Genomic DNA, 55,754 nt, shown 5'->3' with positions numbered 1-55,754 from the left:
GCGCAGGTTGATGGAGCCCTCGTGGTAGCGGGCGACGACATGACGCCAGCGCCCGTAGTCCTTGTACTGCTTGGCAAGCGCCTTCACGCTCGGCCGGGGCCGGTAGGACACCTTCAGCTCCGGCGAGAACCAGATGAGCCCGCCCGCCTCGCGGATACGGAAGTTCAGCTCCCAGTCCTGGGCGCGAATGAACTCCTCGTTGTAGCCGCCCTGCTGCTCCAGGGCCTCGCGCCGGAAGACACCGAGGTAGACCGTCTCCGCCGGACCGGCCTCGCCACCGGTGTGGAAAGCGGCGTTGCCGACACCTATCTTCGAGGTCATGGCCGCGGCGACGGCGTGCTCCCAGTCGTTCTCGCCCTCGGCGTGCATGATGCCGCCGACGTTCTGCGCCCCGGTCTCCTCCAGGAGGCGGACGGCGGTGGCGATGTAGTTCGGCGAGAGCATGCCGTGGCCGTCCACGCGCACCACGACCGGATGGCGGGAGGCCTTGATCGCGGCGTTGAGCGCGGCCGGCGTCCGGCCGGTGGGGTTCGGCACCGTGTGCACACGCGGGTCCTCCCGGACCAGCTCGGCCGCGATCTCGTCCGTGCGGTCCGTGGACGGACCGAGAGCGATCACGACCTCCATCTCACCGGCGTACTCCTGGGCCAGGATCGCTTGGACGGCTCCGCGCAGATGCCGCTCCTCGTTGAGAACCGGCATGATCACGGAAACGGCGGGGAGCCGCACGTCGGGATTGGCGTTCATAGGAGGCTCACGTTACCGCGAACGGGGGACACCGGTGCGCGCCGCCCGGGCGCCGCCGGGGGCCCCGGATCTTGTCGGCCTACGGTGCCCAGGGATACCCCATCCAGCTCCGCGGAGGTCTCCCCCGTGCCCACGCCGACCCGCTCGCCCGCGCGCCCTCAGCCGGCCCGCCGCTCCCCCGCCCGGCAACCGCCGGCGGGGCGGAGGAAGACCGGCTGGACGACACGGGCGGTCACCACGCTCTCCGTGGTGGTGCTCGCCTCGGCCGGCATCGGGCACGCGGTGATCACCGGCCTCGACGAGGGCATCGGCCGCGTCGACCCCTTCCAGGACATGAAGGACCGTCCCGCGGCGGGCCACGGCATGAACGTCCTGCTGGTGGGCACCGACGGCCGCGAAAAGATCACGGAGAAGGAGCGGCGGCGGTTCCGTCTCGGCGGCGCGCCCTGCCACTGCACCGACACGCTCATGATCGTGCACCTCTCGGCGGACCGGGACCGGGCGACCGTGGTCAGCCTGCCGCGGGACTCCTACGCGGAGGTGCCGACGCACACGGAACGGACGACCGCGCAGCAGCGCGGCACCCACCCGATCCGGCTGAACGCGGCGTACGCGGAGGGCGGCCCCAACCTGACCGTGCACACCGTCGAGAAGATGACCCATCTGAAGATCGACCACTATCTGGAGGTCGACTTCATCAGCTTCATGAGGACCGTGGACCTGCTCGGCGGTGTCCGGGTGTGCACCACACAGCCGCTGAAGGACCCCTACACCGGACTGAACCTGGCCCCGGGCACCCATCTCCTGAGCGGCGGCCAGGCATTGCAGTACGTGCGCTCGCGGCACGTCGACGGGGCCTCCGATCTGGGCCGGATGCAGCGGCAGCAGAAGTTCCTGGCGGCGCTGATCGACCGGGCAACCTCCTCCGGCGTCCTGCTGAACCCGCTGAGGTTCCGGGAAGTGGCCCAGGCCGCGCTCGGCTCGGTGCGCGCGGACCCGGGCTTCGGCACGGACCAGCTGCTCGGCCTGGGCCGGGTGATGCGGGACTTCTCGCCGCGCTCCTCGGAGTTCGCGACCGTGCCGATCGGGCAGATGGCCTACGAGGTCAAGGGACTCGGCTCGACGGTGAAGTGGGACGACGCGAAGGCGCGGGCGCTGTTCGCGTCCCTGCACGACGACAAGCCGCTCGCCCCGCCCCTGCGGCCCGAGCGGAAGGGCCCGGCCGCGGTCGAGATCGACGTGGACCCTCGTCAGGTCCGGGTACAGGTGGAGAACGGGACGTCCACGGAGGGGCTCGGCAAGCGGGTGGACGACGGGCTGACGGCCACCGGGTTCCGCACGACGCGGCAGCCGGTGAACGCGGCGGCCCAGGCGGCGCGGCGCACGGTCGTGGTCTACGACCCGCGCTGGGACCGCTCGGCGAAGGCCCTCGCGGCGGCCCTGCCCGGCAGTGAGCTGCGCGCCACACCGGGGCAGGGGCCGACGCTGAAGGTGATCGCGGGGGCGGACTTCAAGGAGGTACGACGGGTGAGGACGGCACCACCGTCGGCTACGCCGGCACCGGGGCCCGCGGTGATGACCGGGGACGAGGTGGTGTGCCCGTAGGGGGTGGCCGCCCTCGTCGCCCTGCGCGGCCCTTCGTCCCGGCAGCCTTGCGCGGCTGTCGGTCCTCGGGACCTTGCGCCGCCCTCAGACCTCGGGCCCTTGAGCGGCTCTCGGCCCTCGGGACCTTGAGCAGACCTCAGCCCTCAGGGCCGGGCGCCGCCCTCGGCCCTCGCGGCCGAGGGCGCCCCTCAGTCCTCGTAGCCCTGGGCCGCCCTCTCCTCCCGCAGTTCCTTGATCGCGCGGCGGCGGGCCAGGCGGTGGGTGCGGCGGATCTGGGCCTCCTGGTAGCGGCGCTTGTCGCGCTCCGTCTCCGGGATGACCGGCGGTACCGGCCGCGGCTTGCCGTCGGCGTCGACCGCGGCGAAGACGAGGTACGCGGAGCCGACCCGGGTGCGCGGCGTGGACTCGTTCCAGCGCTCGGCCAGCACCCGCACCCCCACCTCCATCGACGTGCGGCCGGTCCAGTTGACCTGGGCCTTCACATGGACCAGATCACCGACCCTGACCGGCTCGAGGAACACCATCTCGTCCATCGACGCGGTGACGGCCGGGCCGCCGGAGTGCCGGCCGGCCACGGCGCCCGCCGCGTCGTCGACGAGTTTCATGATCACACCGCCGTGCACCGTGCCCAGCAGGTTGGTGTCGCTGTGGGTCATGATGTGGCTGAGGGTGGTGCGGGACGCGGAGGTGGGCTTCCCGGGTATGTCACCCGCGGTATCGCCCGGAATTTCTGATTCCGAGGCGGGGGCCTGGTCTGTCATACCGTCCACCTTATGCCGGGGCCCCGAGGCGGAGACTTTGTGTCGGCTTCGCAACAGCCCTGACCCCGTTCTTCGCCACCCCTTGTACGGCCCATACCGGGACCCGGCACACTGGGGCGCATGAACGATAGGCCCGAGGGATGGTCCGAGGACAGCCGCGGCAACCGCTACGGACGCGGCAGCACCAGCGCGCAGCCCGAGGGCGCGCGCGTGATGCGTCAGGTCCGGCGCACGCCGGGCGGGGCGGGAGGCCCTCAGGCCGCGCCGCCGTACGGCGGGGTGCCGCAGCAGCCGTCGTACGACCAGGGATACGGCGGTTACGACAGCGGCTACAACACCGGCCAGGTCTACGGCGCGCCGCCCGGCCGCCCGCAGGGGCCGGGCGGCACTGGACCGGGGGCCATGCGCCCGGCACCGAACTGGGGACGCCGGATCAAGTGGACCGCGATCACCCTGGTCACCGTGCTGGTGGTGACGACGGTGGCCACGTACTTCTGGGCCGACTCCAAGCTCCACCGGGACGTCGACCTCTCCAAGGTCATCGACCGGCCTGCCGCAGGCCAGGGGACCAACTACCTGATCGTCGGCTCCGACAGCCGCGCGGGCATGTCCGCCGAGGAGAAGAAGAAGCTGCACACCGGGTCCGCCGAGGGCAAGCGGACGGACTCGATGATGATCCTGCACGTCGGCGGCAACGGCGACACGCTGATCTCGCTGCCCCGTGACTCGGACGTCGAGATACCGACGTACAAGGGCTCCACGTCCGGGAAGGTCTACCAGGGCACGGGCCGCCATGTGAAGCTGAACGCGGCCTACGCGGAGGACGGCCCGGAACTCCTCGTCCGCACCGTCGAGTACAACACCGGCCTGCACATCGACCACTACGTGGAGATCGGCTTCGCAGGCTTCGCGAACATCGTGGACGCGGTCGGCGGTGTGGAGCTCACCATCGACAAGGGCTTCAAGGACAAGTACTCCGGTGCCGACTTCAAGACGGGCAAGCAGACGCTGAACGGCCAGCAGGCCCTCGCCTTCGTCCGCACCCGGCACGCCTTCGCCGCCAGTGACCTCCAGCGCACCAAGAACCAGCAGAAGTTCCTCTCCGCGCTGGCCCACCAGGTCGCGACCCCGACCACGGTCCTCAACCCCTTCAAGTTCTACCCGACGATGAGCGCGGGCCTGGACTCCCTGATCGTCGACAAGGACATGGGCCTGCTGGACCTGGGGTCCATGTTCTGGGCGATGAAGGGGGTCAGCGGCGGCGACGGCACGTCGATGAACATGCCGGTCTCCGGCTCCGCCGGCGGCAACCTGCTGTGGGACAAGGCCAAGGTCAAGACGCTGGTGGGCGAGCTGAACAACGACGAGAAGGTGACGGTCACGGGCAACTGAGCCGTCCACCGTCCGAGGGCCCCGCCGAGCGGTTCGGCGGGGCCCTCGGCGTTCAGACGGCCCGTGTGCGCTCGACCCGGCAGAGGCAGAAGGGGTGCCCCGCCGGATCCGCGTACACCCGGAAGTCCCGCTTGCCGTTCAGGTCGTTCACATCGAGCGGCCGGGCGCCGAGGGCGAGCACCTTCTCCTCGGCGGCCTCGATCGCCTCCACGGTGTCACCCGCCGCCAGGTCGAAGTGGAGCTGCTGCGAGTCGGCGTCGTCCCGGGGCCACTCCGGCGGCTTGTGCCCGGGCGCGCGCTGGAAGGCGAGCTTGTGGCTGCCGGGCACATGCAGGTCGACCCAGTCGCCGTCGCCCTCCACCGTTCCGCCCAGCACCTGCGCGTAGAACTCGGCGAGCGCGCGGGGATCCGGGCAGTCCAGGACGACGGACCACATGCGGGCGACGGGCTGTGCCATGGTGACCTCCTCGTGGATCCGGCACCTGCGTCAGCAGGCGCAGAGGCAGAACGGGTGCCCAGCCGGGTCCGCGTAAACACGGAAGGTGCGCGAGCGGTCCTCCGCGTCCAACGGCCGGGCGCCGAGCGCGAGGACGCCCTTCTCGGCCGCGTCCAGGTCGTCGACCGCGAGGTCCAGATGGAACTGCTGCGAGTCGTCGGGGGACGGCCACTGCGGCGGTACGTGCCCGGGCGCGGCCTGGAACGCCAGCGACGGGCCGCCGGGCACCTTGAGGTCCACCCAGTCGCCGTCGCCCTCCACCGTGCCGCCCAGCACCTCGGCGTAGAAACCGGCGAGGGCGTGCGGGTCGGGACAGTCCAGGACGACGACGTCCAGCTTGGCGAGCGCCATGATTCCTCCTCACAGTCCGCATTCCGGAGTTACCGGTAAAGCAGCGCAACCGGTAACCTCGTTACCCCATGCTTGCGGATTGGGGGTAACGTCGCAAGGGGGATGTGGACAGGTAACGTCGCGGACATGAGGTCGCAGAGGTCGCAGAGATGACGGACAGAGCCCCCGCGCCCGGCGGCCTCGCCCTGCTGGAGGCGCTGGTCAACACCGTGGACCTGGAGTCGGGTGAGGACCGTCTGGACACGCCGGAAGGCCGCGCGGAGTTCGGCGTCACCGAAGCCGGTCTGGCGGACGTACGGGAGCTGAGGGAGTCGCTGCGCGCCGTCTGCCTGGCGCACGCGGGTCACCCCCCGCACCGCGAGGTGACACCCCTGGGCGCGCTGCTGGCGCGGGCCCCGCTGCTGGTGGCCGTCGACGAGCGGGACGGCTCGGCGTCCCTCGCCCCCGCCGACGCGGGCGCTCTGCTCTCCCGGGTGGCGGCGGCCGTCGCCGAAGCGCTCGCCGAAGGCACCTGGTTGCGTCTGAAGGCATGCGAACTGCCCGACTGCCACTGGGCGTACTACGACCGCAGCCCGGCCGGGAAGGGCCGCTGGTGCTCGATGTCGGTGTGCGGGGCACGTGCGAAAATGCGGCGATACCGGGCGAAGTAGGCGTACGACCGGCAGGGTTGAGCAGGTGCCGCTCGTGCGCCTGGGCCGTGGTGCAGAATGCAACAGGACGCCGGTCCGGCCGACTGAGCCTCGGCCGGACCGGCGTCACCCTTCTCCTTACGCGGTCGGGCGTCCCATGGCGCGGTAGGTCCACCCCGCCCGGCGCCACAGCTCGGGTTCGAGTGCGTTACGGCCGTCGAGGATCACCCGGGAGGTCGCCGCCTCGCCCAGCTCCGCCGGGTCCAGCTCGCGGAACTCCCGCCACTCCGTCAGATGCAGCACGACGTCGGCGCCCCGGACCGCCTCCAGGGCGGAGCCGGCGTACCCGAGCGTCGGAAAGAGCCGCCGCGCGTTCTCCATGCCCTTGGGGTCGTAGACCGTGACCTGGCCGCCCTGAAGGTGGATCTGCCCGGCGACGTTCAACGCCGGCGAGTCGCGTACGTCGTCGGAGTCCGGCTTGAAGGTGGCGCCGAGCACGGCGACCCGCTTGCCGAGGAACGAGCCGCCGCCGAGCGCCTCGCGTGCCATCTCGACCATCTGGCCGCGGCGGCGCATGTTGATGGAGTCGATCTCGCGCAGGAACGTCAGCGCCTGGTCGGCACCCAGCTCGCCCGCGCGCGCCATGAACGCCCGGATGTCCTTCGGCAGACAGCCGCCGCCGAAGCCGATCCCGGCCCGCAGGAACTTCTTGCCGATCCGGTCGTCGTGGCCGATGGCCTCCGCCAGCTTGGCCACGTCGCCGCCCGCGGCCTCGCACACCTCCGCCATCGCGTTGATGAAGGAGATCTTGGTGGCGAGGAAGGAGTTCGCGGAGGTCTTCACCAGCTCGGCGGTCGGGAAGTCCGTCACGACGAAGGGCGAGCCGTCGGCGACCGGGGTCGCGTACACCTCGCGCAGCAGCTTCTCGGCCCGCTCGCTGCGCACGCCGACCACGATCCGGTCGGGGTGCAGCGTGTCCTGGACGGCGAAGCCCTCCCGCAAAAACTCCGGGTTCCAGGCCAGTTCGGCGTCCCCGCCCGCGGGCGCGTGCTCGGCGAGGTAGGCGGCCAGGCGGTCCGCGGAGCCGACCGGCACGGTCGACTTGCCGACGACGAGGGCCGGAGCCTTCAGATGCGGCGCGAGCGAGGCGATCGCGGCGTCGACGTACGACATGTCGCAGGCGTACTCGCCGTGCTTCTGCGGGGTGTTCACGCAGACGAAGTGGATGTCGCCGAACTCGGCCAGTTCGGCCCAGTCCAGGGTGAAGCGCAGCCGCCCGCTGGAACCCTCGATACCCGCCACATGCTTGCGCAGCAGCTCCTCGAGTCCCGGCTCGTACATGGGGACCTCGCCCCGCTGGAGCATCTCGATCTTCTCGGGGACGACATCGAGACCCAGGACCTCGAACCCCAGCTCGGCCATGGCCGCGGCGTGTGTGGCGCCGAGATAGCCGGTGCCGATCACTGTGATCTTGAGGCTCATGGGTGCTCCCGTCCAATAGGCGCCGGCGCATCACGCCGCCCCCGGGTGGGTGGTGTCGGCCGACGGGCGTGCGCGGCGGTGAATCGGTGCCCGAGCATAGCCGGGCCCCTCGACGGGCAACTTTCCCGCTGTCGCCAAGCTCACGTATCACTCGCGTGGGCGTACCCCTAAAATTTGGGTTACTTAACGGTAATTAGCGTCAGCACAGCGTCTTTGGAGCGTGAGACCTTGGCCGGATCGGCTGACTTCGACCTGTACCGCCCGTCCGAGGAGCACGACATGCTCCGCGACGCCATCCGCTCGCTGGCCGAGGCGAAGATCGCGCCGTACGCCCCCGCGGTCGACGAGGAGGCCCGCTTCCCGCAGGAGGCGCTGGAGGCCCTCGTCGCCAATGACCTGCACGCGGTCCACGTGCCGGAGGAGTACGGCGGCGCGGGCGCGGACGCGCTCGCCACGGTCATCGTGATCGAGGAGGTGGCCCGCGCATGCGTGTCCTCCTCCCTGATCCCGGCCGTGAACAAGCTCGGCTCCCTGCCCGTGATCCTCTCCGGCTCCGAGGAGCTGAAGAAGAAGTACCTCGGGCCGCTGGCCAAGGGCGACGCGATGTTCTCGTACTGCCTGTCCGAGCCGGAGGCGGGCTCCGACGCGGCCGGCATGAAGACGCGGGCCGTGCGTGACGGAGACCACTGGGTGCTCAACGGCGTCAAGCGCTGGATCACCAACGCGGGCGTCTCCGAGTACTACACGGTCATGGCGGTGACCGACCCCGAGAGGCGCTCCAAGGGCATATCCGCCTTCGTCGTCGAGAAGTCGGACGAGGGCGTCTCCTTCGGCGCCCCGGAGAAGAAGCTCGGCATCAAGGGCTCCCCGACCCGCGAGGTCTATTTCGACAACGTCCGCATCCCCGCCGACCGCATGATCGGCGCGGAGGGCACCGGCTTCGCCACGGCGATGAAGACGCTGGACCACACCCGCATCACCATCGCCGCCCAGGCCCTCGGTGTCGCCCAGGGCGCCTTCGACTACGCCAAGAACTACGTCCGGGAGCGCAAGCAGTTCGGCAAGCCGATCGCCGACTTCCAGGGCATCCAGTTCATGCTCGCCGACATGGCGATGAAGATCGAGGCGGCCCGCCAGCTCACCTACGCGGCGGCGGCCAAGTCCGAGCGCGGCGACAGCGACCTCACCTTCCAGGGCGCCGCCGCCAAGTGCTTCGCCTCGGACGTGGCGATGGAGGTCACCACGGACGCCGTCCAGCTCCTCGGCGGCTACGGCTACACCCGGGACTACCCGGTCGAGCGCATGATGCGCGACGCCAAGATCACGCAGATTTATGAGGGCACGAACCAAGTTCAGCGGATCGTGATGGCAAGGAACCTTCCCTAGTAGGGTTTTTGCAGGTCAGAAGCTGTTTCGAAGGTCCGGAGGGACACCTTCGGCTTTCTGCCCGTTGCGGCCCGATCAGGGCCGTTCCTGGGCGTCATGCTGGGGGAATCCTGGGCAGATGCCTGACTGAAAACAGCCACTGACCTGCACAAACAACACAGCCCCCGGCGCGACGCCGGGGGCTGTTGTCGTACGCGGATCAGGCGACCTCTGATGCCTCCGTCGGGTCGTCGGCGCCGGGCGTCAACATCGTCGCACCTGTGGCGGATCGTGCGTCGGTACGCCCGGATCCTGGGTGAGTCCCTTCCGGAGGGACAGGCCGTGTTCATCGAGCGGACCGCAGAACAGACGCTCAGGGTTGCCGCCTGCCTGGCAGCGTCCGAGTGCTCCCATCAGATCACGGAAGAGATGCTGTCCGCTGCCTTCACTCTGGTTCGGCGGTCGGTACAGGATGCCGTACGGATCACCAAGGGGGCGGCGTCTTCAAAGGTGAAGCGACAGCCGCTCAGTCTCGCCGATAAGGTCCGGGCCCGCATCGAGATGCACGGGGGACGGGCCACGTCCTCTCAGGTTCTCCCGTTCGTCGGGGCAACGGCCGCTGACGTCAAGGCACTTCCCGGAATCGTCGTGACCGTGGAGCGGTCGGGTAAGACGGGCCGACCGGCCACCGTTTCCTCACTCCGCGGTGACAGTTCCGGTGACTCTGTGCCGCAGCCGGCCAGCACGGACAGCAACAGGAACCGGGACACTTCCCGTCACGCTGAGCCGCAGCCGGCCAGCGCGGAGCGTGAACAGAACCGCGCAACGGTTGTCCGGCTTGACGCTTACCGACCAGCACCCAAGCCTCTGCCGGAACCGAAGCGCCCCCAACCGCTCGAAGAGAACCCGTTCCGAGCACTGCTCTAGGCAAACCAAATCAGCCCTGGACTACCTCCAGGGCTGATCATCTTGGTCCTGGTGGATGAAAAGCGGGGTTGATACCACTACCGCAGCACCGGCCCTGACGGGCTGGAGCCGCACGACGATGTTGTACCCGTCGGGTCCGTTGACGGCGCGCTCACGAGGCTCTGGGCAACGAGACGCGGCCTCGGATGTCCGAACCCAGGGGCGCTCTTCCCACCGTGGAGAACACCAGACACGCAGCAAGGCCCAGCCCGACGGCTGGGGCCCGTCATCAGCCCTGTCTGTAGTCTCGGGCCAGGCGTTCCATCTCCTCGCCCCAGATGGTTACGTTGTCGCCCTTGCGAGCGAACTCCTCTCGGGCCAGGCGGTAGAACCCCGCGCCGGGCTCCCGCTTGTTCGGGTCCTTGAACACCACCATGGCACTGAGCATGGCTTTCTTGCGGTCAGGGCTCTCCTGGCGGGAGACGTCGGCCAAGAGAAGATCCATCTCCACACTGTGGGCCGGAACGTTGTGGCCCTGCTCCTCCAGGAGCTTGCTCAGCTCCCCGTACTGGATCGGACAATCCCCGTTACGGGCCCGTTCCAACAGGATCTCTGCCATGGCCTCTTCGGCTGCCTCGTACGCCGCCGTTCCTCGCTTCAACGCTTCCCCCTCCACCGCGTCAGGAGCGCCACCGTACCGGTAGCTGGCCCAGAAGTAAGGGGTCTCCGGCGAGAGGGGTACTGCGGTCTACATAGAGCCGCCTCGCACGCCACGACACCGTCGTCTTCACGATGACATCTCTTCTTGTTCGCAGCTCAACCACATATGATCACCGGCTACATGGGCAACATGGGGGGCGCACCTACATGCACGACTTCATCGAACGCATCGGTGGTTGGACTCCGGTAGCGATTTTCGGAGGGGCTAACTCCGCCTTCGACTACTTCACCCACTGGGACTCGTACGACGTCCACCAGCGAAAAGAGTGGTCGAGAAGCGCCGCAACTGGTTCATCTGGGGCACTCCGATTGACTACGCAACCTCTTACATGACTGTCGACTTGTGGCGTGCCTTTTGCTCCTCGCGTATAGAGAAGGCCAAACAGGCTGGATGGCCTGACTTGAGGCCTGAACACTTGCGGAAATGAGAAAAAGGTCCACCCTCTTGTTTCTACTACGCGACTGGGCAGGCCGCTCCAGGAAGTGCACGATTCGGGGAGCACGTCACCACTGCCAGGGACAGATACGAGGGACGTTCCAGATAGAAGCCGTACGACACATCAGCGCCCGAATGCAGGTGTTCGGCAGCAGCGTTCACCAGTCGGGCCAGGCGGGTGGTGTCTCGGTCCCGTTCCGCCGCGAACCGGGGCGCGTACTCAGCCAGTCGCTCACCGAGCCAGGCCGCCGCCTCCTTGGCTTCCTCCCACGTGCCACGAACGATGGAACGGGGCTTGATCAGCCAGTACGCCGTTTCAAGGGGCGGCAGATCGGTGGTCGGGAACTCCGCCGCGACCTCTCGATAACGCTGGATCAGTTCTGGTCTGCTTCCCGCCGGGGGCGGCTCAGGATGTGGAGGTCGCCGCAGGGCCCCATTGTCGAAACGCTCTTTCGGGCCGGTCCATAGATAGCCGTGGTGGTGCACCAGTCGTTCCGTTCCGAGGAGTGCCAGCCAGGCCGGGCCGGACCCAGTGACAGGGGATGGACCCGGCCTGGCTGGCGGGAGGGGGAGGATCAGACGTTCAGGCCGAAGCGCGCCGGGTCGATACCGGCCGCGTCCAGTTCCTCCGTGGTGAACCGCAGCGGTTGGGCGTCCGGCCGCTTGCTGTCACCCAGGGCCCAGGCGTCGTCACCGATCCGCGCCAGGGTCACGCACCCTTCGGTGCAGGGGCCGCCGCATGCCTTCACGAACGACGCCCCGTTGATGTCGAGCGCGTACAGATCACTTCCGTCCAGCATCACTGCACCTTCCTGCTCAACTGATCACGGCCATGACTGACCGTCGCCGCCCATACCGGGCGGGAGTTCAGGGATTCCACCGCAGGGGCGGTGTCTCACTCGGTGCGGACGACCATGGCGAACGAGGTCCGGATGCGCCGGAAACCGGCGTGCCCGGACCGGCCCGTGTGGCTCATGCACTCCACGTCGACGCAGGCCGAGTCATCGGCGGGAGTCGCCTTCCAACCGCAGTGCAGACACTCGGCCTCGAACGTCACGTCCGTGTCGGGATGCTCGGTGATCCGGTGCATGACGTACCGCATGGCCGCTCTGACGCTCACAGCCCACTCCTACGGCTCCGCGCGTTGGCTGCGGCGACTCTGCCGCTCAGTCCCGCTGACGGGCTACGCGGCGGGGGCTTGTAGTCAGGACACTTCGGGCTCCCGCACTCACACCGAGGCCAGTGCAAAGCCGACCTCGGCGCCAGGTCCGCGCCTTCGGGGCCAGGGTCGCTCTTCTGCACCATGAGCACGCCGCCGACGCCGAACGCTCCGGAGAGACGGGAGAGGAACTGTCGGGCCTCACTGCTGCCCACATGATCAGCCGCTTCGGTCCTATGTGCCTTGCTGTCGCTCACCATGGCCCCCATCTTCGGCGGCCCACGATTGCGCCTCTAGCCTGTTTCCTGTTCCCGCAAAAAGTCGTTGCGGATGCTTTCGATCAGATTCCGCATTTCGTCGCCGGCCAGCGCGGCTTGCTCGAATCCTTCGAACTTATCAACGTAGAGACTCACATCTCGCGGGTCCGTAACGACGACTTCGGCATGGACGGTTTCAACCGTCACCATGCGGTCGTCACGGATGACGAAGGCATGATTTGCGATGTCATGTTGCTGAACTCGCAGAGGGACTATCCGGATGTCCACGTGGGAGAGCCGTGAAATGGAGACGATGCGATCAAGCTGAGCAGCCATCATCTGCGGTTGCACGATGCGCCAGCGCAGAACAGGTTCGGTGATGATGAACCGAAGCGACTTTGCGTTGTCGTAGAGAACCGCTTGCCGTTCGAGTCGCCCATTGATCGTTCGCGTGAGTGCGTCTTCACTCAGGTTGTGTCGTTGCAGAATGGCCCTGATGTACTCGGGAGTCTGGAGCAGGCCCGGAACGAGCGCGGGTTGAAACAGCCGCAGTACAGACATCTGGGCTTCCAGAGCCTTGGCGGCCTGCTGGCCCTTATGGACCCCGATCCGCTTGAGCAGGCGCCATGCCGTCGCCTCCGTCGCTGACGCGCGTGCGGCTTCCGCGTACTCCGCCTTGACCTCGTCCGAGACGCCGATGGCGGTCAGGATGCGCTCTACGTCCGTCGCGCTGGGTGCCAGCTTCGCATTCTCGATCTTGGACAGCTTGGACGGAGACATGAGGGCGCTGCGGGCCACTGCTTTGGCTTCCTTGCCGGATGCCACTCGCAGCGCCCGCAGCGCGGCTCCAAGCTGTGCTCTATTCACGTCCCGTACTTGGCCCACCATTCGGTGAACGGTTCCGCGTGCGCGAGAGCCGCATCACGGTACCGCGCGAATTCCGCTGTTCGTTCCGGTGGTAGCACTTCCGAACCCAGGTACTTTCCGCTTCCGTCGTAGTTCATCACGCCCCTCTCCCGTGCCGCTGCCAGTACCCCGCATCTGGGTCGATGCTCCCGAGGGCTGTGCGCACCGGTCAAGCGATCACGGTTGACGGAACGGGAAACCGCGTAACTTGCGTCAGGCCTGCTCGTATACCGCGCGACTGGCGGCGGTGCCTCCAGCCCGCCTCGGTCCTGCGCAGACTGTTGACGATCATGGGGAAATGCTGGGAAGGCCCTCTCTAGGAGGGGTCTTCGTGCAGGTCAGGGTCGTATGACCTGTAAAGCACGCAGATTTACGAAGGAACGAACCAGGTCCAGCGCGTCGTCATGGCGCGCAACCTGCCGTAGTGCGCCGCCCGTTGCACGCGGTCTGCTGCGGCAACGCGCGGTGGTTTCCGGGGCACCCTGCGGGGTGCCCCTTTCCTTCGTACGGCAGGGTAGGGACATGAGCGATCCGGCGACGACGGCGGAGCTGCCGTCCTTTCCGTACCATCCGGACCCCCTGGCCACCGGTTCGGTGGTCGCCGCGGACACGGAGTGTCTGTGCTGCGGGCTGCGGCGCGGATACGTGTACGTGGGACCCGTGTACGCGGTGGCGGACGTCCGCGCCGAGCTGTGCCCGTGGTGCATCGCGGACGGCAGCGCGGCGGAGCGCTTCGGCGCGCAGTTCACGGAGGTGACGGGCGAGGCACCGAAGTCGGTGGTGCGGACCGTGGAACGGCGCACGCCGGGCTTCTCCGGCTGGCAGCAGGAGCGCTGGCTGACGCACTGCGGGGACGCGGCGGCGTACCTGGGGCGCGCGGGCGCCAAGGAGCTGGCGGACCATCCGGAGGCCGCCCAGAGCCTCCGCGAGACCCTGGGTGAGACGTTCTTCGCGTCGCTGGACGCCGACGGCCAGCCCACCGCGTATCTGTTCCGCTGCCGCAGCTGCGCGCAGCACGTGGCGTACGCGGACTTCACCTGACGCACGGCAGGGGGCTCCCACAGCGGTGGGCGCCCTCTCGGATCAGCCGTCCAGCTGCTCCAGCGTCGCGTTCGACGGGCCCCGCCGCCCCTGGAGGTCACGGGCCACATCCTCGGCCGCGCCCAGCACCCGTACGGCGTTCTGCCAGGTCAGCTTGGCCAGGTCGGAGGTCGACCAGCCGCGGTCCAGCAGCTCCGCTATCAGGTTCGGGTAGCCGGAGACGTCGTCCAGACCCTCGGGCGTGAACGCCGTGCCGTCGTAGTCGCCGCCGATGCCGAGGTGGTCGATGCCCGCCACCTCGCGCATGTGGTCCAGGTGGTCGGCGACCGTCGCGACCGTGGCGACCGGACGCGGGTGCCGCTCCTCGAAGGCACGGTGGACCTTCATCGCCTCGTGCGTGGTGTCGAGGTGGTGGAAGCCGTGCGCGCGCATGTTGTCGTCCGCCGCGGCCGTCCAGTCGACGGCCGCCTGGAGGACGAACTTCGGGACGAACGTCACCATCGCCACCCCGCCGTTCGCGGGGAGTCGCTCGAGGACGTCGTCGGGGATGTTGCGCGGGTGGTCGCACACCGCCCGGGCGGAGGAGTGGGAGAAGATCACCGGGGCGTCCGTCGTGTCCAGCGCGTCCCGCATGGTCGTCGCGGCGACGTGCGAGAGGTCCACGAGCATGCCGAGGCGGTTCATCTCGCGGACGACCTCGCGGCCGAAGTCCGACAGGCCCCCGACGCCCGGCTCGTCCGTCGCCGAGTCCGCCCAGGCGACGTTGTCGTTGTGGGTGAGCGTCATGTAGCGCACGCCCAGCCCGTACAGCCCGCGCAGGGTGCCGAGGGAGTTCGCGATGGAGTGGCCGCCCTCCGCGCCCATGAGGGAGGCGATACGGCCCTCCGCGCGCGCCGCCTCCATGTCCGCGGCGGTCAGCGCCTGCCGCAGGTCCGCCGGGTGACGGGCGACCAACTGCCGTACACAGTCGATCTGTTCGAGGGTCGCCGGCACCGGGTCGGGCAGGTCGGAGCGGACGTACACCGACCAGTACTGCGCACCGACGCCGCCCTCGCGCATGCGCGGGATGTCGGTGTGCAGATGGTCGTTCTGGCGGGTGGCGATGTCACGTGCGTCGAGGTCGTAGTGGACCTGTTCGCGCAGCGCCCAGGGCAGGTCGTTGTGCCCGTCGACGACCGGGAACGCGCGCAGGAGTTCGCGGGCTGCCTCCGATGGGTTCACCGCGGTCACTTCCCCTTGCCGAAGCCGAAGCCGCCGGCCGCGCCCTCGACCTTGGCGCGCAGCCGCTTGCCCTTCTCGGTGGCCTGGTCGTTGAGGTCGTGCTGGAAGTCCCGCATCCTGCCGAGGAGTTCCTCGTCGTGCGTGGCGAGGATGCGGGCCGCGAGCAGACCGGCGTTGCGGGCGCCGCCCACCGAGACGGTGGCCACCGGCACGCCGGCCGGCATCTGCACGATCGACAGCAGCGAGTCCATTCCGTCGAGGTACTTCAGCGGGACGGGGACGCCGATCACGGGGAGCGGGGTGACGGAGGCGAGCATGCCGGGCAGGTGGGCGGCGCCGCCGGCGCCCGCGATGATCACCTTCAGACCGCGGTCCGCGGCGTGCTCGCCGTAGGTGATCATCTCGCGCGGCATGCGGTGCGCGGAGACGACGTCGACCTCGTACCTGATCTCGAACTCGTCGAGGGCCTTGGCGGCGGCCTCCATGACGGGCCAGTCGGAGTCCGACCCCATGACAATGCCTACGACCGGGCTCATTCCGTGATCGTCCCTCTCAGGTAGCCGGCAGCGTGACGGGCGCGCTCCAGCACGTCGTCGAGGTCGTCGCCGTAGGTGTTGACGTGACCGACCTTGCGGCCGGGCTTCACGTCCTTGCCGTACATGTGGATCTTCAGCTGGGGGTCGCGGGCCATGCAGTGCAGATACGCGGAGTACATGTCGGGGTAGTCGCCGCCCAGCACGTTCACCATGACGGTCCACCTGGCGCGCGGACGCGGGTCTCCGAGCGGGAGGTCGAGAACGGCCCGGACGTGGTTGGCGAACTGCGAGGTGATCGCGCCGTCCTGGGACCAGTGGCCGGAGTTGTGCGGGCGCATCGCCAGCTCGTTGACGAGGATGCGGCCGTCGTGGGTCTGGAACAGCTCGACGGCGAGATGGCCGACGACGCCGAGTTCCTTGGCGATCGTGAGGGCCAGCTCCTCGGCCTTGAGCGCCAGTTCCTCGTCGAGGCCGGGGGCGGGTGCGATCACGGTGTCGCAGACCCCGTCGACCTGTCGCGACTCGACGACGGGGTACGCCACGGCCTGGCCGTGCGGCGAGCGTACGACGTTGGCGGCCAGCTCCCGTACGAAGTCGACCTTCTCCTCGGCGAGGACGGCAACACCGGCGCGGAACGGCTCCGCGGCCTCCTCGGCGGACCGCACGACCCACACGCCCTTGCCGTCGTAGCCACCGCGGACCATCTTCAGGACGACCGGGAAGCCGTCGCCCTCCTCGGCGAACGCGACGACGTCCGCCGGGTCGCTCACGATCCGGTGCCGGGGGCACGGCACGCCGATCGCGTCGAGCTTCGCGCGCATCACGCCCTTGTCCTGGGCGTGCACGAGCGCGTCCGGGCCGGGGCGCACGGGGATGCCGTCCGCCTCCAGGGCCCGTAGGTGCTCGGTGGGCACATGCTCGTGATCGAAGGTGATCACGTCGCAGCCCCGCGCGAAGGCACGCAGCGTGTCCAGGTCGCGGTAGTCGCCGATGACCACGTCATGGACGACCTGCGCCGCGGAGTCCTGGGGGGTGTCACTGAGAAGCTTGAACCTGATGCCGAGCGGGATGCCCGCCTCGTGTGTCATACGAGCGAGCTGGCCACCGCCGACCATGCCGACTACCGGGAACGTCACGCTCCTAGGGTATCGGCCGCGCCAGGGCGGCCGGATCCCGTCCCTCTCGGGGCTTTCTTTCCTTCCTCATACAGTCGTCCACGGGCATCGCCCGCGACCGCTGGTTAGCATGGCGGAGTTGACGGAACCGCTCGGTGCGCCCTGCCGGCCCGCCGACGCGACCGATACGACCCGATCCGACGGGGGCTGGCGACACCATGGGCAGTGGTTCCACGGGCCTGCAGGACAAACCCCGAGGTGCGGTGCGCCGGCAGGTAGAGCAGTTGCTGCGCGAGATCGCCAAGTTCGGGGCGGTCGGCGGGGCGGGGCTGCTGGTCAACCTCCTTGTGTTCAACCTGGTGCGCAACGTCACCGGTCTTCAGGTGGTCCGGGCGAGCGTCATCGCCACGATCGTCGCGATCGTCTTCAACTACATCGGGTTCCGCTACTTCACCTACCGGGACCGGGACAAGAGCGGCCGCACCCGCGAGATGATGCTGTTCCTGCTGTTCAGCGCGGCGGGCCTGGTGATCGAGAACGGCGTGCTGTACGTGGCGACGTACGGGTTCGGCTGGGACAGCCCGTTGCAGAGCAACATCTTCAAGTTCCTCGGCATCGGTCTCGGCACGCTGTTCCGCTTCTGGTCCTACCGCACCTGGGTCTTCCGGGCGATGCCCGCCGGGGAGGCCGTGGCGGGCGCGGAGTCGATACTCGAGCAGGCGGAACGGCGCCGCCGCCAGGGCCAGCGCGTCGACCGCTGACCCGGCACCCGGTCCCCTCTCCGCTCACCTGACCGGCTGCTCCGGTTCGTCGCCCGGCGGGGGCACCTTGAGCGGTGTGCGGGACAGGAACAGGCCGAACACCGGGGGCTTCGCCTGGAGCATCTCCAGACGCCCGCCGTCGGCCTCCGCGAGGTCCCGGGCGACCGCCAGGCCGATGCCCGTCGAGTTGCGGCCGCTGATCGTGCGCTCGAAGATGCGGGAGCCCAGCTCCGGCGGCACTCCGGGTCCCTCGTCGGTGACCTCCACGACCGCCTGGTTGCCGGTGACGCGGGTGCGCAGCGCGACCGTGCCGCCGCCGTGCATGAGGGAGTTCTCGATCAGGGCGGCCAGCACCTGGGCGACCGCGCCCGGCGTGCCCACGGCCCGCAGATGCCGCTTGCCCGAGCTGACGACGGCGCGTCCCGCGCTGCGGTAGGCGGGGCGCCACTCGGCGAGCTGCTGCTGGATGACCTCGTCCAGGTCGAAGGAGACGGCGGAGCCGGTGCGCGGGTCCCGGGCGTTCGTGAGCAGCCGCTCCACCACGTCCGTGAGCCGCTCCACCTGCGTCAGCGCGATCGTCGCCTCCTCCTTCACGGTGTCGGGGTCATCCGTGAGGGTGATCTCCTCCAGGCGCATCGACAGTGCCGTGAGCGGTGTGCGCAGCTGGTGGGAGGCGTCGGCGGCGAGCCGCCGCTCGGCTGTCAGCATGCGCCCGATCCGCTCGGCGGAGGCGTCGAGGACATCGGCGACCCGGTCCAGCTCGGGGACGCCGTAGCGCTTGTGGCGCGGCCGGGGGTCGCCGGAGCCGAGACGCTCCGCGGTCTCCGCGAGGTCGGTCAGCGGGGAGGCGAGGCGATTGGCCTGGCGCACGGCGAGCAGGACCGCGGCGATGATCGCGAGCAGCGCGACCAGGGCGATGATCAGCAGCGTCCGGCCGACTTCGCGGGTCACCGCGGAGCGGGGCTCCTCGACCCGTACGGTCTCGCCCTGCTCGCCCTTGGCCGTGGCGTGGATGACGTCTCCGACGGGCTTGACGCCGACCTGGATGGGGGGCTGGCCGGGGATGTCGATGAGCGCGTACCTGTCGCCGGTGACCTGGTCCTCGAAGATCCCGTGGTTGACCCTCTCGCCGCCGAGGAGCCGGCTGTCGACGATGCTGGCGAGCCGCAGCGCCTCGGAGTCGACGCGTTCCTGGGCGCTGTTGCTGATCGTCCGGGTCTCGACGATCACCAGGGAGACGCCGAAGACGGCGATCACGACGAGGACGACGGCGAGGGTGGACTGGATGAGACGACGACGCACGGGGCCCTCCGGGCGGTGGCTTTACGACGACCAGTGTGCCCCTCACGCGCCGGCACCCGGGACGGGGCGGCGGCGGCTCCCGACGGGCAGGGAGCCCTGACGTCGACCGGCTCGGCCGTCGTGGGCGCGGCCGTGGCGGCGTGACGCGCGTCGTCACGCGCCCCGCGCCGCTGCCGCGCCCGCCCGGCCGAGCCGGGCGGCAGCACCTGGTGCTGCCGACCGGAAAGGTTCACCGGTTCGCGACGCCCGGCAAACCTTTCCGGCCCACAGCGCTAGTTCTTCTCGAAGCGGAAGCCCACTCCCCGTACCGTGGCGATGTACCGCGGGTTCGCCGCGTCGTCGCCCAGCTTCTTGCGCAGCCAGGAGATGTGCATGTCGAGGGTCTTGGTGGACGACCACCACGTGGTGTCCCAGACCTCCCGCATCAGCTGGTCACGCGTGACGACCCGGCCCGCGTCGCGGACGAGGACCCGCAGCAGGTCGAACTCCTTCGCGGTGAGCTGGAGCTCCTCGTCGCCCATCCACGCGCGGTGGGACTCGACGTCGATGCGGACCCCGTGCGTGGCGGGCGGCTGCGCGGGCTCGGTGGCGCCGCGCCGCAGCAGCGCACGGACCCGGGCCAGCAGTTCGGCGAGCCGGAACGGCTTGGTGACGTAGTCGTCGGCGCCCGCGTCGAGACCGACGACGGTGTCCACCTCGTCGGCCCGCGCGGTCAGGATCAGGATCGGGACGGTGTGGCCCTCGGCGCGCAGCCTTCGGGCCACCTCCAGTCCGTCCATGCCGGGCAGCCCGAGGTCCAGCACGACCAGGTCGACGCCGCCCTGCATTCCGGCGTCGAGCGCGGTGGGTCCGTCCTCGCGCACTTCGACCTCGTAGCCCTCCCGGCGGAGGGCCCGGGCCAGCGGCTCCGAGATGGACGCGTCGTCCTCGGCGAGCAGTACACGGGTCATGGGGTGATGGTAGTCCGCCCACGACATGAGCAAAGGTGTGATCGAGGGTGTGATCGGCGTACCGGGCTCTTACCTTCGGCTGCGATCATGAGGTGGCGCGCCCCCTGATCACGTAGCGCGTTCGCGCCTGCGCTCGTGCGGTGTCATCCTGGCAGAGACCTTCGAATGGGCGTTCAAGGTTGCAGGATCACCTGTGATCCCGGTCTCAAGTCCTTCCATATACGACGCTGTCATGCCGTATGGTGACCCAAACGCCTGTAGCACCACCAGAGACCTTTGGCTGGCACTCGACGCTGAGGGTCTCTTTTGCGTGCGGGCTGGTTCTCCCCAGCCTTGAAAGGAATGACCTGTGGCCGGGCCTCGGGCGCATCGACGCAGACGCGCGCAGAGGCGTGGATCCCGGTGACCGCCGTCCGCCGTTCCGTGACCCGGAGCGGAGACCCCCTGGGCGTGGGGTGGGCGACCGGTCCCGCCGGTGCCGGCCGCCCCATACCGGGTGCGCACGACCTTCCGGCTCTCGGCTCCGCCCGAGCGGAGGGACCCCCACGGCAGCGCGCCCCGACCAGCAAGGAACGACCATGGCGTCCAGCCTGACGAAGGACTCGGTCCGCCCGGGTACACCCGGGCCCGAGAAGACCTTCTTCGGCCACCCCCGCGGACTGGCCACTCTCTTCATGACCGAAATGTGGGAGCGCTTCAGCTTCTACGGCATGAGGGCCCTGCTCGTCGTCTATCTGCTCTCCGGCGGCCCCGACGCCAAGAAGGGCAGCATGGGCGGTGGCCTCGGCATGGACCTGGCCACCACGACGGCGATCTACTCGGTCTATCTGTCGATGGTGTACCTGCTCGCCATGCCCGGTGGCTGGCTGGGTGACCGCGTCTGGGGTCCGCGCAAGACGGTGACGATCGCCGCGATCACGATCATGTCCGGTCATGTGGTGCTGGCGCTGCCCGGCGGTCAGGCGCCCTTCTTCGCCGGTCTGGCGCTGGTCGCGCTCGGCTCCGGTCTGCTGAAGGCCAACATCTCCACCATGGTCGGCCACCTCTACAACGGCCCGGACGACCCGCGCCGTGACGGTGGCTTCACGATCTTCTACATGGGCATCAACATGGGTGCCTTCTTCGCGCCGCTGGTCATCGGCACCGTCGGCCAGCAGGTGAACTGGCACCTGGGCTTCGGCCTTGCCGCCGTGGGTATGGCGATCGGCCTCGCGGCCTTCCTCATCGGCACCCGCACGCTGAACCCGCAGAGCAGTGTCGTCCCCAAGCCGCTGGACACCGCGGAGCGCGCCTCCTGGCTGCGCAAGGGTCTGCTGTGGCTGGCCGTCGCGGCCGTCTTCTACGGCATCGTCGGCTTCAGCGGCCACTTCACCCTGAACTGGGCGATGATCCCGCTCACCGTCATCGGCCTGATCGTCCCGGCCGGTGTGCTGCTGCGCATCAAGCGGGACAAGGAGCTGACGGCCGTCGAGCAGTCGAAGATGACCGGCTACATCTGGTTCTTCGTCGCGGCCGCCGTCTTCTGGATGATCTACGACCAGGGTGGTTCCACCGTCCAGGCCTTCGGTGAGACCAAGGCCTCCGGCTCGCTGCTGGGCTTCGACTTCCCGTCCTCCTGGTACCAGTCGCTGAACCCGGTGTTCATCATGGCCCTGGCGCCGGTCTTCGCCTGGTTCTGGATCTGGCTGAGCCGCAGGAGCAAGGAGCCGAGCACGGTCGCCAAGTTCGCGGTCGGCCTGTTCTTCATCGGTGTCTCGTTCTTCTTCTTCCTGTTGCCGCTGGGCATGGCCACCAACGGCACCCTGGTCAGCCCGATGTGGCTGGTGGGCATCTACCTGATCCAGACCGTCGGCGAGCTGTGCATCTCCCCGGTCGGCCTGTCGGTGACGACGAAGATGGCGCCGGCCAAGTACGCCAGCCAGATGATGGGCGTCTGGTTCCTCGCGGTCACCGCGGGCGACTCGGTGACCAGCCTGCTGTCCAACCCGGCCGTGGCCGGTGTGGACCTCAGCGGCAAGGGAGCGGTGGCCGTGGAGGCCGTCCTCGCCGCCCTCGCCGGCATCGCGGTCTACCTGTACCGCCGGAAGGTCAAGTCCCTGATGGGCGACGTCCACTGACGTCCTCCGGACACACGGAGAGGGCCGCGGCACCCTGGGTGCCGCGGCCCTCTCGTGTCCGGCGGCCGTATCCGCCGGGCGGTGCTCCGGTCAGGCCGGTCAGGCCTTCGTCTCGACCTTCCACGACCGTGTGAAGCTGCTGAAGCCGCACATCACCGTCGACTTCTCACCCGGCTTCTTCCACGGCCCGAACACCGTCCACGGGATCTCGTGCGGGGTGCCGCGGGCCCGGTTCACCCGCCGGGCGGGGCGTCGGCCGCCGCCGTACTCCCCGGATCCGTGTGCGGTGCGAACCGGGGCAATATTCCTGACGGTACGTCAGGTGGGCCCTCAAGGTACGCCCGGGGCCTTGTGGAGGGAAGACACACTGCGCGCCGGATCCATGGTGATCCGGCGAGTCATGGGTGAGGGGTGCCTGCCGTGCGGAGAGGGGTTCACACCAGGGGCGCGGCCTCGCGGGCGGCCGTGCCGCACGGGCCGGCGGGGTCAGGCGGGTGCGCCCAGCTCCGCCCACACGGTCTTGCCCGCCGTGCCGGGCGTGCGTACGACCCCCCAGTCCAGACACAGCCGCTGCACGATGAACATCCCGTGGCCGCCGGGGCGCCCGGCGCGGTGCGGGGTGCGCGGGGCGGGCTGGCCGGCGCCGTGGTCGGCGACCTCGATGCGCAGCACCTTGTTGTCACAGGCGATCCGCAGCTCCTGCGGGCCCTCGGCGTGCAGGCAGGCGTTGGTGACGAGCTCGGAGACGACGAGCAGCACGTCCTCGGCGGCGGCCCGCTGGTCGGCGGTGGCGGCGGGCAGCCAGCCCCATGCGTACAGCGCCTGGCGGGTGAAGTCACGGGCGAGCGGGACGACGCCGCTCTGGTCCTCGAAGCTCAGGGTGCGGACCTGCCGGACGCGGGCGGAAGCCGCCGCCTCGCCGGGCACCCCGGAGGAGGCCCCCTCGGCCGACGGCTCCTGCGCGGGCTTTCCGGAAGCGCCGCTGGGCTCGGGGCCGCGGTCGCCCGGCGAGTAGGGCCGGGTGGTGCTCATCAGCGCTTCACCTCACCGATTCACCAGTTCACGATTCAAGACGATTCAAGACTCAGTACGGGATGGGCGGCGTTCTGCCGGTCTGCTGCTCGTGCTGTGCGCGAGTGCCCTTTTCCTGCGGTGCTCACCCGGGCCGCCGACATGTTCAGCATGTCTCCTGCCCGACCGGACCGATGGAACACCCATGGATTCGACCGGAACCTGTGACACCTGTAACGCGCCGGTCACAGAGGGGCACCCCCAGGGCGCGGGCCCACACACCGCGCTACTACTCCAGGGCCGCGTCCAGCGTGTCGTGGACGGCGAAGACGGCATCGGCCCCCGTGATCTCGAACACACGGGCCACCACCGGCTGCATCCCGACCAGATGGATCCCGCCACCGCCGTCCTCGGCCTTCAGCCGGGCGGCGAGCAGCACGTTCAGCCCCGTGGAGTCACAGAACTCCAGTCGTGAGCAGTCCACGACCAGGCGCACGAACCCCTTCTCGAGGCAGTCCTCGAGCGGTTCGCGCAACAATTCGGCGGTGTGGTGATCCAGCTCACCCGCCGGGGTCACGACGGCACTCGTGCCCTCTTGTCGTACCTCGACCAGAAGCCGGCCCGACTGTGCGCTGCCGACCGTCCCGCGGTCCATGCCGTCTCTCTCCCGACGTCGTGGCTGTTGGTGGACGCCCTCGAACACTACGCCTTCCTCACGTTTCCCGACACCCGAACAACCCCACTAAAACGGACATTTCGCGATGAAACGCACTTGCGAGGGGCTGACGAAAGCAGGTAGGGCTAGTAGAGACACCCGTACGACACGGCCGGCTTTGGAGGCGCCGCACACCGCAGTGCACGCATTGGCATCGGCGGCCATACGCCGAGAACGATGGAGGACATCATGTCACCCCGGCTCGACGCATCGCAGAACCAGAGGGCGACGTCGGCACCCTCTCCGGTACGACCGGACGCGTACCCCGCAGCCGACCCCGCACACCCCGTCGGCATCCCCGCACCGCGCGGCCCGGTCGATCTCCCGGAGATCCCCCCGTACGACGAAGTGGGGGCCGTGGACGCACGGGCCCTGTCCAAGACGCTCTTCGAACGGCTGGAGTCGCTCGAAGAGGGCACGCACGAATACGCGTACGTCCGCAACACCCTCGTCGAACTGAATCTGGCCCTGGTCAAGTTCGCCGCCTCCCGCTTCCGCTCGCGCAGCGAGCCGATGGAGGACATCATCCAGGTCGGCACGATCGGCCTGATCAAGGCGATCGACCGCTTCGAGCTCAGCCGGGGCGTCGAGTTCCCGACCTTCGCGATGCCGACGATCATCGGCGAGATCAAGCGTTTCTTCCGTGACACCTCGTGGTCCGTGCGCGTCCCGCGACGGTTGCAGGAGCTCCGCCTCGACCTGGCGAAGGCCGGCGACGAACTCGCCCAGAAGCTCGACCGCGCGCCCACCCCGACCGAGCTCGCGGAGCGCCTCGGCATCTCGCGGGAGGAGGTCGTCGAGGGCATGGCGGCGTCGAACGCCTATACGGCGAGCTCCCTCGACGCGCAGCCGGAGGAGGACGAGTCCGAGGGCGCGCTCGCGGATCGTATCGGGTACGAGGACCACGGACTCGAAGGCATCGAGTACATCGAGTCGTTGAAGCCGCTCATCGCGGAACTGCCGCCCAGAGACCGGAAGATCCTGTCGCTGCGGTTCGTGGCCAACATGACGCAGTCGGAGATCGGCGAGGAGCTGGGCATCTCGCAGATGCACGTCTCGCGCCTGCTGTCCCGGACGCTGGTGCGGCTGCGCAAGGCACTCACGGTCGAGGAGTGAACGGGGCCGGGCTGCGGCAACCCCACCCGCCCGGCGGGGGGTTGCCGTAGCGGCACCCGGCCGCACGCCTTCGGTTACCCGGGGAAACGCCTTTCCTCACGAGTCCTCTTCCACCACTATGGTCACCCACCAAACCGGCTGGTACGTCAGGGCCCCGGCGCATGACCGCGGGGCGCGAGGAGGCGGGTGAATGGCCCGGGCCGACGGAACCGACAACGACGTCGAGGCCACAGGCGGGGTGCACGTGAACGCGTCCGACCTGCGTCTGACGGCACTGCTGCGGGGGGACACGCCCAGCGTCTATCCGGCGCTCCAGGAGCTGCGTGCGCGGCACCGGCCGTCCGTGCTCGACTACGCCCGTCTGTGCACGACGAGCGAGTCGGCGGCACGGCAGCTCGCGGCGCAGGCGTTCACCCTCGCGGCCAGAGAGGCGGCCCGTGGCGGCGACCCGGGGATCCCGCTGCGGCACCAACTCCTGCTGCTCACCGTACGGCTGGCCGCCTCCTGGGCCCGCGACGAGCGGGCGGGCGGAATCGACTCCGGCCTCCTGCTGGTGCTGAGCCCGGCGGGCCCCGACGGTCCCCTCCCCCCGATGCTCACCGCGTTCCGGTCCCTGCCGTCCCGCGCCCAGGGCCTCGTCTGGTACGGGATCGTGGAGCGGGAACCCGAGGACCGCACGGCGGTCTTCCTCGGCCTGAGCCGCGAAGACGTCGCATACGGCACCCGGCAGGCGCTGGCGACCCTCGGCCAGGCGTCCCTCCGAGTCCGGCTCGCCGCCTCCGACGACCCGCGCTGCGGGGACTTCCGCCGGCTGATCGAGGAGTCCGTACGGCCGGATCACCCCCGTTACAGCACCGATCTGCAGGCCCACATGGCGCACTGCCCCCACTGCACGGCCGCGTTCGAGGAGCTGTCCGCCCTGCGCGACCAGCCGCGCACGGCGCTCGCCGAAGGGCTGCTGCCGTGGGGCGGCACGGCCTATGTGGCGCGCCGCCCGGCCGAGCCCCTGGCCCCAACCGGTGCCGCGACGGGCACCTGGTCGCCCTCCCGTCGGCTGGCCGTGGCATCGGCGGCCCTCGGCGTGGCGCTCGTCCCCCTGCTCCTCTTCCTCGTCTCCTCGGGCGGCTCGTCGGACCGGCACTCCGCTCCGGCCGCCGCGACACCCGTGCTCCCGCCGGTGACGGTGACGGCGACGGTCCCGGCACCCACGCCGACGCCCTCCCCGACCTTCGCGTCGTCCTCCCCGTCCCCCACCCCTTCTGCGACCCCGAGTCCCACGCGGACGGCACACCCGAAGCCGACCCCGAAACCCACCCCGGCACACGCGCCGGACGGCACCTTCGCCCAGGTGGTGAACGTCGCCTCAGGCCTGTGCCTGGAGGTCGCCGGCGACTTCGACAACGGCACGGACGTGGTCACGGTGCCGTGCACGCCCTCCTCCAGCCAGCGGTGGCGCGTGGACTTCGGGCGCGGTGTCCTCCAGTCGATGGCCGACCCCGACTTCTGCCTGGACAGCCGCGGCTCGGTCGACAAAGGTGTCGGGGTCTGGACGTGCTCCTCGGTCTATGGCCGCAACGGCCGAAACCTCCGGTTCACCGTGGACGACGACGGTGTCATCCGCCCGGCCATCGCCATCGAGACAGCGCTCACCGCGAACGACGACGGCAGCCTGTGGCTGTCGCCGCTGTCCGGGGGCGCGGAGCAGCGATGGAGGGCGGGCGCGACCTGACGGTCAGACCACCCGGACGCCCCGCCGCCACACGTCGGTGACGAGCGGCACGCCCGGCCGGTAGGCCAGGTGGACATGGCTCGGGGCGTCGAGGAGGACCAGGTCCGCGTACGTGCCCGGGGTGAGGCGGCCGATGTCCGTGCGCCGCAGGGCGCGCGCTCCGCCCGCCGTGGCCGACCAGACGGCCTCGTCCGGCGTCATCCCCATGTCCCGAACGGCCAGCGCGACGCAGAACGGCACGGAGGACGTGAAGGACGAACCCGGGTTGCAGTCCGTGGACAGGGCCACGGTGACGCCCGCGTCGAGCAGCCGGCGGGCGTCGGGCCACTTCGCGCGGGTGGAGAACTCGGCGCCCGGCAGAAGCGTGGCGACCGTACGGCTGTTCGCGAGCGCGTCCACGTCAGCGTCCGTCAGGTGGGTGCAGTGGTCGGCGCTGGCCGCGTCGAGTTCCACGGCGAGCTGCACACCGGGGCCGTACGACAGCTGGTTGGCGTGGATGCGCGGGTGCAGGCCCTTCTCCTTGCCCGCGGTGAGGATCGCGCGGGCCTGGTCGCCGTCGAAGGCGCCCTTCTCGCAGAAGACGTCGATCCACCGGGCGTACGGGGCGCAGGCGTCGAGCATCTCACCGGTGACCAGGGCCACGTACGCGGCGGGGTCGTCCGCGTTGTCCGGGGAGACGATGTGGGCGCCGAGGTAGGTGACCTCGTCCGTGTGCGCGGACGCGATGCGCACGGCGCGTGCCTCGTCCTCCACGGTGAGGCCGTAGCCGGACTTCGTCTCGAGGGTGGTGGTGCCCTGGCGAAGGGCCTCGGCGAGGTAGCGCACGAGGCCGGCCTCCAGCTCCGCGTCCGAGGCGGCCCGGGTCGCCGCGACCGTCGTGCGGATGCCGCCCGCCGAGTAGCCGCGGCCCGACATGCGGGCGTTGAACTCCTCGGTGCGGTCGCCCGCGAAGACCAGGTGCGAGTGGGAGTCCACGAAGCCCGGGATCACCGCCCTGCCACCGGCGTCGACCCGGTTGTCAGTGGCGGGTGCTTTGCTTGACTCACCGATCCACGCGACGCGGTCGCCGTCGACGACGACGGCCGCGTCCCGGACCAGTCCGAGGGGGGACGCGTCACCGAAGGAGGGGTCATTGGTGACCAGGCTGGCGATGTTGGTGATGACCGTGCTGCTGCTCATGGGTTCCTCGTGGGTGGCCGGGCCGGTGGTGGGCGTCAGGCGCGCAGGGCTTCGACGGCGTCCGCCAGCGCCCGCGGCACATCCGGTATGCGTGTGTGCGCCCCGTCGCGGACGACGTGCCGGCCGCCCACGACCGTATGGCGCACATCCGCTGCCGTCGCGGCGAATACGGCCGTCTCGGCGCCCAGCCGCGGCAGCGGCCCCGCGGTCCTGACCGAGTCGAGCGCGATCGTCGTGAAGTCGGCGGCCGCTCCCGCCTCCAGGACTCCCGCGCCCTGCCAGCCGAGCGCGGCGTGCCCGTCGGCGGAGGCGGCCCGCAGCAGCGCCGCCGCCGTCCAGTGGCCGCGGGTGCGGGTGCGCAGCCGCTCGTTCAGCTCCATGGCGCGCGCCTCCTCGAACAGGTCGATGACGGCGTGGCTGTCGGAGCCCAGGGAGAGCGGGGAGCCTGCCACCTGAAGGGTCCTGGCCGGGCCGATGCCGTCCGCGAGGTCCCGCTCGGTGGTCGGGCACATACAGGTGCCGGTGGAGGTGGAGCCGATCAGCCGGATGTCCTCGTCGGTGAGGTGGGTGTTGTGGACGCCGGTGGTGCGGGGCCCGAGGACGCCGTGGTCGGCGAGGAGCTGGGCCGGGGTGCGGCCGTGGGCCTCCCGGCAGGCGTTGTTCTCCGCCGTCTGCTCGGACAGGTGGACATGCAGCGGGGCCCGCCGCTCCTCGGCCCAGCGCGCCACCGTCGCCAGCTGCGCGGCGGGCACGGCTCGTACGGAGTGGATGGCCGCACCGATCCGGGCGTGATCCCGTTCCTTGAGAAGTGAACAGCGTTCGGCCCAGGCCTCGGCGGTGCCGTCGGAGAAGCGGAGCTGATGGGCGTTGGGCGGCTGTCCGAAGCCGGAGGAGAGATAGGCGGTGTCGAGGAGGGTGATGCGGATGCCGGCCTCGGCGGCGGCGTCGATGAGGGCCTCGCCCATGGCGTTGGGGTCGGCGTACGGGGTGCCGTCCGGGGCGTGGTGGACGTAGTGGAACTCGCCGACGGCGGTGACCCCGGCCAGCGCCATCTCCGCGTACACGGCGCGGGCGAGCGCGTGGTAGGTCTGGGGAGTCAGCCGGTCGGCGAAGGAGTACATGACCTCCCGCCAGGTCCAGAAGGTGCCGGAGCCCACCTGGACCGTGGCGCGCAGGGCGCGGTGGAAGGCGTGCGAGTGGGCGTTGGCGAGCCCGGGCAGGGTGAGCCCGCGCAGGATCTCGGCGCCGGGCGGCGGGGTGCCGGTGCCCGTGCGGACCGAGGTGATGCGGCCGTCGGCGACCTCCAGGGCGACGCCCCGCTCGACGACGGGGTCGAGCCAGGCGTGTTCCAGCCAGTACGTCTGCGTCACCTGCGAACCAGCCCTTCCAGTACGTCGGCGAGTGCGGTCACCCCGGCCAGGCAGTCGTCCTCGGCGGCGTACTCGGCCGGGGAGTGGGAGACGCCCGTGGGGTTGCGCACGAACAGCATGGCGGTCGGGATGCTCCCGGAGAGGATTCCGGCGTCGTGTCCGGCCCCGGTACCCAGGACGGGGACGGTCAGCTCCGGCTCCCGGTCCTTGCCGAGGATACGGACGAGCTCGTCGCGCAGGGCGTGGTCGAACTCGACGACGGGCGTGAAGGACTCACGGACCACGTCGAGTTCGATGCCGTGGGCCTCCGCGTACTCACGGGCCGTCTTCTCGATGCCGCCGACCACGGCGTCGAGGCCCTTCTGATCGGCGGCCCGGGAGTCGAGCCATCCGCGGACGAGGGAGGGGATCGCGTTGACGCCGTTCGGCTCCACGGCGATCTTGCCGAAGGTGGCGACGGCTCCGGCGAGTTCGGCTTCCCGGCGGGCGGCCAGGACGGTCTCGGCGAACGACAGCATGGGGTCGCGGCGGTCGACGAGCCGGGTCGTCCCGGCGTGGTTGGCCTCGCCCCGGAAGTCGAACCGCCAGCGTCCGTGCGGCCAGATCGCGCTGGCGACGCCCACGCGGTCACCGCTCAGGTCCAGGGCCCGCCCCTGCTCGACGTGCAGTTCGACGAACGCGCCGATGCGGCCGAGACGTTCGGGGTCGGGCCCGATGGCGTCGGGGTCGTAGCCGGCGGCCTCCATGGCCTGAGGCAGCGTGACCCCGTCGCCGTCGGTGAGCCGGCGGGCCTGCTCCACGGTCAGGTGCCCGGCGGTCAGCCGCGATCCGACGCAGGCGAGCCCGAACCGGGCGCCCTCCTCGTCCCCGAAGTTGACGACGGCGAAGGGCTTGTCGAACGGAACGCCCCGCGCGCGCAGTTCGTCGAACGCGGCGAAGGAGGACACGACCCCGAGGGGTCCGTCGAAGGCGCCGCCGTCGGGCACGGAGTCCAGATGCGACCCGGTCACAACGGCGTCCCCGGCGGCCGGGTCCCCGAACCAGGCCCACTGGTTGCCGTTGCGGTCCACCTCGTGGAGGAGTCCCCGGGCCCGGGCCTGCTCCTCGAACCAGGCACGGCACTCGGCATCGGCACCGGTCCAGGCGAAGCGGCGGTAACCGCCGGAGCCGGGGTGCCGGCCGATGGGTTGCAACTCACGCCACATCTCGTGGAAGGAGCCGCCGGGCGCGGGCCGGGGGGCGCCGCCCCCGTCCCGTCCGCCTTCACCGTGCGTCACGCGTCGTCACCTTCATGCATCGGAACGCGCACACCCCGCTCGCCGGCCACGGACTCCGCGATGTCGTACCCGGCGTCGACATGCCGGATGACACCCATGCCCGGGTCGTTGGTGAGCACGCGGCGGATCTTCTCGCCGGCGAGCTCGGTGCCGTCGGCCACCGTCACCTGCCCGGCGTGGATGGACCGGCCCATGCCGACCCCGCCGCCGTGGTGGATGGACACCCAGGACGCGCCGGAGGCCACGTTGACCATGGCGTTGAGCAGCGGCCAGTCCGCGATCGCGTCGGAGCCGTCGAGCATCGCCTCCGTCTCGCGGTACGGCGAGGCGACGGACCCGCAGTCGAGGTGGTCGCGGCCGATGACGATCGGCGCGGCCAGTTCCCCGCTCGCCACCATGTCGTTGAACCGCTCCCCGGCCTTGTCCCGCTCGCCGTAGCCGAGCCAGCAGATACGGGCGGGCAGACCCTGGAAGTGGACGCGCTCGCCGGCCAACTTGATCCAGCGCGCGAGGGACTCGTTCTCTGGGAACAGGTCCAGGATCGCCCGGTCCGTCTTCGCGATGTCGGCCGGGTCGCCGGACAGCGCCGCCCACCGGAAGGGGCCCTTGCCCTCGCAGAACAGCGGCCGGATGTAGGCGGGCACAAAGCCAGGGAAGGCGAACGCCCGCTCGTATCCGGCCAGTTGCGCCTCACCGCGAATGGAGTTGCCGTAGTCGAAGACCTCCGCGCCGGCGTCCATGAAGCCGACCATCGCCTCGACGTGCCGGGCCATCGACTCACGGGCGCGGGTGGTGAACCCGGCCGGGTCCTTCGCCGCGTAGGAGGCCATGTCCTCGAAGGCGACGCCGGTCGGCAGGTAGGACAGCGGGTCGTGGGCCGAGGTCTGGTCGGTGACGATGTCGATGGGGGCGCCCATGGCGAGCAGCTGCGGGACGAGTTCGGCGGCGTTGCCGAGTACGCCGATGGACAACGGCTTGCGCTGGTCGCGCGCCTCGACGGCGAGCTGGAGGGCATGCTCCAGGGAGTCGGCCCGCACGTCCAGGTACCGGTGCTCGATACGGCGCTCGATGGCGCGCGGATCGCAGTCGATACAGAGGGCGACGCCGTCGTTCATCGTCACGGCGAGCGGCTGGGCGCCGCCCATGCCGCCGAGCCCGGCCGTGAGGGTGATGGTTCCGGCCAGCGAGCCGCCGAACTTCTTGGCGGCGACGGCCGCGAAGGTCTCGTAGGTGCCCTGGAGGATGCCCTGGGTGCCGATGTAGATCCACGAGCCGGCGGTCATCTGCCCGTACATGGTCAGGCCGAGGGCCTCCAGACGGCGGAACTCCTCCCAGTTGGCCCAGTCGCCGACGAGGTTGGAGTTGGCGATGAGGACGCGGGGCGCCCACTCGTGGGTCTGCATCACGCCGACGGGACGGCCGGACTGGACGAGCATGGTCTCGTCCTGCTTCAGGGTCTTCAGCGTGCGGACCATCGCGTCGAAGGAGCGCCAGTCGCGCGCGGCCTTGCCGGTGCCGCCGTAGACGACCAGCTTGTCGGGGTGCTCGGCGACCTCGGGGTCGAGGTTGTTCTGCAGCATCCGCAGGGCGGCCTCCTGCTGCCATCCCAGGGCGCTCGGTTCCGTGCCGCGGGGCGCTCGGACGGGGCGGGGTCCTGACATGGTCTGCCTCCTGGTGGACGGCCGCACGCGGCCGGGGGGCGCGTGGGGACTGTTGCAGCGGTTATTCACATCCTCGCGTCATGAATAGAGCTAGTCAATACGTTCTTGCGCCAGCACCGCGGCCGCCGGGATGTTTGGCTGGAGACAGGGCCGCGATGCGCGGCACGGGGGAACGGGGGGTGCGGTCGACATGAGGCGCGGCGGGACGGGGGACGCGGTGAACATGAGGAACAGCGGGACGGAACACGACGACCACCGGATCGGGGACGGGCGCATCGACGACGCCGAGCGGGTGGCGCGCCGGGACGAGGCCGTGCGCAGCGCCGTCGAGCAGGGGCTGCTGGGCACGGACGCGCCCCTGGTCGGCCTGCTGGACGTCGTCGGCATCCGGGACTCGGCGGCCGCGCTGCGGGCGGCCTTCGACGCGGTGGTCGCGCCCGGCACCCCGGTGCTGCACTCCTTCGCGGTGAAGGCGACCCCGCTCGTCCCGGTGCTGAGGCTGCTGCGGGAGGCGGGCATCGGCGCGGAGGTGGCGAGCCCCGGGGAGCTGGCGCTGGCCCGCGCGGCCGGAGTGGAACCGGAGCGGACGGTACTGGACTCACCCGCCAAGACGACGGCGGAGCTGCGGGAGGCGCTGGCCCTGGGCATCGCCGTGAACGCGGACAACCCGCAGGAGCTGCACCGGATCGACGCCCTGGTACGGGAGGCGAAGACGTCCTCCCCGCTCGGGATTCGGGTGAACCCGCAGGTCGGCGCCGGTGTGATCGACGCGCTGTCCACCGCGACCGCGACCTCCAAGTTCGGGGTGGCGCTGCGGGACGAGGGGGCGCGCGAGTGGCTCATCCGCGCCTATGCCGACCGGCCCTGGCTGACCCGGCTGCACGCGCACTCCGGCTCGCAGGGGGTCTCGTTGTCGCTGATGGCACGGGGCATCGCGGAGAGCCATGCGCTCGCCGAGGAGATCAACCGGCGGATCGGCCGCCACCAGATCGACACCATCGACATCGGCGGCGGACTGCCGGTCAACTTCACGTCGGACACGACTACACCGACGTACGCGCAGTACGCACGACTGCTCGCCGAGGCGGTGCCGGGGCTGTTCGACGGGCGGTACGGGCTGGTCACGGAGTTCGGCCGGTCACTACTGGCCAAGCACGGCACCGTGGTGGCGCGGGTGGAGTACACCAAGCGGGCGGGCGGCCGGGCCGTGGCGATCACGCATGCGGGCGTGCAGGTCGCGACCCGGACGGTGTACGCGCCGGGGTCGTGGCCGCTGCGCATCGCGGCGTACGACGCCAAGGGGCGCCCGAAGGAGGGGCCCTCCGTGGTGCAGGACGTGGCCGGGCCGGCCTGCTTCGCGGGCGACCTGCTGGCCCAGGCGCACGCGCTGCCGCTGCTGGAGCCGGGCGACCACGCGGCGGCCCTGGACACCGGGGCGTACTACTTCGCACAGCACTACGCGTACAACTCCCTGGCCCGCCCGGGGGTGTACGGCTACGCGCCGGGCGAGGGCGGAGGCATCAGGTTCGCGGTCGTACGGGAGCCGCAGACCGTCCGCGAGATCGTGTCCGAGTCCGGCGGGGAGCGCGCAGGCGCACTGACGGAGCTCTGAGAGGGCCGGGCACCCTCCCGGGGCGCCGGTCCCTCCGAAGCGCACCGCCCGCATACCCGCAGGTCGGCGAAGGGACCCCCGTTCACCCCAACGCTCTTGCGAACAAGGTCAGTTGACCCACCCTAGTGATTCCGGTCATGTTCCACTGGAAAATGCCAGAAGCCTCACCCCTCCCGCACACGTTGCGTAGCCTCTGGGTCACTCAGCCGTACCCGAGGCGGGAGGGGAGCCACGGTGCCCGGAATCGACGAGTGCCTGTTGGAAGCCATGCGACTGCCCGGTGCCCGGGGCGCCGCCGTGGTCGACTGGACCAGCGGGCTCGCGCTGGGCACGGTCGGGGACGCGCCCGGCGGTGATCACGAGACGACCGCGGCGGAGGCCGCGGAGCTGGCCCGGCTGGCCGCCGAACACCGCGCGTTCGCCCCGGAGGAGGACGCCGACTGGTCCGACGACGCCTGCCCGGTCGAGGACTTGATCATCGCCAACCGGGACAGCTACCACCTGCTGCGGTTCGTCCCGACGACGTTCGACAGCAGCGTCTTCCTGCATCTGTGGCTGGCCCGCGCGGAAGGGAACCTCGCACTCGCCCGCATCCGGCTCGGCGAGATGGCCGGGCGGCTGGTGCTGGGATGAGGATGGTCGCGACTCCTGTGCCGCCCCCGCTGCCCGTGCGGCAGCGCACACAGATCCCGAGCGGCGGCCTGTCCCCCATGCTCGGCAGGCTCGCCGCCGAACGCGCCACCGGAGTGCTGATGCGCGAGGGCGGCCTGCTCCACCTGGTCGACGGCCAGGTGGTGTACGCCGAGAGCCCCGCGACCCCAGGCCTCGACGCCCTGCTCATCGCGCACGGCGCGCTCGACGAGGACTGCTGGCGGGAGGCGGTCGCCGAGGCGGGCACGCGACGGCGGGTGGGGCGGTTCCTGGTCGACAGCGGCCGCATCAGTGAGGGCGCCCTGGAGCTGTGCCATCTGGGGGCGCTGTACGACGCGGCCTACTTCGTCCTGGGCCCGAGCAGCGCCCCCGCCCGCTTCCGGTACGGCGAGGCGCACTGGCTGGGCGCCGTGCACCCGGTACCGGTGGCCGGAGTGGAACGCGAGACGCTGCGCCGCCGCGAGCTGCTGCGCCGCATCTGGCCCGACCCCGCCACGGACGAGGCCCCTCTCGTGCGCACCGACCGCCAGGTGGGCCCGGCCGTCACGCCCCGCCAGGCGGAGGTGCTCGACCGGATCGACGGGGTGCGCACGGCGGCGGACATCTCCCGCGCGCTGGGCCGCCCGGCGTTCCACACGCTGGTCGACGTACGGCGTCTGGCGGCGGCGGGCGCCGTCACGGCCCGTCCGGCCCCGAGCCCGGTTCCGGCCCCCGGCCCGGTTCCGGCTTGGGGGCCGGTCCCGGCCCCGGCCCCGGCTCCGGACCCCGCCTCCGGCGCGGCCCCGGGATCGGACTCGGACGTGGGCCCGGCGTCGCGGACGCCGTCATCCGCGGACGAGCGCGCAAGACCCGCACACCAGGACCCGTTGCCGCCTTTCGCCGATCCCCACATCACGCTGCTGAAGAGGCTGAGGGATGCGCTGGAGGCCCTTTGACCGGCTCGAACGCCAACGCCCCGCCGAGAGGAGACCCCTGATGGACGCGGAGCCCGAGGTCCTCGACGAACTCCGGCGCCTGAGAACCCGTATCCCCCAGCTGACCGGCGCCCTCGCCGCCAGCGTCGACGGCCTGGTCCTCGCCGAGGACACGGCGGGCGTCGAACCGGAGGGCGTCGCCGCGCTCACCGCCGCCGCGCTGGGCGTCGCCATACGGCTGGCGGACGCGACGGGGCAGGGCGACTTCCGCGAACTGCTCGTCCGCGGCGTCCACGGTTACGTCGCCACGTACGCGGCGGGCCGCGGCGCCGTCCTGACCCTGCTGGCGGAAGACCGCGTCAACGTCGGCCGGCTGCATCTGGAGGGCCGACGCGCCGGCAGCCGTATCGGCGAGCTGATCGACGAGGCCGCCCAGCGGGCCGCGCCGCCGCAGTCCCGCACCACCCGGACCCCCACCGAGACCACCGCCAGGTCCGCACCCTTGCGGACCCGCACCGCGCGCACCCCCGCGAGACCACGTTCGGCCGCGAACGCGCGTACCACCACGGAAAGTTGAAAGGACACACTCCGAACATGGCCAACACCGAAACCGCGCTGAAAGAGGCACTCGCCTCCATCGAGGGCGCGACCGGAGTCGCCCTCGTCGACTACACCACCGGCATGGCGCTGGGCACGATGGGCGGCAGCAAGAGCTTCGACCTCACGGTCGCGGCCGCCGGCAACACCGATGTCGTACGGGCCAAGCTGCGCACCATGGAGCACCTCGGCCTCAAGGGGCAGATCGAGGACATCCTGATCACGCTGACCGACCAGTACCACCTGATCCGGCTGCTCACCGGCCGCGGCGGCAACGGCCTGTTCCTCTACCTGGTCCTCGACGCCAAGCGCGCCAACCTGGCGATGGCCCGTCACCAGCTGAGAAGGATCGAGGAGGACCTGGAGGTCTGACCCGTCCGGCCCGCCCGCCCGCGGCCCGCGCTACACCAGCTCCGCGGTACGGCGGCGCGCCCCGCCCGGGGCCGCGTCGCCGGCCGCGATGCCGGTGCTGCGGTAGCCCTTGACCGGCTTGCCCGCGGGGGCGCCGCCGCGGCGGCCGAGCCAGTCGACGCGCACCCACAGCAGTGCCTCGCCGGCACGCTCGCGACGGCCGAGCCAGGCGGCCTTCCACCACAGTCCGGCGCCCGTCCCGGCGAGCAGCATCCCCCCGGCGGCGGGCACCGCGACGGAGCCGGCGAGCGCGGCGACGAAGGCGGCGAGCAGCCACCAGCGGTGCCCTCGCCGCCAGTTGCGGACGGTGACCGCGCGGTCCTGGAGCACGTCGTACTTGCCTGCACGGGCGGCGCCACCGGCGAGAGCCGCGTACCGCTTGCGGCGCGCGTAGGCGACCACGGCCGTGGCGAGGACGAACAGTGCGGCCCCGGCCATCACGCCGATCCGGCGTCCCGTCACTCCCGGCACCAGAACCCCGATACCGGCCGCGAACACCCCGAGCCACCACAGCGGTGCGGCACCGGCCCGTACGACGACGGCCACCCGTGCCAGTCCCTGACCTCCGCGCGCCACCTTCAGCCTCCCGTCTCACCCTGTTCAGCGCCTTGGCGGCGGCAGGCTAGCGAGCGAACGTGAGACGAGTCTGAAAAAACCCGACCGGCACCGCGCGGACGGGGGCCCCGGGATGGTCCGGGCTACTCCACGAACAGCCCCCGGGCCGCCGCCCGGGCGTCGAACTCCTCAAGGCGCGCCTGGGCGTCCGGCAGGTCGTCGCACATCGCCTCGAGCAGGACCCGGCCGAGCAGCATCGGCGCGCAGGCCGTGTCGAAGGCGAGCCCCGTGCCGACGGCGGCCGGCAGCAGCAGGTCCGAGGCCCTGGCCACCGGCGCGAACGCCGAGTCGGCGACGGTGACCACCGTCAGACCCGCCTGCCGGGCGTAGCCGAGGGCGTCCACGACCTCGCGCGGATGCCGGGGCAGCGCGAAGCACAGCAGGGCGCTCGCACCGGCCCGTACGGCCGCGTCGATGCGGTCGTTCAGGATCGTGCCGCCCTCGTGGAGCAGCCGTACGTCCGGGTGGACCTTGGCGGCGAAGTAGGCGAAGCCGTACGCCTGGGAGGCCGCGGCCCGCAGGCCCAGCACGGGCAGCGGACGCGAGGCGGCGAGGATCCGTCCGGCCTTCTGCACGGGCCGGGGGTCGGCCAGCACGTCGGCCAGGTGCTTCAGGTTCTCGATCTCCGCCTCGACCGCCTGCTGGTACTCGTTGTACGCGCCCGGTTCCGTCGTCTGTTCCGCGGGCGCGACCTCGCGCAGGTGCTTGCGCAGCGCCGGGTAGCCGTCGAAGCCGAGGGCGACCGCGAACCGGGTGACCGACGGCTGGCTGACCCCGGCGAGTTCCGCCAGCTCCACGCTCGACAGGAAGGGCACGTCGGCGGCGCGCCGCACCATGCTGTGCGCGATGCGCCGCTGGGTCGGCGTGAGCCGGTGCCCTTCGAAGAGCGCCTGCAGCCGTGCCGCAGGACTGTCGGTCACGCTCATCACGTGCTCCCCCTCCAGAGATGTTCGCGTGCGGCGTTTCACGTCCGGGGCCCCTGTTCCGGCTCGCGCCCACCTATTCAAACACCAAGAAACCTGCATGGCGATATGCAAGCGGGCATGCGAGCGGGAGCGTCCGCCGCCCGCGCGGCGCGCGCCACGGAGTGCGGGAACGGATACACCGACCGACGATCACGCCACGGTATCGGGGCGTCGACGATCCGACGAGGGATCGGCCAAGGCGTCATCGAACCGGCACGGGGGGTGACCATTCGCGCACCTACCGTGCAGATGCGCCGCGCTCCCTGCCTCCGGTGGGCGCGGCGATCCCCACCCCGAAGAGGGGGGATTTCCCCAGTGCCGCGGGCTCCCCGGCTCCCTAACGTGGTTCGCATGAGCGGAATGGACGCGCGGGGCACCGACCTCAAGAAGGAGCTCGACGCCACCTTGCAGGCGCGCAGGGAGCTGGGCGAGGAGTACGAGTCGGCACTGGTCGAATCGTTCCTGGAGAAGGTCGACCAGCGCATCGACGGCGCGGTCGACCGCCGGTTGCGGAGGCAACTGGCGGAGCAGCAGATGGTGGCGGCGCGCGACGCGCGGTCCCCACGGGCGACGGACTCCTGGGGCGAGCGCTTCGGCTTCGGCATCGTCTCGCTGGTGCTGGCGATACCGCTCTCGGCGATCGGCGGCAGTGCCGGCCGCCTGCCCGGCCTGCTGATCACCTGGGTGGGCATCGTGGGGGTCAACGCCGTCCAGGCCGCCCGCACCACTCCCGGCCTCTTCGGCCGACGCCACCGGCCCTCGAAAGACCCCGACTGGGAGGGCTGACGGCGGCGGGCAAGCCGATCCGGAAAGAGCCGGAGAAGATGTGCGCGGGGACCGCCGCAACCCCCGTTGCCGGGGGGCGGGACGACGGCGGTCCCCGCGAGGGACGCGGGCCGGGTCAGGACCGGGCTTGCGCGTCCGTGGCGTCCATGGAGGTCCGGGAGCCGCTCCGGAGGTCCTTGGCGCCGTTTCGCCGCCGGCCGGGGCGGGGAGCCGCTCCCGCCCTGCCGACATCCACTAATGTGCCGGACGCGTGTTAAGCGGGTGCTGCGCGGACGTGACGCGCTCGTACCACTTCCGAGAAGCCCCGCCCTCGCGCGTCACCGCACGTTCGCCGCCGACACGCCCGGTTCACCGGATGTTCGCTACTGCTTTCCGCCCTTGGCCAGGAAGGCCAGCAGGTCCTGCCGGCTGACCACACCGGTCGGCTTGCCCTCGACGAGGACGATCGCCGCGTCGGCGGTACCCAGCACGGACATCAGGTCGGCGACCGGCTCACCGGAGCCGACCTGCGGCAGCGGCGCGGACATGTGCTTCTCCAGCGGGTCGTCCAGCGAGGCGCGCTTGGTGAACAGCGCGTCCAGCAGTTCCCGCTCGACGACGGACCCCACGACCTCCGCCGCCATGACGTCGGGGTGGCCGGCGCCCGGCTTCACGATGGGCATCTGCGAGACGCCGTACTCCCGCAGCACCTCGATGGCCTGGCCCACCGTCTCGTCGGGGTGCATGTGGACGAGGGAGGGGATGCCGCCGTCCTTGTCGCTCAGCACGTCCGCGACGCGGGCGCTCGGGCCCGCGTCCTCCAGGAAGCCGTAGTCGGCCATCCACTCGTCGTTGAAGATCTTGCTGAGGTAGCCGCGCCCGCTGTCCGGCAGCAGCACCACCACGACGTCGTCCGGCCCCAGCCGCTCGGCAACCTTCAGCGCCGCCACGACCGCCATCCCGCAGGAGCCGCCGACCAGCAGGCCCTCCTCCTTCGCCAGCCGCCGGGTCATCTGGAAGGAGTCCTTGTCGGACACGGCGACGATCTCGTCGGCGACGGTCCGGTCGTAGGCGGACGGCCAGAAGTCCTCACCGACGCCCTCGACGAGATACGGCCGCCCGGAGCCCCCCGAGTACACCGAGCCCTCGGGGTCGGCGCCGATGACCTTGACCCGGCCGTCGCTGGCGTCCTTCAGGTAGCGGCCGGTGCCGGAGATCGTCCCGCCCGTGCCGACGCCCGCGACGAAATGAGTGATCTTCCCCTCCGTCTGCTCCCACAGCTCGGGACCGGTCGAGTGATAGTGCGAAAGAGGGTTGTTGGGGTTGGAGTACTGGTCCGGCTTCCAGGCTCCGGGGGTCTCCCGGACGAGCCGGTCGGAGACGTTGTAATACGAGTCCGGGTGCTCCGGGGCCACCGCCGTCGGGCACACCACCACTTCGGCGCCGTACGCGCGCAGGACGTTGATCTTGTCGGTGGAGACCTTGTCGGGGCACACGAAGATGCACTTGTAGCCCTTCTGCTGGGCCACGATCGCGAGTCCGACGCCCGTGTTGCCGCTGGTCGGCTCGACGATCGTGCCGCCGGGCTTGAGCTCGCCGCTCTGCTCGGCCGCCTCGATCATGCGCAGGGCGATCCGGTCCTTCACGGAACCGCCGGGGTTGAAGTACTCGACCTTCGCGAGGACGGTCGCCTGGATCCCGGCGGTCACCCGGTTGAGCCGGACCAGCGGGGTGTTGCCGACCAGGCTGATCATCGAGTCGTGGAATTGCACCGTTGTCTCCGGTTGCTGCAAAAGAAATGGTCGTGATGGTTCCGCCAGCGTAAGCGCTCCCGTACCAGGACGGTCCGCAACCGCGGAGGTCCTGGCATTCACGCGCCGTTGAGATTGGACGACGGTGCGTACGGGGCAAGCAGTGGATGTACGGCTACGAGGAGGTGGCGGCGACGCATGTCGAGCATGTCGAGGGCGAGGGTGGCCCGGCGTATCGCGGCGGGCGCGGCGTACGGCGGCGGCGGAATCGGCCTGGTCGGGGCGGCCGCCGTCGGGCTGCTGATCGCCGAGGTCCAGTTGGCCAAGCGTCATGTGGGCAACGGGCACAGCCCCGACCCGCCGAGCGCGGACGGCCTGTACGGACGGGGGTACCCCGGTGTCGACGGACCGCCGCTGAGGCTGATGATGCTCGGTGACTCCACGGCCGCGGGGCAGGGCGTGCGCCGCTTCCGCCAGACGCCGGGCGCCCTGCTGGCCTCGGGACTCGCGGCGGTGGCGGAACACCCGGTGGAGCTGCGGGTGGTGGCCCTCCCCGGTGCGCAGTCCGACGACCTCGACCGCCAGGTGACGCTGGCCCTGGAGGATCCGGACCGGGTCCCCGACATCTGCGTGATCATGGTCGGCGCGAACGATGTGACGCACCGCATGCCGCCGACGCGCTCGGTGCGCCACCTGTCGGCCGCCGTGCGCCGGCTGCGCACGGCGGGTGCGGAGGTCGTGGTCGGCACCTGCCCCGACCTCGGGACCATCGAGCCCGTGCAGCAGCCGCTGCGCTGGCTGGCCCGCCGGGCCTCCCGCCAGCTGGCCGCGGCGCAGACGATCGGCGTCGTCGAACAGGGCGGCCGTACGGTGTCGCTGGGCGACCTGCTGGGCCCCGAGTTCGCGGCGAACCCGCGCGAACTCTTCGGCCCCGACAACTACCACCCCTCGGTGGAGGGCTACGCCACGGCGGCGATGGCGGTCCTGCCGACGGTCTGCGCGGCCCTGGGCCTGTGGCCGGCGGAGGAGGAGCGCCCGGACGCGTCCCGCCGGGAGGGCTTCCTGCCGGTGGCCCGCGCCGCGGCGGAGGCGGCCTCGGAGGCAGGCACCGAGGTCACGGCCGCCATGCCGACGGGCCCCCGGGGCCCCTGGGCCCTCCTCAAGCGGCGCCGCCGCCGGCGCCTGCCCACGCCGGAGGCGACCCCGGCCCCCGAACCGGAACCAACGGCCTGACCCGGCCACGGCGCCCGTCCCCGCACCTCGCCCCGCTACGGACCACGAGCGGGGCGGGCCGGGCCCGGCCCGCCCGGCGCCCCGAGGCGCGAGCCGGTCCGGGCCCTCTGGCCCGCCCACCGAACACGAAACGCACAACGGACCGCGCCTCGCTCCAGGCTCGCGGGGCCCTCCCCGCCCGCCGCCCGCCGCCCGGGGGGCCACCAGCCGGGCCCGCCGCCCGCCACCCGGGGGCCACCAGCCGGGCCCGCCACCCAGCGACGAAAAAAGCAAGCGCTTAGAAAAGTGCGGTCCGAGTCACACCGCCGCGCTCGTGACCTCCACCGTACGTACGGGTAACTTCCCCCACAGCCCTGCCTTCCCTCGTGTACTGGAGCCGTGATGCCCGAAGCCGTCATCGTCTCGACCGCCCGCTCCCCCATCGGCCGCGCCTTCAAGGGCTCCCTGAAGGACCTCCGTCCGGACGACCTGACCGCGACGATCATCCAGGCGGCCCTGGACAAGGTCCCCGCGCTGGACCCGAAGGACATCGAAGACCTGATGCTCGGCTGCGGCCTCCCCGGCGGCGAGCAGGGTCACAACCTCGGCCGTATCGTCGCCGTGCAGATGGGCATGGACCACCTCCCGGGCTGCACCATCACCCGATACTGCTCCTCCTCCCTCCAGACCTCTCGTATGGCTCTGCACGCCATCAAGGCCGGCGAGGGCGACGTCTTCATCTCCGCGGGCGTCGAGATGGTCAGCCGCAGCGTCAAGGGCACCTCCGACGGCCTCCCGGACACCCACAACCCCCTCTTCGCCGACGCCGAGGCCCGTACCGCCGCCGTCGCCGAGTCCGAGGGCACCGACTGGCACGACCCGCGCGAGGACGGCCTGCTCCCCGACCCGTACATCGCGATGGGCCAGACCGCCGAGAACCTCGCCCGGCTCAAGGGCGTCACCCGCGAGGAGATGGACGAGTTCGGCGTCCGCTCGCAGAACCTCGCCGAGCACGCCATCGCCAAGGGCTTCTGGGAGCGCGAGATCACCCCGGTGACCCTCCCCGACGGGACGGTCGTCAGCAAGGACGACGGCCCCCGCCCCGGCGTGACCCTGGAGGGTGTGGCCGGCCTGAAGCCGGTCTTCCGCCCCGACGGCCGCGTCACCGCCGGCAACTGCTGCCCCCTCAACGACGGCGCCGCCGCCCTGGTCATCATGAGCGACACCAAGGCCCGGGAGCTGGGGCTCACCCCGCTGGCCCGGATCGTCTCCACCGGCGTCTCCGGCCTCTCCCCCGAGATCATGGGCTACGGCCCGGTCGAGGCCAGCAAGCAGGCGCTCCAGCGCGCCGGTCTCACCATCGGCGACATCGACCTCGTCGAGATCAACGAGGCCTTCGCCGCCCAGGTGATCCCCTCCTACCGCGACCTGGGCATTCCGCTGGACAAGCTGAATGTCAACGGCGGTGCCATCGCCGTCGGCCACCCCTTCGGCATGACCGGCGCCCGCATCACCACCACGCTGATCAACTCCCTCCAGTGGCACGACAAGCAGTTCGGCCTGGAGACGATGTGCGTCGGCGGCGGCCAGGGCATGGCAATGGTCATCGAGCGCCTGAGCTGACCGCGCCGCGCCCCCTGCGCAACGGCCCGGAGCCCCTTTTCCCGTAGGGCTTCGGGCCGTTTCGTGATTCAATCTCCCCCAGGATGTGACGTATCTCCCTCGGAAGAGGGTTTACGCAGGTCAGACCCGCTCCCGCAAAGGTGTCCAGACCCGACCCCTGTCCGTTTCGTGACGTTACGCACTGACAGCTGGTTAGTCCACCCTTCAAGCTGATGTAGGAAGTCGGGGGGCCGACCTTGAACCTGGAGTACGTCAGTGAGCGCCATGCCGATTGCTCTGCTGCTCACCACGACCGCCACCGCGGGCGTGGGCGTCGCCGTGCTGTGCAGCGTGCGGGCGCTGCGCCGGCACGTCGCGGCGCTGCACAGCGAACTCGCCGACGGACGCGCCGCGCAGGCGCGCGGCCTTGTGCCGGCCGCCCGGCCCGCGGCGGACGCCCAGGAGATACGCACCGCCGTCGCCGAGGCTCTCGCCGAGGAGCGAGAGCGCGAGCTGGCCGAGGCGCGCGCCTTCTGGGCCGCCCAGGAGGCGCGGGACATCGCCGACGCCCCCAGCCTGCTCGGGCTGCCCGACAGTGACCTGTTCGTGCCCCGCCAGTCGGACTTCTCAGACATGGAGCACGACAGCCTGGAACCGGTAGCGGAACACTCCCTCGAGGAGAACGAGTTCGCCCGGGGCACCTCCCCGGACGACGGCTTCGCGGGCGACTCCCCCGAACTGGCCGCCGCCCGCCGCCGGCACCCCTCGCACCCCGACTTCGTCCCCTCCAAGTCCCCCGTCGTGGGCGACCACGAGCGCACGGTCGCCCGCCTCGAGGAGCTGGCCGCCGCCCGTACCGAACTCGCCGATGTGCGCCCGGGCCCGCTTGGGACCCTCGACGTCTACGTGTTCGCGGACGGTACGACCCTGTGCATGACCCCCGGCCACCGAGAGACCGCGGAGCGCCTGGCCGCGGCCCTGACGGCCGGCCACGCCCCGGTCCTTCTCGGCGGATCGGGCGTCTCGGGGGCGTACGCCCTGACGTTCGAGTGCGGCGACGAGAGCGTCTACATCCTGGCGGACCGCGTCATCGCGACCCTGTGACAACCGCGCCGGCAGTCCACGGCTCAGACTCCGGCGCGTTGCTGTGCCTCCTGCACGAGCGCCACGGCCCGGGCGAGTTCCTCCTCGTCCCTGAGGACGAGTGCGAGATCGTGTGCGGCGACCGTGATCTGGTCGGCGGCCGCGAACATGCCCGCGTCGGGCATCTCGTGGGGCTCGGCCGAGGGGTCCTCCAGGAGCTGGGCGCGGCGCGCCAACTCCCTTGCCAGGCCGAGCGCTTCGGCCGCGGCGCCCCGTTGCAGCCGGCTCTGGGGAGCGGCCCGCAGCCGATCGGCGAAGTGATCCACGGCCCGGGTCAAAGGCGTCGTATCAAGCACGCCGCGAGACTACGCGTCGCGATGGCACTGTTGCCAACAGGCGAACACTCAGGCACGGTGACCTGAAGGACCGGCTTCACGAATGCGTCCGGAGGCGCCGATGTCCCAAGTCTTCTCCGAGGAAACCCATCGCAATCTGCTCGCCCGCATCCCCCACTGCACCGGTCGTGAAGTCTCCGACTGGCTTCGCACCGTCGACGAAGGCCCCGCTCTCTGCTTCGAGGAGAAGGTCAGCTGGCTGCGGCACGAGCACAATCTCGCGTACGGCCACGCCAAGGCGATCATTCATGAGTACGACTTGAGAAGGGCCGCGCGCAAACTCGTCTGAGCGCGCACCGCCGAAACGGGGAACGGACACCACACGCCGAAGGGCCCGCGAACCGTGGTGCGCGGGCCCTTCGGCACGTCCTCGGGGCGCTCGGTAACCGGCGCCCGGGCGGGACTAGTCGTTGCTGCTGAAGATGGCCACCAGCCTCAGCATCTCGACGTAGATCCACACGAGGGTCATGGTCAGGCCGAACGCGGCCAGCCAGGCCTCCTCGCGCGGCGCGCCGTACGCGATGCCGTCCTCGATCTGCTTGAAGTCCAGGGTGAGGAAGAACGCGCCGAGCAGGATCGCGATGATGCCGACGAGCGCGCCCAGCGGGCCCATGCTGCGCAGCCCGCCGTCGGGGGCGGCGCCGAAGGCGACCAGCAGCAGGTTGACCGCCATCACCAGGACGAAGGCGATGGCGATGGCCATGCCGATGCGGGCGTACCGCGCGGTGACACGGATCCAGCCCGCCTTGTAGACGAGCAGGGTCGCGCCGGAGACCGCCATGGTGCCGAGCACCGCCTGGAAGGGCGCGCCGGACCACTGCGCGTTGTACATCTCACTGATGACGCCGAGGAAGACGCCCTCGAAGGCGGCGTACCCCAGGATCAGCGCGGGCGAGGGGGTGCGCTTGAAGGACTGCACCATCGCCAGCACGAACGCGATCAGGGCGGAGCCGATCGCGAGGCCGTAGCTGGTGGACGAGACCGGCAGCAGCGCCCAGGCGAGGATCGCGCCGACGGCGACCGTGCCGAGCGTCATCCCCGAGCGCATGACGACGTCGTCCATCGTCATCCGGCCGGTGGTGGCCGGGGCCTGCGGCGGGGCGCCGTACTGGGTCTGCTGGGCGTAAGGGTTCTGCGCGTAGGGGTTGCCGCCCGCGTACGGGTTCTGCGCGTACGGGTCGCCCTGCGTGCCGACGGCGGCTCCCCCGGCCTGCGGCGCGGTGTTGAAGCCCGCGTAGCCGTTGTCGCGGCTGAACCCCCGTCGCGAGAAGACCGGGTTGCTGCTCCTCATTTCACTCCTCCATGGCCACCCTGCGTGGCCTTGGCTCAAGAGTAATAGGTAGGCAAAGGAATGACCCTAGTGCTTGGGGAGGATCTTTCCCTCATCCTTGCGCGCAACACGCTACGCACATCCGTGATTCCCTGCACGGAACCGCCTCATCCATGACCGAGCCGGGACAGAGTCGAGACCGGCCACTGATCAATCGAAGACCCTCGTTCACCCCGACGGGTGACGCGGAGTCCGGAGACCGGCCGACACCGGGCTCCGGTGGTTTCACCCGGACGGGTCTTCGAGGGCTCACTCCGAGGGATCACTCCCACGGCAACCCCGTGTAGCCGTCGGCGAGGTCGGCCTCGGCGGCGCGGGAGGCGGTGAGCCGCTCGAGGCGAGCCAGCTGTATGCGCTCGTCGAAGGGGGTGGCGTCCGGGGCGCGGTGCAGCAGCGTCGTCATCTCGTAGGAGAACCGCTCGGCCTGCCAGACACGGCGCAGACAGGTCTCGGAGTAGGCCTCGAGCCGTTCGCCCGAGCCCGTCCGCCTCTGGTGGATCAGCGCCCGGGCGAAGGTGACGACGTCGCCGACGGCGAGGTTGAGCCCCTTGGCGCCGGTGAGCGGCACGATGTGGGCGGCATCCCCGGCGAGGAAGAGCCGGCCGTGCCGCATGGGCTCGTGGACGTGGCTGCGCATCGGGGTGACGGACTTGGCGGTGATGGGGCCGCGGGCCAGGGTCCAGTCGTCGGCGGTCTCCAGGCGCCGCGCCAGCTCGTCCCAGATCGCCTCGTCGGACCATTCCCCGGCGTCGGTGCCGGCGGGAACCTGGAGGTAGAGGCGGGAGACGGCGGGGGAGCGCATGCTGAGCAGGGCGAATCCGCGCTCGTGCCGGGCGTAGACCAGCTCGTCGTGCGAGGGCGGGACGTCGGCGAGGATCCCGAGCCAGGCAAAAGGGTACGTACGCTCGAATACCCGGGACAGCCCGGCGGGGATCGCCGTACGGGACACTCCCCGGAAGCCGTCGCAGCCGACGACGTAGTCGCACTCCAGGACCCCCTCGCGTCCCCCGTGACGGAAGCGGATCACGGGCCTGTCCGTGGTCGCGCCCTCGACGGCGAGCGCCTCCGCCTCGAACAACAGGGGGCCGCCCTGCCGGAGCTGGAGCTCGATGAGGTCCTTGCAGACCTCCGTCTGCGCGTAGACCATCACGGAGCTGCCGCCGGTGAGGGCGGAGAGGTCGACCCGGTGGCGGCGACGCGCGAAGCGCAGCTCGATCCCGTCGTGGCGCAGCCCCTCGCGGTCCATGCGCCCGCCCACCCCGGCGGTCCGCAGCACGTCGACGGTTCCCTGCTCCAGGAGTCCGGCCCGCTGCCGCCGCTCGACATAGCCCCGGTCGCGGCACTCCAGGACGACCGAGTCGATGTCGGCGTTGTGCAGCAGCCGCGCCAGCAGCAGCCCGGCGGGCCCCGCTCCGATGATGCCGACGGTGGTACGCATCCCGAGGCCCCTCGCGCTCGTACGATCCCCGGTCGACCAGGCAGCCGGCTTCGTTCGCCCAGTGAAATTCTCTTCACCGACTGGAGGCGAGTCTCCGCCCAGGGGCACCCACTGTCAACGGCCCTCGCAGCGGGCGTCACCGACGTCCGGAGCGCACCCACGGGGTGGCGTCGGCCCCGCCCCTCGGGCGGCCGGCGGCACACCGGCCCCTCAGGGGGGCGTGATGCGAGTTTTCGCGGGCGCCCACGGCGCAAACCCGGAAAAGGCGGTGCGCACCCTCGCCGGCCCAACTTCCGCGGAGGCGGGCACTCCACGGAAACGGGCCCGACCCCCGGCGTTCCCACCGCAGTTACCGCGAGAACGAACCCGAGGGTCCTGAGCCTGCCGTTTGCCGTTCGGCAGAGCGTCGGCGAAGGTGCCCGGAACCGGACTTGAACCGGTACGCCCGCAAGGGGCAGCGAGGTTTAAGCTCGCCGTGTCTGCATTCCACCATCCGGGCAGGCCATGGGCTCCGCATCGAGCGTTCCGAGCCTATCGGGACGCCTCCCCCGAACAGCGGGCGCACGATGCGATGTTGTCTTATTTTATTGAGGCCTGAGGGTGCATCAGCACCCGGTACGGGCCATCCGCACTTGCCAATAGGCCTTCGGGCGGCCATGAGCCGCGTGTGCGGAATGACGGAATTTCACCGCCCCGAGGGAGGGCTCCGCGAGCGGTTGCGTATGGGTTGACCAACCGCTTTTCGCTCGGGGCGGAATCAGGGACGGGCGTCATCCCCAGGTATGACACGCGCGGGCTCGGTCCGACTGAAGGCTGCCCCGGGAACGGGAACAGCGGCTGACTCCACGGCACCGACGGGCCGCCACGATGGAAGACGTCCCCTTGAACGTCGTCGTCCCGACAGGAGCACCCGCCCGTGACCAGCACCCCTCTCGCCGACCGGACCACCGCGGTGGCCGCCCGCGCCACGGATCTGTCGAAGGTCTACGGACAGGGCGAAACCCAGGTGGTGGCCCTGGACCGGGTGACCGTCGACTTCCGGCAGGCCCAGTTCACGGCCATCATGGGGCCCTCGGGCTCCGGCAAGTCGACGCTGATGCACTGCGTCGCCGGCCTCGACTCCTTCTCGTCCGGTTCCGTCCGCCTCGGCGACGTCGAGCTCGGCTCGCTGAAGGACAAGCAGCTCACCAGGCTGCGCCGGGACAAGATCGGCTTCATCTTCCAGGCGTTCAACCTGCTGCCGACGCTGACGGCGCTGGAGAACATCACGCTCCCGATGGACATCGCGGGCCGCAAGCCGGACAAGGCGTGGCTGGACACGGTGATCCAGATGGTCGGGCTCTCTGGGCGGCTCAGCCACCGGCCCGCGCAGCTGTCCGGCGGCCAGCAGCAGCGTGTCGCGGTGGCGCGTGCGCTCGCGTCCAAGCCGGACATCATCTTCGGCGACGAGCCCACGGGAAACCTGGACTCGCGGTCGGGCGCGGAGGTGCTGGGCTTCCTGCGCAACTCCGTGAGGGAGCTGGGGCAGACGGTGGTGATGGTGACGCACGACCCGGTGGCGGCTTCCTACGCGGACCGGGTGATCTTCCTGGCGGACGGCCGGATCGTGGACGAGCTGTACGAGCCGAGCGCGGACGCGGTGCTCGACCGCATGAAGCGGTTCGACGCGAAGGGCCGCACGAGCTGAGGGCCGTGCGCCCCGTCCTCCGGGGCCACGCCCCCGGACCCCCGCCGGCCTGAACGGCCTCGTCCGACTCTCCGCCTCCAGCCCTGGAAGAGAAATGTTCCGTACCGCCCTGCGCAATGTGCTCGCGCACAAGGCCAGGCTGCTCATGACCGTCCTCGCCGTGATGCTCGGCGTGGCCTTCGTGTCGGGCACCCTGGTCTTCACCAACACCATCTCCGACGCCTACCAGAAGAGTTCCGCCAAGGGCTTCGACCAGGTCGACGTGGCGATCCGCTCCGGGGGCCGCCAGGACACCGGCGACACGATCGGCAAGGAGCCCAAACTCACGGGGGCCCTTCTCGACAAGGCCGCCAAGGTGCAGGGCGCCAGGACGGCCATCGGCGTCGTCAGCGGCTTCACCGCCATCGCCGACAGGCACGGCAAGCTCATCGGCGACGGCTTCCAGTCCCAGGGAGGGAACTACTGGAAGACCGAGGATCCCCGGTACCCGCTCGTCAGCGGGCACGCCCCGAAGGGCGAGAACCAGGTCCTCATCGACTCCAAGACCGCCGAGCGCGCCGGATACAAGGTGGGCGACACCGTGCGGCTGTCGATCGACGGCCCCGTGCTGACCCCGAAGATCACCGGCATCTTCACCACCGACGACGGCAACGTGGCCGCGGGAGGCAGCCTCGCCCTCTTCGACACGGCCACCGCCCAGCGCCTGTTCCACAAGGACGGGTCCTACGACGAGATCGACGTGAAGGCGGCATCCGGCACCAGCCAGATCGCCCTGCGCAACGCCCTCGACGAGATCCTCCCGAAGGACGGCGCCTCCACCATCACCGGCAGGCAGCTCGCGGACGACCAGGCCCGGCAGATCGCCGACGCGACGAGCAGTATGCGCACCGCCCTGCTCGTCTTCGCGGGCATCGCGCTGTTCGTCGGTACGTTCATCATCGCCAACACCTTCACCATGCTGGTCGCCCAGCGCACCAAGGAGCTGGCGCTGCTGCGCGCGGTCGGCGCCTCCCGCAGGCAGGTCACCCGGTCCGTACTCATCGAGGCGTTCGTGGTGGGCGCGGTCGCGGCCGTCACCGGTCTGGTGGCCGGCATCGGTATCGGTGCCGGGCTGCGCTCGCTGATGGGCAGCCTGGGCGGCACGGTTCCGGACGGACCGCTCGTCATCACCCCGGGCACGGTCGTCGCCGCCCTCGCCGTCGGCATCCTGATCACGATGCTGGCCGCCTGGCTGCCGGGCCGGCGCGCCGCGAAGATCCCGCCGGTCGCCGCGATGAGCAGCCTCCACGCGAAGGCCACCACCAAGTCCCTGGTCGTACGGAACACGATCGGCGCCCTGCTGGCCGCCGCCGGCATCGCCACCGTGCTCTACGCCACCACGCTGAACAGCTCGGACGGCCAGGCCCCGATGGGCCTCGGCGCGGTCCTCCTCGTCATCGGCGTGTTCGTGCTCACCCCGCTGCTGTCCCGTCCGCTGATCGCGGCCGCCGCCCCCCTGCTGCGGGTCTTCGGGGTCGCCGGGAAGCTGGCCCGGCAGAACTCGGTGCGCAACCCGCGCCGCACCGCGGCCACCGCGTCGGCTCTGATGATCGGTCTGACCCTGATCACCGGTCTGACGGTGATGGCGGGCAGCCTGCAGACCGCGATCGACAAGATGGCGTCCTCCGCCATCAAGGCGGACTACGTGGTGTCCATGGCGAACCGCAACGAGCTGTCGCCCGACGTCGAGAAGACGCTCCGGACGACCGACGGTGTCACCGCGATCAGCCCGCTGCGCAACGCCCCCGCACGCATCGAGGGCGAGACCGAGTACGTGACCGGCGTCAACGGCGCCGCCATCGGCGAGCTGACGGATCTGACGGTCGACGACGGCACGTTCAAGGTCGGCGGCAGCCAGGTCGTCGTGGACGACGAGACCGCCAAGTTGCACCACTGGTCGGCGGGTTCGCGGTTCACCGTCTCCTACGAGGACGGCCGCAAGCAGCAGATGACGGTGACCGGTGTCTACCGGAGCACGGAGATGATGCGCGGCATCATGCTGGACAACGCGACGCTCTCCCCGCACCTGAGCGACCCGGCCGACATGCAGGTCATGGTGAAGATGTCGGGCGGCGCCACCGCCTCGGCCAAGAGCACGCTGGAGAAGGCGCTCGGTGACAACCCGGCCATCCAGGTCCAGGACAAGCAGGACATCTCCAACAGCATCGCGCAGATCTTCACGCTGATGCTGAACATGCTCTACGGCCTGCTGGCCATGGCGGTGATCGTCGCCGTCCTCGGGGTCATCAACACCCTGGCCATGTCGGTCTTCGAGCGCTCGCAGGAGATCGGAATGCTGCGGGCGATCGGTCTGGACCGCAAGGGCATCAAGCGGATGGTCCGGATGGAGTCCCTGGTCATCTCGCTGTTCGGCGGGGTGCTCGGCATCGGCCTGGGCGTGTTCTTCGGCTGGGCGGCCGGCGAACTGCTCGGCACCAAGATGACGACGTACGAGCTGGTCCTGCCCTGGGGCCGGATGGCCGTCTTCCTCCTCCTCGCGGCGGTGGTCGGCGTCCTGGCCGCCCTGTGGCCGGCCCGGCGGGCGGCCCGCATGAACATGCTGGCGGCCATCAAGTCGGAGTAGTCGCGGGAGGCATCCGTCACGAAAGGGGTCCCGTTCCTCACCGGAACGGGACCCCTCCGTCGTGTCCGCGTGCGCCTCGTACGGTCGCGTCCGGAGAGGTCAGGCCTGCCAGGTGCGGGTGCGCAGCGGCAGCCCGGACGCGCCCGAATCCGGCGTCCGCACCACGAGGACCTGATTGACGCCGATGCGGTTGTGTTCGAAGGCGAGGGCGGAGGCAGCCATGTACAGGCGCCACACACGGGCGCGGCCGGGACTGGTGAGGGCCTGCGCACGCCCCCACCGGGCCTCCAGGTTGGCGATCCAGGCGCGCAGCGTGAGGGCGTAGTGCTCGCGGAGGGACTCCACGTCGCGGACCTCGAACCCGGCGCGCTCCAGTTGGGTGACGGTGGTGCCGATGGGGGCGAGTTCGCCGTCCGGGAAGACATAGGCGTCGATGAACGCGTCGACGGAGTACGACGGCTCGTCCCGCCGGGGGCGGCGCGAGATCTGGTGGTTGAGCAGCCGTCCGCCGGGCTTCAGCAGACCGTACAGAGCCTGGGCGTACTCCAGATAGCGTTCGGTGCCGACGTGCTCGGCCATGCCGATGGAGGAGATCGCGTCGTAGGGGCCGTCGACGACGTCCCGGTAGTCCTGCACCCGGATGTCGACGCGGTCGGTGAGGCCCTCGTCGGCGACCCGCTTGCGGGCGTACGCGGCCTGCTCCTGGGAGAGGGTGATGCCGACGACGCTCACGCCGTGCTCGCGTGCCGCGTGGATCGCCATGGAGCCCCAGCCGCAGCCGACGTCCAGGAGCCGCTGACCGCGCTTCAGACCGAGTTTTCGGCTCACGAGTTCGAGCTTGTCCCGCTGGGCGTCCTCCAGGGTGGCGTTCGGCGCGTCCCAGTAGGCGCACGAGTAGACCATGGACGGGCCCAGGACGATCTCGTAGAAGTCGTTCCCGACGTCGTAGTGGTGGCTGATGGCGCGTTTGTCGCTGCGCCGGGTGTGGAGGTGGCCGCGGCCTCTGCGGACCTCCTCGCGGGGCGGCGGGGGCGGCAGGAAGGGGCCGGCCAGCCGGGCGAGCCCGCGGACGGCGGCCCGGACGTCCGGGTCACGGAGCGCCTGGACGAGGGTGCGGGCGTCCTCCCCCCGCTCCCAGATGAGGCCGGCCATCAGGTCGAGGGCGGTGTACAGGTCGCCGTCGATGCCGAGGTCTCCGGCGACCCAGGCACGGACGAGCCCCAACTCGCCCGGCTTCCACAGCAGACGGCGCAGGGCGCGGCGATTGCGTACGACGAGGGCGGGAGCGCCGGGTGGGCCGGCCTCTGAACCGTCCCAGGCGCGGATGCGCACCGGGAGCGGTGCCCCCAGCAACTGTTCGACGAGGCTCTTCAGCCGCGGCGCGGCGTCGGCCATGGCGCACACCTCCGATTGGGTACCCCTGCTCGAACCGGGCGGAGAGCCAGGGGAAGCTTTCCCGGATGTCCAACACCACGTAAACACCTGCGGGGCCGCCTCGCAGTCCCCCGTTGGCGTTACGGCTGGGCAAAAAGCCTGTGTGCGGGGGGTCCTGCGCGCAGGCTTGCGAGGTCAGGCACCGGGACAGCGCGGATATGCCGAAGGGCCTCCCGCACCACGGATGGCGGGAGGCCCTTCGGCTGGACCGGTGACCGGAGGTCAGGACGCCTTGGCCCGCTCCTCGGTCTTGGCCGCGGCGGCCACGGGCGCGGGCTTCGCGGCCTCGTAGAACTCCTCGCGCGGAGACTCGATCGCGCCGAGCGAGACGACCTCGCGCTTGAGGAACATGCCGAGCGTCCAGTCCGCGAAGATCCGGATCTTGCGGTTCCAGGTCGGCATGGCCATACCGTGGTAGCCACGGTGCATGTACCAGGCGAGACGGCCCTTGAGCTTGATCCTCATCTTGCCCATGACGATCATGGCGACGCCCTTGTGCAGGCCGAGACCCGCGACCGCGCCCTTGTTGGAGTGGCTGTACTCCTTCTGCGGGAAGCCCCGCATGCCGGAGAGGACGTTGTCGCCGAGGACCTTGGCCTGACGCAGCGCGTGCTGCGCGTTCGGCGGGCACCAGGCGTTCTCGTTGCCCGCCTTGCGGGCGGCGAGGTCGGGCACCTGGGCGTTGTCGCCCGCGGCCCAGATGTAGTCGGTGCCCTGGACCTGGAGGGTGGCGGCGGTGTCCACGTGACCGCGCGGACCGAGCGGGAGGCCGAAGCGGGCGAGCGCCGGGTTCGGCTTGACGCCTGCCGTCCACACGATCGTGTTGGAGTCGACCTCGAGGCCGTTCTTCAGCACCACGTGGCCGTCGACGCAGGACTCCATGGAGGTGGACAGGTAGACCTCGACACCACGGCTCTCGAGGTGCTGCTTGCCGTACTGGCCGAGCTTGGGACCGACCTCGGGGAGGATCTTGTCGGCGGCGTCGACGAGGATGAAGCGCATGTCCTCACGGGACACGTTCCTGTAGTACTTGGCCGCGTCCCGGGCCATGTCCTCGACCTCACCGATGGTCTCCGCACCGGCGAAGCCACCTCCGATGAAGACGAAGGTGAGCGCCTTGCGGCGGATCTCCTCGTCGGTCGTGGAGTCGGCCTTGTCGAGCTGCTCGAGAACGTGGTTGCGCAGGCCGATGGACTCCTCGATGCCCTTCATGCCGATGCCCTGCTCGGCGAGACCGGGGATCGGGAAGGTGCGGGAGACCGCGCCGAGCGCGATGACCAGGTAGTCGAAGGGCAGCTCGTACGCCTCGCCGACCAGCGGGGCGATCGTGGCGACCTTGCGGTCCTGGTCGATGGTGGTGACCCGGCCGGTGAGGACCTCCGCCTTCGGCAGCACGCGTCGCAGCGGGACGACGACGTGCCGGGGGGAGATGCTGCCGGCGGCGGCTTCGGGAAGGAAGGGCTGGTAGGTCATGTACGAGCGCGGGTCGACGACCGTCACGGTCGCTTCGCCGTAGCGCATCTTCTTCATGATGCGTCGAGCTGCGTACAGGCCTACGTACCCACCGCCTACTACGAGGATCCTGGGACGCTCCGTGGTGCTCATGCCATCGAGTATCCACCCGCCCCTGGGGGGTGGCTCGTGCGCCCCTTCACAAGCTTCGGTGAGTCGTCTGCTACACTCCGCCGCTCGCGTGATGGAGGTCATGACGCCGCCCGGGAACCGCAGGGCCGACGGATCGTTGTCAAGGCCTCGTGAGCTGCCCGTCCGGTCCTTCACCAGCCCCGCACCCGGCCTCGACGAGGCACCCCCACCGCTCCCGGGAGACGCTCGCGTGAGCACCCCCGAAGGGCCGTTGAGCCCCCCGAATGGCCCTAGGGGTCCATACCGCCGCCCAGCAGGGGGGATTTCCTTGTGAAGAACTTCACGAACTTTCCCGGCGGTGCGACCCGGAAGAGCCCCGGGGACCCTGTCGGGCCCGCTCATACGTTATCGAACCTGCTCAGGAGAGGCTACCGGCAAGTAGATATTTCTCGTCCGGCCAGCCCCCGACGCCCCGTCAGAACACCGGGCGCAGGCGCCCGCAGACGTCCGCTAGGCGATGGACCACGCGATGCCGTCCAGGATGTCGTGCTCACTGACGACGACCTCGGCAGCCCCGATCCGCTCCATGATCGCGAGCAGCACGAGGGCGCCCGCGCCGATGACGTCCACACGCCCCGGATGCATGGAAGGGATCGCCGCCCGCTCGGCGTGCGTCGACCGCAGGAGCCACTCGGTGATCTCGCGGACGCGTTCCAGGGAGACCCGGGAGTGGTGGATCCTCGCGGAGTCGTACTCCGGGAGGTCCTGGGCG

At 70.6% G+C, this 55,754-nt stretch carries 51 protein-coding genes, 1 tRNA gene and 1 pseudogene (2 of these 53 cut by a window edge); 21 read left to right on the top strand and 32 right to left on the bottom strand.

Annotation, left to right across the window (positions count from 1 at the left end):
* On the bottom strand, positions 1–747 hold the 5' portion of the coding sequence (locus tag ABZ823_RS17350; RefSeq protein ID WP_361660269.1) for a glycosyltransferase family 2 protein. The gene continues 282 nt to the left of window position 1, outside the view; the window shows 747 of its 1,029 coding nt (coding positions 1–747); it begins with the start codon at positions 745–747; the stop codon falls past the left edge of the window.
* Between the two features lie 126 nt (positions 748–873).
* On the opposite strand from ABZ823_RS17350, the gene ABZ823_RS17345 reads away from it, so the two are divergent.
* A complete protein-coding gene (locus ABZ823_RS17345) occupies positions 874–2,352 on the top strand; it encodes an LCP family protein (protein WP_361660266.1) in 1,479 nt (492 codons plus the stop codon).
* Positions 2,353–2,540: 188 nt separating this feature from the next.
* Here the strand turns inward: ABZ823_RS17345 and ABZ823_RS17340 are convergent, their stop codons facing one another.
* Positions 2,541–3,113 carry an acyl-CoA thioesterase gene (locus ABZ823_RS17340; RefSeq protein ID WP_361660263.1) on the bottom strand — a complete coding sequence of 191 codons (573 nt, stop codon included), beginning with the start codon at positions 3,111–3,113 and terminating at the stop codon, positions 2,541–2,543.
* A gap of 120 nt (positions 3,114–3,233) precedes the next feature.
* Between ABZ823_RS17340 and ABZ823_RS17335 the strand changes: the two genes are divergently transcribed.
* Complete coding sequence (locus tag ABZ823_RS17335; RefSeq protein WP_361660260.1) at positions 3,234–4,505, top strand: LCP family protein; 1,272 nt, start codon at positions 3,234–3,236, stop codon at positions 4,503–4,505.
* 52 nt (positions 4,506–4,557) lie between these two features.
* Here the strand turns inward: ABZ823_RS17335 and ABZ823_RS17330 are convergent, their stop codons facing one another.
* On the bottom strand, positions 4,558–4,962 hold the full coding sequence (locus ABZ823_RS17330; RefSeq protein WP_361660257.1) for a VOC family protein: 405 nt from the start codon (positions 4,960–4,962) through the stop codon (positions 4,558–4,560).
* Between the two features lie 30 nt (positions 4,963–4,992).
* On the bottom strand, positions 4,993–5,352 hold the full coding sequence (locus ABZ823_RS17325; RefSeq protein ID WP_361660254.1) for a VOC family protein: 360 nt from the start codon (positions 5,350–5,352) through the stop codon (positions 4,993–4,995).
* A gap of 149 nt (positions 5,353–5,501) precedes the next feature.
* Between ABZ823_RS17325 and ABZ823_RS17320 the strand changes: the two genes are divergently transcribed.
* Entirely contained in the window at positions 5,502–6,002 is a 501-nt protein-coding gene (locus tag ABZ823_RS17320) for a CGNR zinc finger domain-containing protein (protein ID WP_361660251.1), read from the top strand.
* 117 nt (positions 6,003–6,119) lie between these two features.
* On the opposite strand, the gene ABZ823_RS17315 is transcribed toward ABZ823_RS17320, so the two are convergent.
* The gene (locus tag ABZ823_RS17315) at positions 6,120–7,463 is read right to left on the bottom strand and encodes a UDP-glucose/GDP-mannose dehydrogenase family protein (RefSeq protein WP_361660249.1); all 1,344 of its coding nucleotides are present in this window, start codon (positions 7,461–7,463) and stop codon (positions 6,120–6,122) included.
* Between the two features lie 228 nt (positions 7,464–7,691).
* Here ABZ823_RS17315 and ABZ823_RS17310 point away from each other — a divergent pair, with 228 nt between their 5' ends.
* Positions 7,692–8,849 carry an acyl-CoA dehydrogenase gene (locus ABZ823_RS17310; RefSeq protein WP_361660246.1) on the top strand — a complete coding sequence of 386 codons (1,158 nt, stop codon included), beginning with the start codon at positions 7,692–7,694 and terminating at the stop codon, positions 8,847–8,849.
* A gap of 1,174 nt (positions 8,850–10,023) precedes the next feature.
* Here ABZ823_RS17310 and ABZ823_RS17305 read toward each other — a convergent pair.
* The 6 genes and pseudogenes from ABZ823_RS17305 to ABZ823_RS17280 form a co-directional block, all read right to left on the bottom strand.
* Positions 10,024–10,353 carry a hypothetical protein gene (locus tag ABZ823_RS17305; protein WP_361660244.1) on the bottom strand — a complete coding sequence of 110 codons (330 nt, stop codon included), beginning with the start codon at positions 10,351–10,353 and terminating at the stop codon, positions 10,024–10,026.
* A 555-nt stretch (positions 10,354–10,908) separates the two neighbouring features.
* Positions 10,909–11,376, bottom strand: a complete 468-nt coding sequence (locus tag ABZ823_RS17300) for a hypothetical protein (RefSeq protein WP_361660241.1) — start codon at positions 11,374–11,376, stop codon at positions 10,909–10,911.
* An 89-nt stretch (positions 11,377–11,465) separates the two neighbouring features.
* A complete protein-coding gene (locus ABZ823_RS17295; protein ID WP_046427928.1) occupies positions 11,466–11,690 on the bottom strand; it encodes a DUF397 domain-containing protein in 225 nt (74 codons plus the stop codon).
* Between the two features lie 95 nt (positions 11,691–11,785).
* Positions 11,786–12,010 (bottom strand): hypothetical protein, encoded by a 225-nt coding sequence (locus ABZ823_RS17290; protein WP_361660238.1) that lies wholly within the window; start codon positions 12,008–12,010, stop codon positions 11,786–11,788.
* A gap of 332 nt (positions 12,011–12,342) precedes the next feature.
* Entirely contained in the window at positions 12,343–13,173 is an 831-nt protein-coding gene (locus tag ABZ823_RS17285; protein WP_361660235.1) for a helix-turn-helix transcriptional regulator, read from the bottom strand.
* Positions 13,170–13,313: pseudogene (locus ABZ823_RS17280) on the bottom strand (DUF6879 family protein); the annotation flags it as partial. The pseudogene ABZ823_RS17280 and the gene ABZ823_RS17285, both read right to left, overlap by 4 nt.
* A gap of 421 nt (positions 13,314–13,734) precedes the next feature.
* On the opposite strand from ABZ823_RS17280, the gene ABZ823_RS17275 reads away from it, so the two are divergent.
* Positions 13,735–14,253, top strand: a complete 519-nt coding sequence (locus tag ABZ823_RS17275) for a CbrC family protein (RefSeq protein WP_361660232.1) — start codon at positions 13,735–13,737, stop codon at positions 14,251–14,253.
* A gap of 42 nt (positions 14,254–14,295) precedes the next feature.
* Here ABZ823_RS17275 and ABZ823_RS17270 read toward each other — a convergent pair whose 3' ends face one another.
* Genes ABZ823_RS17270 through ABZ823_RS17260 form a run of 3 tightly spaced genes read right to left on the bottom strand, consistent with a single transcriptional unit; the run spans position 14,296 to position 17,146 of the window.
* Positions 14,296–15,474 carry a dipeptidase gene (locus ABZ823_RS17270; protein ID WP_361660229.1) on the bottom strand — a complete coding sequence of 393 codons (1,179 nt, stop codon included), beginning with the start codon at positions 15,472–15,474 and terminating at the stop codon, positions 14,296–14,298.
* A gap of 5 nt (positions 15,475–15,479) precedes the next feature.
* Positions 15,480–16,010, bottom strand: a complete 531-nt coding sequence (purE, locus tag ABZ823_RS17265; protein ID WP_361660226.1) for a 5-(carboxyamino)imidazole ribonucleotide mutase — start codon at positions 16,008–16,010, stop codon at positions 15,480–15,482.
* Positions 16,007–17,146, bottom strand: coding sequence for a 5-(carboxyamino)imidazole ribonucleotide synthase (locus ABZ823_RS17260; protein WP_361660223.1), 1,140 nt, complete (start codon positions 17,144–17,146; stop codon positions 16,007–16,009). Before ABZ823_RS17260 ends, purE begins: the two co-directional genes overlap by 4 nt.
* Before the next feature lie 197 nt (positions 17,147–17,343).
* Between ABZ823_RS17260 and ABZ823_RS17255 the strand changes: the two genes are divergently transcribed.
* Positions 17,344–17,886 (top strand): GtrA family protein, encoded by a 543-nt coding sequence (locus ABZ823_RS17255; RefSeq protein ID WP_361660220.1) that lies wholly within the window; start codon positions 17,344–17,346, stop codon positions 17,884–17,886.
* Between the two features lie 24 nt (positions 17,887–17,910).
* Here ABZ823_RS17255 and ABZ823_RS17250 read toward each other — a convergent pair whose 3' ends face one another.
* Positions 17,911–19,188 (bottom strand): ATP-binding protein, encoded by a 1,278-nt coding sequence (locus ABZ823_RS17250; protein WP_361660218.1) that lies wholly within the window; start codon positions 19,186–19,188, stop codon positions 17,911–17,913.
* Positions 19,189–19,460: 272 nt separating this feature from the next.
* Positions 19,461–20,138 carry a response regulator transcription factor gene (locus ABZ823_RS17245; protein WP_086747411.1) on the bottom strand — a complete coding sequence of 226 codons (678 nt, stop codon included), beginning with the start codon at positions 20,136–20,138 and terminating at the stop codon, positions 19,461–19,463.
* A gap of 578 nt (positions 20,139–20,716) precedes the next feature.
* Here ABZ823_RS17245 and ABZ823_RS17240 point away from each other — a divergent pair.
* The gene (locus ABZ823_RS17240; RefSeq protein ID WP_361660215.1) at positions 20,717–22,255 is read left to right on the top strand and encodes an oligopeptide:H+ symporter; all 1,539 of its coding nucleotides are present in this window, start codon (positions 20,717–20,719) and stop codon (positions 22,253–22,255) included.
* Positions 22,256–22,741: 486 nt separating this feature from the next.
* Here ABZ823_RS17240 and ABZ823_RS17235 read toward each other — a convergent pair whose 3' ends face one another.
* Positions 22,742–23,287, bottom strand: coding sequence for an ATP-binding protein (locus tag ABZ823_RS17235; protein WP_361660212.1), 546 nt, complete (start codon positions 23,285–23,287; stop codon positions 22,742–22,744).
* A gap of 268 nt (positions 23,288–23,555) precedes the next feature.
* Entirely contained in the window at positions 23,556–23,921 is a 366-nt protein-coding gene (locus ABZ823_RS17230) for an STAS domain-containing protein (RefSeq protein ID WP_361660209.1), read from the bottom strand.
* 249 nt (positions 23,922–24,170) lie between these two features.
* On the opposite strand from ABZ823_RS17230, the gene ABZ823_RS17225 reads away from it, so the two are divergent.
* Together ABZ823_RS17225 and ABZ823_RS17220 are read left to right on the top strand one after the other, a co-directional pair.
* On the top strand, positions 24,171–25,097 hold the full coding sequence (locus ABZ823_RS17225; protein ID WP_361660350.1) for an RNA polymerase sigma factor SigF: 927 nt from the start codon (positions 24,171–24,173) through the stop codon (positions 25,095–25,097).
* A gap of 190 nt (positions 25,098–25,287) precedes the next feature.
* A complete protein-coding gene (locus ABZ823_RS17220) occupies positions 25,288–26,826 on the top strand; it encodes an RICIN domain-containing protein (RefSeq protein ID WP_361660206.1) in 1,539 nt (512 codons plus the stop codon).
* A gap of 3 nt (positions 26,827–26,829) precedes the next feature.
* Here the strand turns inward: ABZ823_RS17220 and hutI are convergent, their stop codons facing one another.
* From hutI to hutU, 4 genes are all read right to left on the bottom strand, one after another.
* On the bottom strand, positions 26,830–28,005 hold the full coding sequence (gene hutI, locus ABZ823_RS17215; protein ID WP_361660204.1) for an imidazolonepropionase: 1,176 nt from the start codon (positions 28,003–28,005) through the stop codon (positions 26,830–26,832).
* Positions 28,006–28,040: 35 nt separating this feature from the next.
* Entirely contained in the window at positions 28,041–29,375 is a 1,335-nt protein-coding gene (locus tag ABZ823_RS17210; RefSeq protein WP_361660201.1) for a formimidoylglutamate deiminase, read from the bottom strand.
* Positions 29,372–30,580, bottom strand: coding sequence for an allantoate amidohydrolase (locus ABZ823_RS17205; RefSeq protein ID WP_361660347.1), 1,209 nt, complete (start codon positions 30,578–30,580; stop codon positions 29,372–29,374). The genes ABZ823_RS17210 and ABZ823_RS17205 overlap by 4 nt, the downstream gene beginning before the upstream one ends.
* A gap of 68 nt (positions 30,581–30,648) precedes the next feature.
* On the bottom strand, positions 30,649–32,313 hold the full coding sequence (gene hutU, locus ABZ823_RS17200; RefSeq protein WP_361660198.1) for a urocanate hydratase: 1,665 nt from the start codon (positions 32,311–32,313) through the stop codon (positions 30,649–30,651).
* 223 nt (positions 32,314–32,536) lie between these two features.
* Between hutU and ABZ823_RS17195 the strand changes: the two genes are divergently transcribed.
* The 5 genes from ABZ823_RS17195 (at position 32,537) to ABZ823_RS17175 (ending at position 36,459) form a co-directional block, all read left to right on the top strand.
* Entirely contained in the window at positions 32,537–33,925 is a 1,389-nt protein-coding gene (locus ABZ823_RS17195) for a diaminopimelate decarboxylase (RefSeq protein WP_361660195.1), read from the top strand.
* A gap of 234 nt (positions 33,926–34,159) precedes the next feature.
* Entirely contained in the window at positions 34,160–34,558 is a 399-nt protein-coding gene (locus tag ABZ823_RS17190; protein ID WP_361660192.1) for a hypothetical protein, read from the top strand.
* On the top strand, positions 34,555–35,511 hold the full coding sequence (locus ABZ823_RS17185) for a transcriptional regulator (RefSeq protein ID WP_361660189.1): 957 nt from the start codon (positions 34,555–34,557) through the stop codon (positions 35,509–35,511). The genes ABZ823_RS17190 and ABZ823_RS17185 overlap by 4 nt, the downstream gene beginning before the upstream one ends.
* 40 nt (positions 35,512–35,551) lie before the next feature.
* Positions 35,552–36,067, top strand: coding sequence for a roadblock/LC7 domain-containing protein (locus tag ABZ823_RS17180; protein ID WP_361660186.1), 516 nt, complete (start codon positions 35,552–35,554; stop codon positions 36,065–36,067).
* A 17-nt stretch (positions 36,068–36,084) separates the two neighbouring features.
* Positions 36,085–36,459, top strand: coding sequence for a hypothetical protein (locus ABZ823_RS17175; RefSeq protein WP_361660183.1), 375 nt, complete (start codon positions 36,085–36,087; stop codon positions 36,457–36,459).
* 30 nt (positions 36,460–36,489) lie between these two features.
* Here the strand turns inward: ABZ823_RS17175 and ABZ823_RS17170 are convergent, their stop codons facing one another.
* Both ABZ823_RS17170 and ABZ823_RS17165 read right to left on the bottom strand, forming a co-directional pair.
* Positions 36,490–37,074: a hypothetical protein gene (locus ABZ823_RS17170; protein WP_361660181.1), complete on the bottom strand. Its 585-nt coding sequence runs from the start codon at positions 37,072–37,074 to the stop codon at positions 36,490–36,492.
* Between the two features lie 122 nt (positions 37,075–37,196).
* The gene (locus ABZ823_RS17165) at positions 37,197–38,039 is read right to left on the bottom strand and encodes a MurR/RpiR family transcriptional regulator (protein ID WP_361660178.1); all 843 of its coding nucleotides are present in this window, start codon (positions 38,037–38,039) and stop codon (positions 37,197–37,199) included.
* 399 nt (positions 38,040–38,438) lie between these two features.
* Here ABZ823_RS17165 and ABZ823_RS17160 point away from each other — a divergent pair, with 399 nt between their 5' ends.
* Entirely contained in the window at positions 38,439–38,864 is a 426-nt protein-coding gene (locus ABZ823_RS17160) for a hypothetical protein (protein ID WP_361660345.1), read from the top strand.
* Between the two features lie 362 nt (positions 38,865–39,226).
* Here ABZ823_RS17160 and ABZ823_RS17155 read toward each other — a convergent pair whose 3' ends face one another.
* Positions 39,227–40,615 carry a cystathionine beta-synthase gene (locus tag ABZ823_RS17155; protein WP_361660176.1) on the bottom strand — a complete coding sequence of 463 codons (1,389 nt, stop codon included), beginning with the start codon at positions 40,613–40,615 and terminating at the stop codon, positions 39,227–39,229.
* A 177-nt stretch (positions 40,616–40,792) separates the two neighbouring features.
* Here ABZ823_RS17155 and ABZ823_RS17150 point away from each other — a divergent pair, with 177 nt between their 5' ends.
* The 3 genes from ABZ823_RS17150 to ABZ823_RS17140 all read left to right on the top strand — a co-directional run bounded on the left by ABZ823_RS17150 (position 40,793) and on the right by ABZ823_RS17140 (position 44,512).
* Complete coding sequence (locus ABZ823_RS17150) at positions 40,793–41,827, top strand: SGNH/GDSL hydrolase family protein (RefSeq protein ID WP_361660173.1); 1,035 nt, start codon at positions 40,793–40,795, stop codon at positions 41,825–41,827.
* A 381-nt stretch (positions 41,828–42,208) separates the two neighbouring features.
* The gene (locus ABZ823_RS17145) at positions 42,209–43,429 is read left to right on the top strand and encodes an acetyl-CoA C-acetyltransferase (RefSeq protein ID WP_361660171.1); all 1,221 of its coding nucleotides are present in this window, start codon (positions 42,209–42,211) and stop codon (positions 43,427–43,429) included.
* A gap of 264 nt (positions 43,430–43,693) precedes the next feature.
* On the top strand, positions 43,694–44,512 hold the full coding sequence (locus ABZ823_RS17140) for a hypothetical protein (protein ID WP_361660168.1): 819 nt from the start codon (positions 43,694–43,696) through the stop codon (positions 44,510–44,512).
* Positions 44,513–44,535: 23 nt separating this feature from the next.
* Here the strand turns inward: ABZ823_RS17140 and ABZ823_RS17135 are convergent, their stop codons facing one another.
* Entirely contained in the window at positions 44,536–44,847 is a 312-nt protein-coding gene (locus tag ABZ823_RS17135) for a hypothetical protein (RefSeq protein ID WP_361660166.1), read from the bottom strand.
* A gap of 100 nt (positions 44,848–44,947) precedes the next feature.
* Between ABZ823_RS17135 and ABZ823_RS17130 the strand changes: the two genes are divergently transcribed.
* The gene (locus ABZ823_RS17130) at positions 44,948–45,175 is read left to right on the top strand and encodes a DUF4287 domain-containing protein (protein WP_361660163.1); all 228 of its coding nucleotides are present in this window, start codon (positions 44,948–44,950) and stop codon (positions 45,173–45,175) included.
* Positions 45,176–45,289: 114 nt separating this feature from the next.
* Here ABZ823_RS17130 and ABZ823_RS17125 read toward each other — a convergent pair whose 3' ends face one another.
* From ABZ823_RS17125 to ABZ823_RS17115, 3 genes are all read right to left on the bottom strand, one after another.
* Positions 45,290–46,177, bottom strand: coding sequence for a Bax inhibitor-1/YccA family protein (locus ABZ823_RS17125; RefSeq protein WP_361660160.1), 888 nt, complete (start codon positions 46,175–46,177; stop codon positions 45,290–45,292).
* 301 nt (positions 46,178–46,478) lie between these two features.
* The gene (locus tag ABZ823_RS17120; protein ID WP_361660157.1) at positions 46,479–47,654 is read right to left on the bottom strand and encodes a 4-hydroxybenzoate 3-monooxygenase; all 1,176 of its coding nucleotides are present in this window, start codon (positions 47,652–47,654) and stop codon (positions 46,479–46,481) included.
* Between the two features lie 416 nt (positions 47,655–48,070).
* A tRNA-Leu gene (locus ABZ823_RS17115) sits at positions 48,071–48,153 on the bottom strand.
* A gap of 417 nt (positions 48,154–48,570) precedes the next feature.
* Between ABZ823_RS17115 and ABZ823_RS17110 the strand changes: the two genes are divergently transcribed.
* Both ABZ823_RS17110 and ABZ823_RS17105 read left to right on the top strand, forming a co-directional pair.
* Positions 48,571–49,341, top strand: a complete 771-nt coding sequence (locus ABZ823_RS17110; protein ID WP_361660155.1) for an ABC transporter ATP-binding protein — start codon at positions 48,571–48,573, stop codon at positions 49,339–49,341.
* Positions 49,342–49,435: 94 nt separating this feature from the next.
* On the top strand, positions 49,436–51,964 hold the full coding sequence (locus ABZ823_RS17105; protein WP_361660152.1) for an FtsX-like permease family protein: 2,529 nt from the start codon (positions 49,436–49,438) through the stop codon (positions 51,962–51,964).
* A 99-nt stretch (positions 51,965–52,063) separates the two neighbouring features.
* On the opposite strand, the gene ABZ823_RS17100 is transcribed toward ABZ823_RS17105, so the two are convergent.
* The 3 genes from ABZ823_RS17100 to ABZ823_RS17090 form a co-directional block, all read right to left on the bottom strand.
* Positions 52,064–53,359: a cyclopropane-fatty-acyl-phospholipid synthase family protein gene (locus ABZ823_RS17100; protein WP_361660149.1), complete on the bottom strand. Its 1,296-nt coding sequence runs from the start codon at positions 53,357–53,359 to the stop codon at positions 52,064–52,066.
* Between the two features lie 261 nt (positions 53,360–53,620).
* The gene (locus tag ABZ823_RS17095; protein ID WP_361660146.1) at positions 53,621–55,003 is read right to left on the bottom strand and encodes an NAD(P)/FAD-dependent oxidoreductase; all 1,383 of its coding nucleotides are present in this window, start codon (positions 55,001–55,003) and stop codon (positions 53,621–53,623) included.
* Positions 55,004–55,492: 489 nt separating this feature from the next.
* A protein-coding gene (locus tag ABZ823_RS17090; RefSeq protein ID WP_361660143.1) for a Ppx/GppA phosphatase family protein crosses the window boundary here: on the bottom strand, positions 55,493–55,754 show its 3' end. The gene runs 680 nt beyond the window's last position; 262 of the gene's 942 nt are visible here — the last part of the coding sequence; its start codon lies beyond the right edge, outside the window — the gene reads right to left on this strand; its stop codon occupies positions 55,493–55,495.

The organism is Streptomyces sp. NPDC047079, from assembly GCF_040643755.1.
In the GTDB taxonomy this organism is placed as follows: domain Bacteria; phylum Actinomycetota; class Actinomycetes; order Streptomycetales; family Streptomycetaceae; genus Streptomyces.
The sequence above is the reverse complement of the archived record's forward strand: the minus strand, read 5'-3'. Positions and strand labels throughout refer to the sequence as shown.

Excerpts from the sequence above, each read along its gene's own strand:
- ABZ823_RS17125 (WP_361660160.1), bottom strand. The coding sequence starts at position 46,177 with ATGAGGAGCAGCAACCCGGTCTTCTCGCGACGGGGGTTCAGCCGCGAC.
- ABZ823_RS17240 (WP_361660215.1), top strand. The coding sequence starts at position 20,717 with ATGGCGTCCAGCCTGACGAAGGACTCGGTCCGCCCGGGTACACCCGGG.
- ABZ823_RS17320 (WP_361660251.1), top strand. The coding sequence starts at position 5,502 with ATGACGGACAGAGCCCCCGCGCCCGGCGGCCTCGCCCTGCTGGAGGCG.
- hutI (WP_361660204.1), bottom strand. The coding sequence starts at position 28,005 with ATGAGCAGCAGCACGGTCATCACCAACATCGCCAGCCTGGTCACCAAT.
- ABZ823_RS17165 (WP_361660178.1), bottom strand. The coding sequence starts at position 38,039 with ATGAGCGTGACCGACAGTCCTGCGGCACGGCTGCAGGCGCTCTTCGAA.
- ABZ823_RS17295 (WP_046427928.1), bottom strand. The coding sequence starts at position 11,690 with ATGCTGGACGGAAGTGATCTGTACGCGCTCGACATCAACGGGGCGTCG.
- ABZ823_RS17230 (WP_361660209.1), bottom strand. The coding sequence starts at position 23,921 with ATGGACCGCGGGACGGTCGGCAGCGCACAGTCGGGCCGGCTTCTGGTC.
- ABZ823_RS17325 (WP_361660254.1), bottom strand. The coding sequence starts at position 5,352 with ATGGCGCTCGCCAAGCTGGACGTCGTCGTCCTGGACTGTCCCGACCCG.
- ABZ823_RS17180 (WP_361660186.1), top strand. The coding sequence starts at position 35,552 with ATGGACGCGGAGCCCGAGGTCCTCGACGAACTCCGGCGCCTGAGAACC.
- ABZ823_RS17340 (WP_361660263.1), bottom strand. The coding sequence starts at position 3,113 with ATGACAGACCAGGCCCCCGCCTCGGAATCAGAAATTCCGGGCGATACC.
- ABZ823_RS17095 (WP_361660146.1), bottom strand. The coding sequence starts at position 55,003 with ATGAGCACCACGGAGCGTCCCAGGATCCTCGTAGTAGGCGGTGGGTAC.
- ABZ823_RS17150 (WP_361660173.1), top strand. The coding sequence starts at position 40,793 with ATGTCGAGCATGTCGAGGGCGAGGGTGGCCCGGCGTATCGCGGCGGGC.
- ABZ823_RS17220 (WP_361660206.1), top strand. The coding sequence starts at position 25,288 with ATGGCCCGGGCCGACGGAACCGACAACGACGTCGAGGCCACAGGCGGG.
- ABZ823_RS17305 (WP_361660244.1), bottom strand. The coding sequence starts at position 10,353 with ATGGCAGAGATCCTGTTGGAACGGGCCCGTAACGGGGATTGTCCGATC.
- ABZ823_RS17175 (WP_361660183.1), top strand. The coding sequence starts at position 36,085 with ATGGCCAACACCGAAACCGCGCTGAAAGAGGCACTCGCCTCCATCGAG.
- ABZ823_RS17185 (WP_361660189.1), top strand. The coding sequence starts at position 34,555 with ATGAGGATGGTCGCGACTCCTGTGCCGCCCCCGCTGCCCGTGCGGCAG.
- ABZ823_RS17335 (WP_361660260.1), top strand. The coding sequence starts at position 3,234 with ATGAACGATAGGCCCGAGGGATGGTCCGAGGACAGCCGCGGCAACCGC.
- ABZ823_RS17205 (WP_361660347.1), bottom strand. The coding sequence starts at position 30,580 with ATGTGGCGTGAGTTGCAACCCATCGGCCGGCACCCCGGCTCCGGCGGT.
- ABZ823_RS17330 (WP_361660257.1), bottom strand. The coding sequence starts at position 4,962 with ATGGCACAGCCCGTCGCCCGCATGTGGTCCGTCGTCCTGGACTGCCCG.
- ABZ823_RS17225 (WP_361660350.1), top strand. The coding sequence starts at position 24,171 with ATGTCACCCCGGCTCGACGCATCGCAGAACCAGAGGGCGACGTCGGCA.
- ABZ823_RS17100 (WP_361660149.1), bottom strand. The coding sequence starts at position 53,359 with ATGGCCGACGCCGCGCCGCGGCTGAAGAGCCTCGTCGAACAGTTGCTG.
- ABZ823_RS17255 (WP_361660220.1), top strand. The coding sequence starts at position 17,344 with ATGGGCAGTGGTTCCACGGGCCTGCAGGACAAACCCCGAGGTGCGGTG.
- ABZ823_RS17105 (WP_361660152.1), top strand. The coding sequence starts at position 49,436 with ATGTTCCGTACCGCCCTGCGCAATGTGCTCGCGCACAAGGCCAGGCTG.
- ABZ823_RS17195 (WP_361660195.1), top strand. The coding sequence starts at position 32,537 with ATGAGGAACAGCGGGACGGAACACGACGACCACCGGATCGGGGACGGG.
- ABZ823_RS17130 (WP_361660163.1), top strand. The coding sequence starts at position 44,948 with ATGTCCCAAGTCTTCTCCGAGGAAACCCATCGCAATCTGCTCGCCCGC.
- ABZ823_RS17245 (WP_086747411.1), bottom strand. The coding sequence starts at position 20,138 with ATGACCCGTGTACTGCTCGCCGAGGACGACGCGTCCATCTCGGAGCCG.
- ABZ823_RS17145 (WP_361660171.1), top strand. The coding sequence starts at position 42,209 with ATGCCCGAAGCCGTCATCGTCTCGACCGCCCGCTCCCCCATCGGCCGC.
- hutU (WP_361660198.1), bottom strand. The coding sequence starts at position 32,313 with ATGTCAGGACCCCGCCCCGTCCGAGCGCCCCGCGGCACGGAACCGAGC.
- ABZ823_RS17140 (WP_361660168.1), top strand. The coding sequence starts at position 43,694 with ATGCCGATTGCTCTGCTGCTCACCACGACCGCCACCGCGGGCGTGGGC.
- ABZ823_RS17315 (WP_361660249.1), bottom strand. The coding sequence starts at position 7,463 with ATGAGCCTCAAGATCACAGTGATCGGCACCGGCTATCTCGGCGCCACA.
- purE (WP_361660226.1), bottom strand. The coding sequence starts at position 16,010 with ATGAGCCCGGTCGTAGGCATTGTCATGGGGTCGGACTCCGACTGGCCC.
- ABZ823_RS17235 (WP_361660212.1), bottom strand. The coding sequence starts at position 23,287 with ATGAGCACCACCCGGCCCTACTCGCCGGGCGACCGCGGCCCCGAGCCC.
- ABZ823_RS17160 (WP_361660345.1), top strand. The coding sequence starts at position 38,439 with ATGGACGCGCGGGGCACCGACCTCAAGAAGGAGCTCGACGCCACCTTG.
- ABZ823_RS17275 (WP_361660232.1), top strand. The coding sequence starts at position 13,735 with ATGAGCGATCCGGCGACGACGGCGGAGCTGCCGTCCTTTCCGTACCAT.
- ABZ823_RS17120 (WP_361660157.1), bottom strand. The coding sequence starts at position 47,654 with ATGCGTACCACCGTCGGCATCATCGGAGCGGGGCCCGCCGGGCTGCTG.